Origin of the sequence: Sulfurimonas sp. (assembly GCF_028694605.1) — a bacterium.
Lineage (GTDB): Bacteria > Campylobacterota > Campylobacteria > Campylobacterales > Sulfurimonadaceae > Sulfurimonas.
On record NZ_JAQVKP010000001.1, the window covers coordinates 57,672 to 115,342 of the forward strand.

The following is a 57,671-nucleotide window of genomic DNA, read 5'->3' on the forward strand; positions in this document are numbered from 1 at the left end:
CCATAATGACTTTGATGTCTGCGGGTTTTGCGTGGTAGGGTGAAGATGTGATGATGGCATCTACTCCGCACGCTACAAACTCGGCAATATTTGAAGCGTTGATGCCGCCTGTTGCGGAGACTAGAAGATGCCCAAACTCTTTTTTAAGGCCTACACACTCACTTAGCATGGCAGGGCTCATTTTTTCGCACTGAAGAACATCTGCACCAAGCTGAGCAAAATATCTTGCCTGCTCATAGCTCTCTACTTCAACGATAATTTTTTTCTCAATAAAACTCTTTTTTAATTTATGAAAATTTTTTATAAGCTCCTCCTCGTTTTGCAAAAAAACAAGATGCTGTTCAAAAATCAAAACCGAGTCAAAAAGACCGAGCCGATGCGCCACTCCGCCGCCGTCCATAACTGCTTTTAGCATCAACTCTTTTGTTCCGGGAAAATTTTTGCGTGTTGTTGCAATTGTGATGTCAGGATTTATAAGTTGTGCTTTTTGCACCATCTCGTGCGTGTAAGTCGCAATACCGCTCATATATTCAAAGATATTTTGCGCTGTTTTCCAAGCACGGTGAAGTGATTTTGCATCACCCTTGCACTCTGCTATTTTTTGACCTGCCTTAACCAAAGTGCCGTTTTTTTGAAAAAATGTGTACTCCAACTGACACTCTTGAAAAACTTTTTTTGCCTCATCACAGCCACTAAGAATGGTGTCGGATTTTGGAGCAAATGAGATGCTGCCCAGCTTCTCACCGATACCAAGCCCAAAAGTAGTCAAATCAAAATAGCCGCTATCTTCACGTAATAAATCCATCTAAAACCTCATTGTATAATAAAATATATATCGATACCTAAATTTTTTTACCATATACCAAGCATGATGCTCTTAGGTTTGCAAAAAGAGAGAACTTCCATACCTGTTTGTAAACCCAAATCATCAAAAAGCTCAACGCTCATCGTTGCACAGAGCGTATGAGAAGATTTAAGTTCTATGATGACTTCACAGTTAAAGCTGTCGCGGTTGATTCTGCTGATTTTGCCAAAAAAACGGTTCATATCGCTTTTTTGAAGTGTCAAATCTCTGCTGATTGTCAAGGCATTTGCTTTAAAAAGAGCATATACTTCCATGCCTAAAGTGATTTCCAGTTGCTCAAGCGAATCATTGGTGATAACCGCCATAAATGTATCTTTGTTGTTTAGTTCTAAAAAAATCTCACTCTCAACAACCCCTTTTTGAATCCTTAAAACCATTGCTCGAAGCTGGTTTCTGGCACTTATGCGGACATCAAAACTCTTTAAAAGATGGATATGTCCATTTTTTTCATTGATGCGCTTGGATAGATTGTTTAAAAAAGCTTCATGTTCTTCTTGTAAAATTTTGTAAGTATCAATCAGCTCTTTTGCATAGGTCGTGAGGTGTGTGCCGCCGCCGCCTTTGCCCCCTTTTGCGCTTTGCACAAGCGGGTGCTCTGAGAGATTGTTCATTGCATCAACAGCGTCCCATGCGGCTTTATAGCTCATCTTCATCTCTTTGGCTGCTTTGGTTATAGAGCCGCTTTTACCGATGTTGATAAGCAGCTCAATGCGCCCCTCGCCAAGAAAGTTATGCTCCGATTTGTTGAGCCAAAAGCGACCGTTGATACTGTTTTGCACTAAAACCCCTTGAGTTTGGTATTGATAGCGAAGTATAATGAAATATATTACGAATGTCAAACTTTTACAAAATAGAGGATTGGCAAAAGCAATATCAAAGAGAAGTTTAAGTACAATTCGCGGATTTAGTAAACAAAGGAAGCGCATGGCTAACAAGCGAGTGTTGGTAAAGTTTTCGGGTGAAGCTCTTGCAGGCGAAGCAGGATACGGGATTGATACGCAAATCCTAAATTACATATCTCAGGAGATTAAGTCGCTTGTCAATGCAGGTATTGAGGTCGGTATCGTTATCGGAGGCGGCAATATTATCCGTGGTGTAACGGCGGCAAAAGACGGAATCATCAAAAGAACTTCAGGTGATTATATGGGGATGCTGGCAACTGTTATCAACGGGGTAGCTATGCAAGAGGCTTGTGAACATGCAGGACTTCAAGTGCGTATGCAGACTGCTATTAAAATGGAGCAGATTGCTGAACCATACATCAACCGCCGTGCAGTGCGTCATTTGGAAAAGGGGCGTGTCGTTATATTTGCAGCAGGAACCGGAAACCCGTTTTTTACAACAGACACGGCTGCAACACTCAGAGCAGTCGAGATTGGAGCAGAGGTTATCATAAAAGCAACGAAAGTTGACGGTGTTTATAACAAAGACCCAAATAAATTTAGCGATGCCATTAAGCTTCAAGAGCTAACGTATGAGCAGGCATTGAGTGATGATATTAAAGTTATGGATGACACATCTATCGCTCTGGCAAAAGACAACTCGCTTCCGATTTTAGTATGTGATATGTTTAAAAAAGGCAATCTTTTAGACATTTTACAAAACGGCAATATGCAAAACTGCTCAATAGTCAAATAATCTTAAGGAGATAAAATGAAAGTAGAAGTATTAACAGCAAAAATTTTAGACAACAACCCGAGCATGGATCGCTACCAGCTTGCAATCGCTGTAGCAAAGAGAACAGACGAGCTTTTAAACGGCGCAACAAGCAAGTTGAATGTTTCCAAAAAAATAAAAACAGCCGATTTGGCACTGATGGAAATTGCACAGGGTCTTGTATCTGTCAAAGGCTTTTCCGATATAAAAAAGTAGTAGATTAAACTTGAATCAGGTAGATATCAAGCAGATAAAAGAGATAAACAGTATCACATCTGCTACAGAGTATCTTTACTCTTTTATCGCACCAAGTCCTATGTTGCAAAAAGCGTTAGATTACTCCAAGTCTGCGCACGAAAATCAGTTTCGTAAAAGTGGAGAACCTTATGTTGTCCACCCTATTTTAGTAGCAGGGATTGTCTCTTCCATAACAAACGATGAGTCGATGGCGATAGCTGCGCTTTTACATGATGTCGTAGAAGATACTATTATCAGTATCGAAGAGGTAAAAGAGCTTTTTGGCCCAGATGTAGCACATCTTGTAGAGGGTCTTACAAAGATAGACACTATCCGCGATGCAGAACTTATCCCATCCAACTCTAACGAAAAACTTGTTGTCTCAGCACTCTCATTTCGCAAAATGCTTCTTGCAAGCATCAAGGATGTGCGTGTTTTGGTGGTCAAGTTGTGCGACAGACTGCATAACATGCTCACTCTTGACTCGCTCGCACCTCACAAACAAGAGCGCATTGCTGAAGAGACACTGGTGGTTTATGCCCCTATCGCACACCGTCTAGGTATCTCTTTTTTAAAAAATCTGCTGGAAGATTTGAGCTTTTCTTATCTTTTTAAAGAGGAGAAAGCGCAGATTGACACTTATCTGGAAAATCATTACCATGCTATTGAGATGAGACTTAATGAGTTTCGTGAGGCTATTCACAAGATATTGGTGCAAAACGGTTTTTGCGAAGATGATATTGAGATACTCTCTCGTGTAAAGCATAGATACTCCATATACCTAAAGATGCAGCGCAAAGGGGTGGGGATAGAAGAAGTTTTAGACCTTTTGGCACTCAGGGTTCTTACAAACGATCCCGTGAAATGCTACAACATTTTAGGGCTTATCCATCTCCACTTTCAGCCGCTCTCTTCACGCTTCAAGGACTATATCGCCGTACCTAAAGATAATGGGTACAAAACCATCCATACAACTGTTTTTTACAAAACAGCTATTTTTGAAGTGCAAATCAGAACATACGATATGCACCAAACCGCAGAGCTTGGTGTTGCGGCACATTGGAAATACAAAAGCGGGGGCAATGACAATATCAAACTTGACTGGCTCCACAATCTTGGCTATCAAAATGAGTCTGTTGAAGATTTTTATGATTTAATCAAAAATGACCTGTATAGCGAGGATATTTCTGTTTTTTCTCCAAAGGGAGAAGTTTTTACCCTTCCACGCGGTGCGGTTGTACTTGACTTTGCTTATGCCGTACACACACATGTGGGCAACCATGCCAAATCAGCTCTGGTAAACAAAGTCAAAACATCTCTCATCAACGAACTCCACAACGGCGATATTGTCAAAATTGAACTTGATGAAAATACTATCACAAGGTGCAGCTGGCTTGATGCGGTAAAAACTTCCAAAGCCAAAACAAATATCAGATATAACTGTAACGCACGTGTGCGAGAGATTGATGCAAGATCAAGTGTCAATATCGTTGCCACGGCGATGAATGAGAATCCTCTCAAAGTGGAAGAGTGGCTCGATAAAAATAACTGTGATAAAAGAGCAGGTGTCGCAACAGATATAGAACATTTTAAAGACGTCCTGCATAGATATATGAGCCAAATCAGCGAAAGTAACCGTTTGAAGGGATTTTTTTCAAGACATATGTTAAAACTAAAACTCTATAGCCTAAGAGGGTTGGAGATTTTTAGTACATCAAGTGTCAATGATGTTGTATTTGACTACTGTTGCCATCCAAAAAACGGTGATGAGGTTATGGCGTTTTTGGAGAAGGGAAAAGCACATGTGCATCATAAAATGTGTTCAAGCGCTGCAAAAAAACTTGATGCAAAAGAACCTATGATTTTTGTTCGATGGGAAAAACTCAAGATTTACAATTATGACATGATTGTTTCGCTTCAAAGCGGGGTAGGGACTTTGGCGGAGTTTTTAAACTTTTTGGCAAAACTCAAAATCGATATCAACCAGATAGAACTCGGAAAAAACAAAAGTGAATCCACACGCTACTGCGAAATAGGATTTGAGAGCAAAGAAGCAGATATTAACGCACTTCGTGCTAAAATCGAACAAAAGATAAAAGTGATACATTTTATCCGCACGGATGATGCGTATAGATAATTTATAATTATAACAGGAAGTTAGATAGTATGTTACAAGAAGCCATAAGAGAGATACAAAGAGGAAGTGCTGAGATTATAGACAGCCAAAGAATAGAGAAACTTTTAAAAGCATATTTTGAAGAAGGCAAGAACTATACGGTCAAAGCGGGTTTTGACCCGACTGCTCCGGATTTGCATCTTGGACACACGGTTCTTTTGCAAAAGCTCGCAACTTTTCAGAAGTACGGCGCAAAGATTCAGTTTCTTATAGGTGACTTTACCGCACAAATCGGCGATCCGACAGGCAAAAGCGCTACAAGAAAAACTTTAAGTGCCGTGGAAATCCTAGAAAATGCAAAGAGCTACGAAGAGCAGGTTTTTAAGATTTTAGACCCGCTAAAAACTGAGGTTGTATTTAACTCTGAGTGGATAAACCCTCTTGGAGCTTCTGGGATGCTTACACTTACAACCACTTTTAATGTTGCAAGAATGTTAGAACGAGATGATTTTGACAAAAGATACAAAAGCCAAACACCCATTGCTATCAGCGAATTTATCTACCCTTTGCTTCAAGGATATGACAGTGTTCATCTCAAAAGCGATATCGAGATAGGCGGAACAGACCAGAAGTTTAACCTTCTCATGGGAAGACACCTTCAAAGAGCTTACGAGATAGGAAAAGAGCAGGCTGTGCTTATGATGCCTATCTTAGAGGGGCTTGACGGTGTGCAGAAAATGAGCAAATCTTTAGGCAATTATATCGGTGTGGCAGATGCGCCAAACGATATGTTTGCCAAAGTGCTCAGTGTCTCAGATGAGCTTATGTGGCGTTACTATGAGCTGCTCAGCACAAAAACATTGAGCGAGATTGAAGTACTTAAAGCGGGTGTGGCTGAGGGTTCATTGCATCCAAAGAGAGTAAAAGAGGATTTGGCTTTAGAGATTACGGCAAGGTTTCACTCTCTTGAAGTTGCAAATGCCGCAAAAGAGGAGTTTGAACGAGTTCATGCAAAAAATGAGATTCCAACCGAGATGGAAGAGTTTAGCGTGGACGGGGAGATTTCTATCACTAAGGCGCTTGTGGATTGCGGCTTGACACCTTCAACTTCTCAAGCAAGAAGAGATATTAAACAGGGTGCCGCAAAGATAAATCAAGAAAAGATTAGCGATGAACAGCTACAATTAGGAAATGGGGAGTATATACTCCAAATCGGAAAAAGAAAATTTGCAAAGTTAAAGGTCAACGCATGAGCTATAAATCACTCAAAATCGGTAAATATATTATAGAAAAACCTATAGTTCAAGGCGGAATGGGGGTCGGCATAAGTTGGGATCAGCTAGCCGGCAATGTTTCAAAAGAGGGCGGTTTGGGTGTTATCAGTGCTGTTGGAACAGGGTATTATGAAGACAAAAAGTACGCTTCAAAACTTGTGGCGGGCAGACCGCTTGAAGCACTTGGGTTTTACTCAAAAGAGGGTTTTGATGCGATTATCCAAAATGCAAGAAAGATTTGCGGCGACAAGCCTCTTGCGGCAAATATCCTTTATGCTATCAACGATTACGGACGTGTCGTGCGTGATGCGTGTGAGAGCGGAATAGACATCATCATCACGGGTGCGGGTCTTCCTACAAATATGCCGGAGTTTACCGAGGGGTATCCTGATGTTGCTCTTGTTCCAATCGTATCTTCTGCAAAAGCGCTTAAAATCATCTGCAAAAGATGGAAACAGCGTTACGACCGTCTTCCTGATGCAGTAGTGTTAGAGGGTCCAAAAAGCGGCGGACATCAGGGTTTTACTTATGAGCAGTGTTCTATGCCTGAAAACCAACTTGAAAATCTAGTCAAGCCGGTTGTGGAAGAGGCTGCTTTATGGGGTGATATCCCCGTAATCGCAGCAGGCGGTATCTGGGATAAAAACGATATTGAGCAGATGATGGCACTGGGTGCAAGAGGCGTGCAGATGGGAACACGTTTTATCGCAACCAATGAGTGTGATGCACATGAAAACTTCAAAAAAGTTCTTTTAGATGCTAAAAAAGAGGATATCCAACTCTTCTCTTCCCCTGTTGGCTACCCTGCACAAGGAATCAGAACAAACCTCACCAGATTAGTAGAAAAAAGAGAGGGTCCCGCTATCAAATGTATCTCTAACTGCGTTGCACCTTGTAACCGTGGTGAAGAGGCAAAAGAGGTTGGTTACTGCATAGCAGATAGATTGAGTGATGCTTATCTTGGCAACACGGAAACAGGACTTTTCTTCTCAGGCACAAACGGATACAGAGTTAATGAGATTATTTCCGTTAAAGAGCTTATAAATAAATTGGTTGATGGCGAATAGTTTTAGTAGATGATGAGATTTTTTTTATGGTTGTTGCCGTTTTTGCTGGTTGCGGGGTTGTATGCAGATGATGTAACGTTTAAGCGTGCAGAAGCGTATATGCAAAGCGGCTCACAGAGTGATATTTTTCGTGCCTATAACGATTATAAAAATCTCTATTTGCAGTCAATGGTTAGCGGTGATGAAAAATTGAAAATAGACTCTTTGCAAGGTATTGTGGCGAGCGGCACAAAGCTTGACATAGATATTGATAAGTACGAAAAAGAGCTAAAAACACTCTCCTCAAAAATAACACTAAGCAGTTACAATCAGCCAGAACCAAAGCCTATGAAGAAGACTAAGCATATTGAGGATGTACAAGTCGGCGTGCTTGCAAAGTTGCAAGGTATAAAATGGAGAGACAATACTCTTGTTTTAATTTTTGAACAGCCAATCGAGGCAAAGCAGATAAACTACTTTACGCTCCACGATAAAAAGAAAAAACGCTACAGATATGTATATGACATTAAAACTTCTATGCTGACAAGCTCACATAATATTACAAAAAAGGGTATCTCACAAATAAAAATTGCTCAATTTAACCCAGAAACACTTAGACTGGCAATAGAAAATAGTGTACCCGTTGAACTGTCCCATGTGGTAAATAAGGCAACTCTTGAGATTACTTTTGGCTCAGAATCAAGTACAAGAAAAGCTCTGGAAGTTGTTGAAAAAGCAGTCCCGATGCCAAAGACAACAAGGGGTAAAAAGATAGTAGTTGACCCTGGACACGGCGGCACTGACCCCGGAGCAATCGGGTACAATGACCATAGAGAGAAAATGATTGTTTTCAACATCTCGCAAGAGCTTGTCAAGATTCTAAAAAGCCGCGGACATGCCGTTTATATGACAAGAGATGATGATACTTTTGTAAAACTTAGCAAAAGAACAGAGTTTGCAAACGATAAAAAAGCGGATATCTTTGTAAGTGTTCATGCCAATTCCGTACCAAACGGGAGTGCAAATGATGTGCATGGGATAGAGTGCTATTTTCTCTCGCCTTCACGCTCTGAGAGAGCGAAAAAAGCAGCAGCTCAAGAGAACTCAGCCGATATGAGCGATATGAACATGTATGGAAAAGACAGCTACCTAAATCTTTTAAACCATCACAATATCGTAGCATCCAATAAACTTGCGATAGATTTGCAAAGAGGAATGCTTAGTGCGCTCAATCCAAAATACAAAGATGTAAGGGACGGCGGTGTAAAAGAGGGACCTTTTTGGGTTTTGGTAGGAGCGCAGATGCCGTCAGTTTTGGTTGAGGTAGGGTTTCTCTCCCATCCAAAAGAAGCAATACGTCTTGCAGATAAAGAGTATGTTAAAATTATGGCAAGAGGAATGGCAGAGGGGATAGAACGCTATTTTGTCAATAACCAATAAATTTCAGGAAGAGGCTTAAGCCTCTTTTTTGTACTCTAACTCCCCCGCAACAGCCTCTTTTTCATTGATGATTTTTTCTATCTGCTGTTTTACCAAGTCGTAGCGAAACTGCTCTTTAAATCCTACTATGCGACCTCCCGCAGCATTTGGGTGTCCGCCGCCGCTGCACCACTCTTTGGAGATAGTCGCAACATTGACACCATTGTTTGCACGCAAGCTCAGTGTTCCTTTAAAGCTTACGTCCACGATAAAATCATACTCCGGATAGGTAAGTAAAAAACCGTTGCCGATGATAGAAGTATTGCCGACACCGTAGCTAAGATAACCTCTGTACCCTTTGTAGTAAATCGTTTTTGTCTCTCTTGCATCACCCAAAAGTTTTACGATGTAGGTTGTTGCCAAGTTGTCAAGGGTATCATTTTTCTCTGTTTTGAAAAAATCTTTCTTAATCAGATGGATTTTTTCATCTAAAAGAATGGGTGCATCTTCAAGTTCCATATATTTTGTCGCTTCAAACAGCAGTGAGAGTTTGTAGTAGTTGTCCTCCAGCGGAAACATAATCTTGTTTAGCTCTCGCATCTCGCTTATAAGCCGCATGCAAACTTTTCCATACTCAAAGTCTGCATGCTCCTCCATCTTCCACAAATCCACCGCATTGACAATGGCAACATAGTGCTGCATCCATTCGGGAGCATCAAGAGAAAAGTGCTCTTTTGCATAGTCATAGGTGATTTTTGTTGCAGATCTTGAGGTGTCAAGAAAATACCATGGATACTTTTGCGCACTCTCTTCGCCGGTTCCGTGATGGTCAAGAAGCAGAAGCGTCACTCTTTTTTTATTGTTACCCAGCTTTTCAACCTCACTGTTGAGCCATTTAGACTCTTCTGCCGTCAAATTTAAGTCGGTTATCAAAAGTGTTGTATCTTCAGTACTGCCTATGATGTTTTGCAGCATTAACTCCAGCGTCTGTTTTACCTCTGCTCCATAGTTGGCGTTGTAATTTAAGAGCTTATACGGAGTATGGCGCATAACAAGCTGACAGCTGTAACCATCCAAATCAGTATGTGAGAGATGGTGGATTGTTTGTTTGTTCATTTATTTCCTTGTGTTATTTAATGGAGATAGAGCCCATAACTTCAAACGTTGCATTTGAGTCTATCTCGGCATGTGAGAGTGTCACGATATCAAGAGAAAATCTCTCCAGTATCTCCGCAATCCCTCGGCGTAGCTGTGGATCTACTACAACCACGACAGGAGAGATGCCTTTTTGCAGCATCTCGGCAGCTTTTGCGCTTGTGGCTTGGATAAGTGCATTTATCTCTGTGACGTTTAATAGCAGATGACGCATTCCATCACGCTCTTGTGATTTTTCAAGCATTAACTGTTCAGAAGCAGTGTCAAATGTCAGTAGTCTGACAACCCCGTCAGGATTGGAGTACATCTGTGTAATGATGCGGGAGAGTTTGGCGCGCACCTGCTCGGTAATAATCTCAACATTTTTTGTATATTCAGCGATATCGGCGATGGTCTCAAGGATGGTAAGCATATCTTTGAGAGGTATTTTTTCGTGCAAAAGCGCTTTGAGAACCCTTTGTATAAGCCCGATAGAAGCAACTTTTTGCAAATCTTCGACGATAACGGGAAAGTCATTTTTGATTTTGGTGATGAGTGACTGTACCTCTTGGCGTGTGAGAAAATCTTCGGCGTTTTTCTTCACAAGTTCACTCATGTGGGTGGAGATAACGGTAGCAGGGTCAACAACAGTATAGCCGTTGATTATCGCATCCTCTTTTTGGCTAGACTGTATCCACATAGCATCAAGCCCAAATGCAGGCTCTTTGGTTGGTTCACCTTTGATGTCACCCGTTGCCATGCCGCTATCCATTGCCAAAAATTTGTCAGGAACGATTTTGCCCTCGCCGATAGCGATACCCTTTAGCAGAATTTGATATTGCTGAGGTTGAAGATGAAGGTTGTCTCTGATGCGCACTTGCGGCATTAAAAAACCAAAATCAGAGGCTATTTTTCTTCTCATGGAGCGTATGCGTTCAAGCAAATCGCCCCCTTGAGTGTTGTCTGCAAGGCGGATAAGCTGGTATCCAAGAGTAAGTTCAAGCATCTCGACTTTTAGTATATCTTGAAGCGCACTCTCTTCCTCTTTGGCAATTTCCTCGTTTGTTTTTGCAGGACGTGCGGCAGCCCTCTCTTTTGCTTGTGCCTCTTTCTCTTTTTGTGTAAGAATTCCCTCAACATTAAGTATTTTTAATTCGCCTTTTTCATACTTGTAGATTGACCATCCAAGAAGTGCAAACAGTATGCCCACAAGCCCCATAGAAGCTGTAGGAAGCCCCGGAACGAGTGCAAATAGAATCATGATAAAACCTACAATCATCATGATTTTTGCATTTCCCATAATTTGGTTGATCGTGCCCTCTGCAAAGTTGTCTCCATCGCCAGAAGAGCGGGTAATCATGATACCTGTTGCAGTAGAGATGATAAGTGCGGGAATCTGCCCGACAAGTCCATCCCCGATGGTTAAGAGTGTAAAGACGGAAGCACTTGCGCTCACCGGCATATCGTGCTGAAAAACACCTATTAAAAAGCCGCCGATAATGTTGATGAGAGTGATGACAATCCCCGCAACGGCGTCTCCTTTGACAAACTTGCTCGAACCGTCCATTGCTCCGTAAAAGTTTGCATCTTGAAGGATTTCTGCTCTTCTTCTCTTTGCCTCTGCGTCGTCAATAAGTCCGGCATTGAGATCCGCGTCAACCGCCATCTGTTTTCCGGGCATAGAGTCTAGTGTAAAGCGTGCTGCAACCTCTGCAACTCTTGTAGAGCCTTTGGTAATAACCATAAAGTTTATGATGACCAAAATGGAAAAAACAATAATACCTATGACATAGTTTCCGCCAACGACGAAGTTTCCAAAGCTCGTAATAATAGAGCTTACCGCATCAACACCCTCGTGACCATGACTTAAAATCATTCTTGTGGTTGCAATGTTGAGTGCAAGCCTAAAGAGTGTCAAGATAAGGATAAGTGTGGGAAAGGTGGTAAGGTCGGTCGGTTTTGGAACATAGAGCGATATAAGCAATATAAGAACTGCAAGAGCCATGGAGACGGTGAGCAGCACATCAAGCATCGCCGATGGAAGCGGTACGATGATAATCGCCAAAATCGCCATAACAAAGATAACAACACTTAAATCTCTTTGCCCGATTAAAAAGTTAAGTGTTGTACCGATTTGTTGTCTGGTGGTAAGTTTTTTTGCCAATTTTCTACTCTAAAATATCTGCTAAAGTTAAATCCGCCAAAAAAGTATCGATTCTTCCTTGAAGCTTATTTAAAAATGGCCAAAGGCAGCAGAGTTGAGCTTTTCCTGATGGACATGAGTACATGGAGGGCGAGCAGTCAAACACCGCAGGAGCTTTCCCCTCAACAGAGGACATAACATGAAGCATGGTTATATCTTTTGGTTCATGCAAGAGTGCAAAGCCGCCGTTTACTCCTTTGTAAGATTTTAAAATATCATGTTTTGCCATAGCTTGAAGGATTTTTGCTAGAAAACTTTTAGGAATAGAGAGCTGATTTGAGAGTGTTTCGCTATCCATAGGTGCGGAAGCTTTTGATAGAACAATAAGTGAGAGTATCGCATACTCACTGGCACGTGTTATTAACATAATTTATGACTTTAAAGCTAGATTTTTTAAATTATATCAAAAGAAGTTGAAATAAAAGGCAAAATCAGATATTATTGCGCTTCAACTTTATACACTGATTTGTGTGACTGTTAGAAATATACCTTTTGGAGGCTATCATGGCTTTAGATTTGGCTAAAAAACGAGAAATCGTTGCAAAATTCGGTCGTAGTGAGAATGACACTGGTTCAAGTGAAGTTCAAATTGCACTATTAACAGAGAGAATCAGTGACTTAACTGAACACTTGAAAGTGTTTACAAAAGATCACGCATCAAGACTTGGTCTTTTAAAACTGGTAGGACAGCGCCGCCGTCTTATGAAGTACTTCAAAAAGACAAACAAAGACGCTTACCTTAAGCTTGTTACAGAGTTAGGTATTAGAGATAACATCTAACTACATTAGCGGCAGGGACATAAATGTCCCTTGCATAAAGTTAATTTTTATAAAAAAATCTCTATCGCTCTTTTCAAATCTTCTTCTGTATCTATCCCAAACCCCGTACTTGCTACTTTTACCATACTTATCTTTTTTTGATGATAAATAGCACGGAGCTGTTCTAGTTTTTCTATATCCTCTAGCGGTGCATCTTCTAGGGAACAAAATTCTTGAAGGCTTTTTTTGTCAAAACCATAGATGCCGATATGTCCGAAGTAGTTTGCCTCTCCGCTTCTGTTGTAAGGGATTGGTGAACGGGAGAAGTAGATAGCGTTGTGCGCGGCATCAAGCACAACTTTTACGAGATTTGGGTCAAGTGCTGCCTCGGCGTTTATGGCATTGTAACAGCTTGCCATAACAAATGGCTCTTTTTGCTCTTTTAGGATGTTTAGCCTTTTTTGCAACGCTTCAACAACACCGCTCTCGATGAATGGCTCATCTGCCTGCACATTGATAACTATCTCATCATCTGCCAGATTAAGGATATTTGCGCATTCGTTTATACGATCCGTACCGCTTTTATGTGTGGTAGATGTAAGCATTGCTTCTACTCCATGCTCTTTGCAGATAGAGATAATCTGCTCATCATCTGCTGCCACCACAACTTTGTCAAGGTGTGCAACTCTTTTTGCCGTCCTAACCACCATAGGCAAGCCGCCGATGTCTGCCAGTACTTTTTGAGGAAACCTTGTTGAAGCAAGTCTTGCGGGAATAATTATCATTTAAAGCCTTTGAGATATAATTGCATAATTATATCAGATAAGGTTTTTGATGCTTCTTTATCAGCCAGAATCAGGCTACTGTTACAACAGCGACTCTATTTTTTTGTATGATTTTATCAGCACATTTTGCCCAAAGGGAAGAGTTCTTGATGTCGGTGCGGGGTGCGGAGTTGTCGGACTGTTGGTGGCGAAAGAGCATCCAAAAGTGGAACTTGAGGCTATTGAGAAACAGGATGTTTTTGTAGAGTATGCTACCATCAACGCACGGGTAAACAAGATAGCCTACAAGATATATAAAAAAGATTTTTTGGAACTTGAAGAGGGCGTGAAGTATGATTATGTCATATCAAATCCCCCTTTTTATCATGATGGGGTCACTAAAAGCCAAAATGAGATGTTATTTAACGCAAGGTATAATATCAATTTGCCGTTAGATAAATTTTTTAAAAAAGTCTCGAAGGTGCTTAAGCCAAACGCACACTTTATATTCTGTTATGATGCTTCACAGTTTGGGCTTATTTGTGCAGAGCTTGAACGTGCCAAGATGAGGGCTGTGGATGTGCAGTTTATCCATCCAAAGATTGACAGGGTCGCATCTCTTGTTATGGTACATGCAAGAAACGGCTCGAAGTCGCTTATGAAAGTTTGGGAGCCATTTATCAGTTTTGACGGTGATGAGTTTTCGCAAAAGGCAAAAGAGATATATGCAAAAGCAAAGGCGCAGAGTATAAAATGTCAGATAAAATAACACAAGAGGGATTTAGCTATACTTTTGACCCCTCGGCATGCGAGACATGTCAGGCAAGGTGCTGTACGGGGGAGAGCGGATATATCCATGTCAATCATCAGGAGATAGAAGCTATTGCCTCTTTTGCGGGGCTTGATAATGATGTATTTATGCAGAGATTTCTCTTTAAAAACGGCTATAAATACTCCATTAAAGAACGCAAAGTCGCTGAGAGCTATGAGTGTGCTTTTTATGACAGAGCGTCTAACGGCTGTATGATTTATGAGGTACGCCCGATGCAGTGCAGAACATTTCCTTTTTGGGACTATTTTAAAACAAGAGTTGATGAGTTAAAACTTGAATGCCCGGGAGTTGCGGATGCTTAGTAAAGTAAGAGCGTGTCTGGCACTGCTTTTTTTTGTTCTCTTTAGCGGTTGTGCCATGCATCAGCCAAGCGAGCCAAAAGGGTATGAGAAAAGCTTTGCAAATGAAGATATTTACATACTTACCGCTCTTTATGCAGAGGAGATGGGTGATTATGAGAGCGCATCGAAGATATTTGAGTCTCTTTATAAAGAGTCGGATAAAATGGAGTACTTCTACCGCTCGCTGAAAAACGATATGGCGGCACAGCAGTATGAGAAAATTATACAAAAAGCAGATGCGCTTGAGCCAAAAATTAAAGATGCGGAACTTAAAAGATTTAAAGTTGTAGCACTTATCAGACAAAATAGACTCCAAAGAGCAAAGGAGTTTGCTCTCAAACTTATTGCAGGCTCTAAAAGTATTGATGATTATCTTTTGGTAAGTGATATTTGCGTAAAGCTCAAAGAGTATGAAGAGGCGTTTACACATCTTGAACGTGCCTATGCGATTGAACACGGCGAGAAGATTGTAAGTAAGATGGCGATTCTTTTGTATATGAATCTTGATAGAAAAAAAGATGCTATCGTACAACTTGAAACACACTCAAGGATATATGGCTGTTCTGTTGATATCTGCAATATGCTTGCAGGGTTTTATAGCAACGAAAATGATATAGATGCACTTGAGACAACTTATTTGAGAATGTACAAATTAGACGGCAATAGCGAGATAGCAAAAAAGATAGTTCAGATTTACGGATATAAAAGAGATTATCAAAAAATGAGAGAGTTTTTACAAGAGAGCAAGAGTGACAACGTGCTTTTATTGCAGCTTTATATCCAAGAAAAAGCATATAAAAAAGCAGCTGCGATGGCACAGGAGCTTTATGAAGAGAGCGGAGATACTCTTTTTTTGGGACAAAGCGCTATATTTGAGTATGAGGGCAGCGAAGATAAAAATGATAAAGCGATGCACAAGAGCGTTATTGCAAAGCTTAAAGAGGTTATAGAGATAAAAAAAGATGCAATGTATCTCAACTATCTCGGATACCTGCTTATAGACCATGATGTTGATGTAAAAAAAGGAATCATCTATGTGCAAGAAGCACTCAAAATAGAGCCTGAGTCTGCTTACTATCTTGATTCGCTTGCGTGGGGATACTATAAACTTCAAAAGTGCAGCGAGGCGGCAAAAATTATCAAAAAAGTTAAAACAATGGATGGCGCAGACAACGAAGAGGTTGTGAAGCATGTTCAAATGATAGAAGAGTGCGAGAAAATTCAAAAAAGGAAAAAAGAACAAAAATGATTTTAGATGAGATAATCAAAAAAACAAGAGAAGATGTTGCAAAAAGAGAGAAGGAGTTTTCACTTGACTGGTTGGGACGTTCTTTGGCGTTTAACGCAAGAGCGCCAAGAGATGTTTTTCCATACCTTAGGGCTACACCCGAAGATCCGTACAGAATTATCGCTGAGGTAAAAAAGGCATCACCCTCAAGAGGCGTAATCCGTGAAAATTTTGACCCCATTGCAATCGCACAGAGCTATGAACGCGGCGGTGCAAGTGCTATCTCAGTTTTGACGGAGCCTCACTTTTTTCAGGGAAATTTGGACTATTTAGGAGAGATTAGAAGATATGTGGGCATTCCACTCTTAAGAAAAGATTTTATCGTTACAAAGTATCAGATACTTGAAGCGATGGTGCATGGTGCAGACTTTATCCTCCTTATAGCAGCCGCACTGAGCAAAAGTGAGTTAAAAGAGCTTTTGGGCTACACAAGACATCTTGGCATGGAGGCGCTGGTTGAGGTACATGACAAGAGTGACTTGGTAAAAGCTATCTATGCGGGAAGCGATATCATAGGCATCAACCACAGAAACCTTCAAACTTTTGAGATGCACATGAACCTCTCCTACGAACTTATCCCGATGATACCAAACGGCAAAGTTATCGTTGCGGAGAGTGGCATATATGAGCATGGACAGCTAGAAGATTTGAGCAAAGCGGGCGTTGATGCCTTTTTGGTAGGCGAATCTCTTATGCGTCAAGATGATGAAGAGGCGGCACTTAGAAAACTGAAGTTCGGATAATTTTTAGAGATACCCTTAATTAAGAGTAAAAAAATATTAGGCTAAGTATAATGCAGGCAAATAGTACACCTTAAGGTAGCCTGCAATGAAAAAAGCGAAAAAACCGACCGTTTTGGCAGTAGATGATACTCCCGAAATTCTCCATTTGGTGATGGAACTTCTGCATTGTGATTATACGCTTAAACTTATAAATGACCCAAAAAAAGCACTTGAATTGCTTCAAAAAAATCCTGAAATCGACTTGATACTGCTTGATGTTATGATGCCTGCAATGGATGGGTATGAGTTGTGCAAAATCATAAAAAGCAACCCTCGCTATGAGAAAGTACCCGTCATCTTTTTAACTGCGCTTGAGAAAATGAGTGATGTCATAAGAGGGTTTGAGAGCGGGGCAGCAGACTATGTGACAAAGCCTTTTGTGCCGGATGTGTTAAGGGCAAGGGTTAAGACGCACGTAGAGAGAAAATTGGCTTACGATGCGTTGGCAAGGGAGCTTGAGGCAAAAGAGGAGATGCTCTTTAAGCAAAGCAGGATGAGTGTTTTGGGAGAGATGTTTGAAAATGTCACACATCAGTGGAAACAGCCGCTCTCCATCATAAACATAGGGTGCAGTACGTTAAAGATGAGTTATGAGTTTGATGAACTGACCATGGATGAGGTGATTGCAACCATTGATATGGTGATGGCAGAATCTGAGTATTTGAGCCAGACGATTGATGATTTTAGAGATTTTGCAAGAGAGGATAACGAGAGGGAGCTTTTTGATATGCACGCTCTTTTTGAGCATGCACTTGAGATTTTATCTTTTAGACTGAGTAAAATCGAGATAGAAGTAAGCAACGACATAGAGAGTTTCAAATACAGATCATGCAAAAACTACATCATTCAGGTTTTTATCAATATCTTAAACAATGCTATTGATGTTTTGGAAAAGGGTGCCAAAAAAGGATGGATAAAAGCGAGTTCCAGAGTTGAAGATGGGAGTTTTATCGTTACCGTATGTGATAGCGGGGGTGGGATAATTTTGCAGGACATTGACTCTGTTTTTGAAAAGTATGTCACGACAAAAGTGGCAGAATCCGACTCGGGGCTTGGGCTTTATATGACAAAAGAGATTTTGCAAAAAAAAGTGGATGCAGAGATAGTTGCATATAACAAGGATGAGGGCGCATGTTTTGAAATACGCTTTAAATTTGCCTATGCAGAGGGTTATGATGATGCAGCAGTGTGAAGATGAGTTTAAAAAAACGATAGTTGCCATTGATGATACGCCTGATAATCTTCTGCTTATTATGGAGATTTTAAAGGATAGATACAAAGTTAAAACATTTAAAGAGCCAAAAAAAGCGTTAGAGTATCTTTTGTCAAACGCATGTGTTGACCTTGTCCTCTTAGATGTGATGATGCCAGAACTTAGCGGTTATGATCTCTTGAAAGTGCTTAGGCAAAATCATAGTACAAAAGAGATACCGGTTATCTTTCTAACGGCGCTCTCTTCTCAAAGGGATGAACAAAAGGGACTGGAACTTGGGGCGTGTGACTACATAACTAAACCTATCTCTGTTCCCATCATGCTCTCACGCATAAATGTCCATCTCGAAAACAGAGCTGCAAAAGAGTTTTTAAAGAGTAAGGCTGACTATCTTGAAGAGGAAATAAAAAAGAGAACAAAAGAGATACTCTCCATCCAAGATATTACCATTCTCACCCTTGCTTCTCTTGCTGAGACCAGAGATACCGATACGGGCAATCACCTCAAACGTACACAGCGTTATATCAAGATACTCGCTCTTAAGCTAAGGGAACATCCAAAATTTAGAGATTACCTAAACGATGAGGAGATAGAGACGCTCTTTCGCTCCGCTCCTCTTCATGATATAGGCAAAGTTGGGATTGCGGACAAGATTCTCTTAAAACCCGCAGGTTTGAGCGATATTGAGTTTGAAATTATGAAAACACATACCACGTTAGGTAAAGAGGCGATTGAGCATGCAGAAGAAGAGGCAGGGGTTGAGGCTGCTTTTTTAAAGACGGCAAAGGAGATTGCATACTGTCACCATGAAAACTATGACGGAAGCGGCTATCCTCTTGGACTTAGCGGTGATGAGATACCAATCTCCGCCAGACTGATGGCGCTTGCGGATGTTTATGATGCACTTACAAGCCGCAGGGTTTACAAAGAGGCAATGTCACACGAGAAGGCACGTTCCATCATAGTGGATGGGTGTGGAGTGAAGTTTGACCCTAAAGTTGTAGAAGCTTTTTTGGAGATACAAGAGGAGTTTCTTCTTGTTTCCCAAAAATATGCAGATACTGATGTGGTACTGCAACAAAAACAAAATCTTATCGAGAGGATGTTATAGCCATGATAAGCAAATTGCTTCTTCTGCTTTTCTTATTTTTAGAGTCGGCTTTTGGGCAAAGTTTTAGGGAAAGTCTCAGTGAAAAAGAGAGGGCATGGCTTGATGCACATCCCATCATAAAACATACGGGAAATCCACAATATCTTCCTTATGAAGCTTTTGATGCAAACGCCAAGCATCGTGGAATGGTGGCTGAATATCTTGACGAAATAGAAAAAATGATAGGTATCAAGATAGAGAGGGTTCCATCATCTTCTTGGGAAGATGCGCTTTTAAAGTCAAAAGAAAAACAAGTCGCTATGCTTACCAACTATACAAACGATGATGAATTTGCCGCTACACACAGCATAACTAAAGGATTTATCAAAAGTCCTGTCGTTGTCATCAAGAAAAAAACTCAAAAATACCAGACTTTTATCTCTGATTTTGAGGAGTTAAAAGGGGAGAAGATAGCACTTGAAAGAAAGCACGCTTTTTTAAAACCTGTCATAAAAGAGTATCCGGAACTAGATTACAGAGAGGTCGATACTATAGAGGGTGTGCTTAAAGGGGTTGCGGAAGAGGAGTTTGATGCGGCACTTATAAGTCTTAATGTCGGCACATACAACATCTCTGAACATGGGTTGCGTAATTTGCATGTTGTGGGTACACATGATTTTGAGTTGGAGCTTGGGTTTCAGATAGCAAAAGAGGATGAAGTACTCCTTGGTATATTGAACAAAGTACTGGACGCGTTTTCACATAAGCAACACCATGAGATAACAAATAGATGGACGCTGATTGATATAAAACAGAGTTTTGATTACGGCTATGTGCCGCTGCTGCTTTTGATTATTGCGGCGATAACACTGCTTTACTTTTTTCGCTCATATGAACTCAAAAAAAAGATTGAAAAAAGTACGTCCGAAATCTCTAAACTTCTCAAAGTTTTTGATGAGCATGTTATCGCTTCGGAGACGGATTTGCAGGGTAATATTACCTATGTCAGCAAAGCATTTTGTAGGATTAGCGGCTATAGCCAAAAAGAGCTTTTAGGTAAAAAACACAGTGTCATAAAACATCCGGATAACGATCCTAAGATATATAAAGAGCTTTGGGAGACGGTCTCTTCGGGAAAAGCTTGGCACGGGCTTGTAAAAAACCGTAAAAAAGACGGTGGATACTACTGGGTGGAGACTGTTGTAACACAAGACTTTGATGCTTTTGGAAAACCTTTTGGCTACATGGCGGTGCGTCAGGATGTAACTGCGGAGATGGAGCTAAAAGAGTTCAATGAAAACCTAGAAGAGATTATAAAGAGCAGGACCAATGAGCTTTTGGCTCTCAACAAACAGCAAAAGGCGGTCTTTGATTCGGCGAGTATCGGGATACTGCTTTTGCAAAATAGAGTTGTCAAAGAGGTAAATGATGCCTTTTGTGAGATGACGGGATATGCCAAAGATGACATTACCGGCTTAACCACAAGAGCTCTTTGTGAGAGTGATGCAAGCTATGAGAAGATATATGACTACTACAAAATCGTTGAAGCCGGTGCGATTGCCGGATGGGAGCAGAAGATTGTCAAAAAAGACGGAACTATATTTGAAGCAAAAGTTCGCATAAAAGCAAAAGATGAGCATGATACCTTGGCGGGAGTAGTTGCCACCATAGATGATATCACGCTAGAGAAAAGAGCGCTGGAAGAGATAAAAAAAGCAAAAGAGATGGCAGAAGATACCGTCAAGGTAAAAGGACAGTTTTTGGCAAATGTAAGCCATGAGATACGTACGCCTATGAGTGCCATCATAGGTATGTCGCATCTGGCACTAGAGAGCGGTTTGAGTGAAAAACAGAGAGGTTATGTTCAAAAAATCGAAGGTGCGGCAAAAAATCTTTTGGATATCATCAACGATATTTTGGATTTTTCAAAGATTGAGGCAAAAAAGATGACGCTTGAACATAGAGCATTTTACCTTGAAGATGTTTTTGAAAATCTTATCAACCTTTTTGTCTTTAAGATAAAAGAGAAAAATCTCCAGCTTCTCTTTAGCATAGAACATAATGTACCGTCTGCGCTTATAGGAGATGCGCTCAAGCTATCCCAAATACTTACAAATCTAGTCAGCAACGCCATAAAGTTTACTTCAAACGGAGAGATAATTATCGGGGTAAAAACAAAAGAGAGAGATGCCCAAAGTGCCAGAGTTGAGTTCTGGGTGCAAGACAGCGGTATAGGATTGTCACATGAACAGATAGAGAGACTTTTTTCTCCTTTTGAACAAGCAGACGGCTCCATTACAAGAACATACGGCGGTACGGGACTTGGACTCTCCATATCCAAACATTTGGTCGAAATGATGGACGGAACTATCGGCGTAGAGAGCGAACTGGGCAGGGGAAGCAAGTTTTACTTTGATATAAAAGTGGATTTGGCAGAACAAAACAGAGAGCTGATGCAAGATGGCGTATCTAAAAAACTGCTTACTCCATCCAACCTTCAAGATGCTGTTTTACATGCTTTTGGCAAAAAAATGCCAAAACATAACGGTTATCATGAGGCGGCGCAACATCTTCGCGGAGCGGAAGTGCTTTTGGTGGAGGACAATAAGGAAAATCAAGAGATTGCCAAAGAGTTGCTTGCAAAGGTCGGTGTGAGCGTTACCATCGCAAACAATGGCAAAGAGGCACTTCAAAAGGTAGATGAAAAGCTCTTTGACGGAGTGCTTATGGATTGTCAGATGCCTGTGATGGATGGGTATGAGGCGACAAGTATTTTACGTCAAGAAAAACAGATGACGAGTATGCCTGTTATCGCTATGACGGCTAATGCGATGCAAGAGGATAAAGAGAGATGTGTCAAAGCGGGAATGAATGATTTTGTGGCAAAACCTATCGATGTAAAACTTTTTTACACGACACTTGCAAAGTGGATAAAGCCTAAAACAAACCATCAGATGACACAAGATAGCAGTGGCAAAAAAGAGGGAGCCAACCTTTATACATTGGATATATACGGTATAGATATCGACAAGGCACTGGATAGAGTTGCAGATGATGAAGAGATACTCTTTGGGATTCTTAAAAGGTTTGCGGCTTCACGAAAAGATGAGATGCAAAAGATAGCTAAGATGTACGAAGAGGGCAATTTTGATGAGTTTAAAATGGCGGTGCATACGCTCAAAGGGCTAAGCGGCAACATAGAGGCAACTGCTGTCTATGAAGCACTCAAAAAGCTGGAAAATAGCATCAAAGAGGAGGGTGTAAACTCAAAAACCATAAAATCACTGATGCAAGAGATAGATGAGGAGCTAAAAAAAGTCGTAGCGTCCATAGAGACAAATTTTAGCAATTTAAAAGAGGAGAAAAAAGTCTCGGATGTACCGGATGTTGAGGATCTTCAAAAAGATATAGAAGTGTTGCAAGAACATTACAAAAACTTTGACTCTGACGCAATTAAAGCATCACAGGAGTTATCGCTAAAGCTTTATAAGTATCTGCCAAAACAGAGAGTTGAACCGATGCTAAAAGCTTCTCTCAACTTTGACTTTGATGTGGCTTCTGCTGCACTTGACACAATCTCAAAAGAGTTAGGAGGTAAGATATGTCGGTAGAAAAAATAGTAGAACTGCAAAAAAAAGCACAGGGGCTGAAGTTGTTATACGCAGAGGACAACAAAAATTTGCAGCAGCAGGCTCTAAAAGTATTTACAAAGATATTTTCTGATGTTTTTGTCTGCGGCAATGCCCAAGAGGGAGTGGAACTTTTTAAAAAACATCTTCCCGAAGTGGTTATAACCGATATCAATATGCCCGGAATCAGCGGTATAGAGATGGCAAAGAGGATAAAAAAGATAGAGCCTTTTACTAAGGTAATCATTACTAGTGCATTTGATGACAAAGAGCATCTTTTTGGTGCGATTGATGCAAATGTGAGTAAGTACCTCAAAAAACCAATCTCTGTTTCGGTGCTTGTCGATGCGATAGAACATGTTGTAGATGAGGTGCTTTTTGAGAAAAACAAAGATATGTTTGAGCACTATGTCAGAGATGTTTTTCAGTATCAAGATACGATGCTTATCCTTGTAAAAGGACAAGAGGTTCTTATCGTCAACAAAAAATGTCTTGAATTTTTCCAAAAAGGGTCACTTGAGGAGTTTAGAGAGATATTCGCAGATTTTGGCAAACTGTTTTTAAAACATAACAACTTTTTATATAACTATGAGGGTATGGAGTGGCTTAAGAGTGCCAAAGAGAGTAACTCAAAACTCTTTAATGTCAAGATGGCGGATAGTGAAGGTGAGAGCAGGCACTTTATACTCAAAGCCTATAAAATCCCCAAAAAAGAGGATACTTTTATCCTCTCTTTTGATGATATCACAGAACTCAATCTGCTTATAGTTTACGATAAAGGCGCTGTGCAAAAAGAGAAACAGGAGAATCAAAAAAAGATTATCCACAACATTTTTGAAATTATCAAAAGAAACAACTCCAATATTCGTATCTATAACTCTTATAAGGGACTTAACATTTCCAATGTCGGAACTTTAGCGGATGTAAATCAAGACGGTTCTATAGTGTTGCAAACCCAGTATCTGCAACAAAGAGCTATCAAGATAAATAACTATCTTATCTTGGAGTCTGAACTCTTTCCGGCAGCTGTTTTTTGCGAGGTGGTAAATGTGGACTTTGAAAAAGGCGAGGTGCTTTTGAAAAACTATAAGTTTATAGATAATAAACCATCCGAACAGGAGTTTACAAGGGTAGAACCTGAGGAGAAGCATCAAATAACGCTCTTTTTTGAGGGACGAAAGATAGTTATAGAGAGCAGACTTGTGAATGTAAGTGTAGGCGGAGCAAAAATAGTTCTCTCATATCTTCCTGCCGGTTTTAAAGAGCAAAGCGAGATAGTGGTAGATATGGTTTTTTATATTGAGACAAAACCGCTTATCGTCAACATAAAAGCAAAGGTGAAAAATATCATTGAGCAAAAAAAGGAGTTTGAAGTGATTGTGCTCTTTGATGAAGATAGAGGCGCAAAACATCTTTTGACAGATTATGTTGCAAGCAGACAGATGGCACTTATAAGAGAATTTAAAAAATTATGATAAAAAAAACTGTAGCGATAACAATTTTATTTTTTACTATCTTGTCTTTTGCCTCTTATCTTTTTGATAGAGAGTTTGAAAATCTAAAAGAGGAAGAACTGATACAAAAAGTTGCAAAAGTTCATAGAGTTTTTGATCAAAGAGTTGAGCAAAAACGCCAAGATTTGAACTACTATCTGCAAGAGATTTTACAGAACAAAGAGCTTTTAGATGCTCTCAAATATGAACAAAGAGAGAAGATTGATACTATCGTAAGCCCTTATTATAATGTGATCAGCAGGGTTGATGCAAGTATAAAACTGCTTACGTTTCGAACAAAAGAGGGTATTACACTCTATAGAGCGCATGAAAAAGAGTTTTACGGGGATTCTCTCGACAAAAAACGCACAATCATTTTGGATACAGATAAGCAACAACGCTCTTTTAGCGGTTTTGAGGTGGGTAAACTTTTTATTAGTTATCGTGTAACACGCCCGATTTTTTGTAAGAATGAGTATATAGGAAATGTCGAAATAGGAGCCGACCCGACACTTATGCTGAAAGATTTGAGCGCTGTTTTGGATGCAGATATAGGAGTGGCGGCACAAAACAGATTTTTGGAAGTGATGAATGGCCCAAATACACTTTACATCGGCGATAAACTATTTATGCTGCAAGGAAATAGAAATCTTGAAAACTATTTTTCAAAAAAATCTCAAAGCAAAAACGGATACAGGGTTGATGCTTCTGTTGATTTAAAAAATCATAAATTGGAGCTTATCGGATATCTGATTTTTGGGTTTGATATACACAGGCAATTTGCCCAATATAAAAAAGAGCAAGAGAAGATTTTTTGGTTTTTTGCTTTTGTGTTAGGTATATTTTTTGCACTTTTTACTTTTATGCTTTATGAGAGAAACGCGCAGTTGCAAAAAGATGATAAGGACTTCTTAGATTTGACAAAAGTTCTTAATGAAAAGAGTGTTACCCCGTATTTTCAGCTCATAGTAGATGCAGATGCAAATGTGGTAAAGTATGAGGCTTTGATGCGCATAGTTTATCAAGAGGGTGGAGAGACAAAAGTTTTGCTGCCTGATGTTTTTCTAAAAGAGGCAATCAAAGAGGAAGTTTATATCTCTCTTTTCCAAGAAATGATACAAAAAAGCATGTACCGTTTTAAAGACAGAGAAGAGATGATTTCTCTAAATTTTTTGCCCAGCGACCTTTTCAATATCTATATCATGCAAGAGTTTGTACAAAATATAAAGATGTTTGACACGCCGCAGAGAGTAGTCGTCGAGATATCGGAAGTAGAATGTGCAAAAAACTTTTCAAAAGTGCTTCAAGTTGCAAAAAAGCTAAAGGGGTTGGGAGTTGGCATCTGTATAGATAATTTTGACGGAACTTCTTTAAATTACTCTACGCTTTTAGCCATAAACCCGCACTCCATAAAAATAAATGGAACTCTTCTGGCAACAAGAGGCGCTGTAGGCTATGAGCAACTATATTCCATGCTACAATTTGCAAAAGAGAACAACATAAAAGTAGCAACAGATTTTGTTGCGGACAAAGAGATGTTTGAGCTTTTAAAAACATACGGAATTGAGGAGTTTCAAGGTTACTATTTCGGGGAACCGAAGAAATTTTTAGAGGAAAAGTAAGTTTTTTTTGCATGGGATGGGCGGCTATCTTCTCCCGCCACCACCGCCACCGCCTCTTGAGCCACCGCCCCTAAAGTCGCTTTCCATTGAATTTCTGTTATTTTTTTGAAATTCTTCCGTTTTCTCTTTGCCTTGTTGGTACTTGTTTTCGTATTGGTACATCTTCTTCTCTTCTTGTTTCTCTTTGTTTCGCTCTCGCTCCACATTCATGGCACCGTTGCCGCTGTTTTCTTGCATCTGCTTCATTTTCTGCTCATGTGCAGCGATACCTTCTTCCCCAAAACAGACTCCCGCAAGCAGGAGGGATAAAACTAAAACTTTTTTCATTTTGCATCCTTTTGTTGTGATATTAAGTAATAGACGACAAATAATCTTATAGCTATGAAATTATTTGTCGTCTATTACTTAAAAGTATGACACAAAAATGAGTAACGTGTTACTACCCCTTGACACCAGAGCGATGCAAACGAGAGTGAAGCACATTTGCCAGTCGTTTATTTGTGTGGGTTTGGTATAATATGAGAAAATAATTCCTTAAGAGGTTAAAAATGCAAACACTACATTTGAGGGCAGAAAGTAAGACTATTGAAACAATTATGGGTATGTTAAATCAAATATCACAAAAAGGTGAAGAGATTGAGATTATTGACAATCTTATTTACAATAAAGAATTACAGATGATTTCAAAATCTCTTAGTCAGATAGAAAAAGGTCAGACAAAAGAGCATAATGAAGTTTGGAGTGAATTGTTAAAATAATGAGAATTATTTACACTGAACTATCCATCCAACAACTTCAAAATATTAGAGAATATATTTCATTGGATAGTAAAAAAACCGCAATCGCTCATTTATCTAACATAAAAAACAAGATAGAAATTTTATCTACTTATCCATATATTGGTAAAATAAATGCATCAGTCAACTCAGAAAACATAAGAGAGTATGTCGTGCTTGGTTATAAGGTGATTTATCAAATCAGTAATGATAAATTGTACATTTTAGCAATTTATAAAAATATTGATTTTAATGAGGAAGATTTATCTTTTCTGGATTAACTTCAACCTGAGATTGAAAGTTTTTTTTCAACATTGGCAAAAAAACAAAATACAAATTTGACATAAATTATAAACAAACTCCTCAGCAAAGACAAAGTTTACGCACACACTACAACTGCTTTTAAAAAGTAACCCTTGCTAGCTTCAAGTATGGTCTCCTACTCTAAGTCTATAAGCAGGTTCAAAATTATCTTTTGCTATTATCTCTAGTACACTATTTTTAAAATGCTCTAACAGCCAAATAACTTTAGAGGTGCCCTTTATAGAGCCTCACCCCTTGACACCATCTGCTCTTGGAGCTTTTAAAAAGCCAAAAAATACTTTGATGTAGAGTATAAACGGCACAGTCCACACGACGGCGGAGAGCATATATAGCGTTTGCGTGTGCTCTGCATAAAAAGGGATAGCCCCTCGCATAAGAGTAGCCGTAACTAGCAAACCAACCATTAAGTGTGTGTAGATGTTGCTTGTCAGATGTCGTCCCGTATGAATCCAGCCAATGATTATCATGACCATCAAGTAGGCAAGTCCATATCCGCCGCTTGTTATGAAGTGTCTGAAGCTGCTTGTATTTGCCGCACCGTTTGCCAAAATATCCCACCCTATAAGTGCGTATCCGCACGAGAGCATAAAAAAGATAAGCCCAAGATAGATAACAAAAGGTTGGTTGATAATCACTTTGTCTTTTAGGATGTAGTCGCTTGTAATGGCAAGTATCGCCGCACCTGCTGCAAGCCCTATCCACCCAAGAGCGGAGTTGGCAGGATAGAAAAACTCTACGAGCGTAAAAAGCATCACGGTAAAAACCGCTAGGTTAGTTAGAGGAGGGCGTGCGATATAGACGTCGTCTATGCCTTTGTCTTCCATGAGTTCATTGACAGCTTCCATATTTACCCGTCTGAGAGCTAAGAGTATAAGCACTACATGACCGCCAAGAGCGATTTTGAGGATGTTCATCGGGTCACTCTGTGAATGTCCAGCCATAGCGGCAAAAAACCATGCTTCAATGAGAAAAAGCCCTAAGAGCGTGTAGCCCAAAGAGGAGTGTCTTTGGAGTTTGTCAAGTACGGCTATGCGTGCAAACCACAAAATCCATCCAAGCATGGCAAGATTTAGAAGTGCAGCCACATAAACACCAGTGATATCGATAAACCAAAAGCTTAAGCGTCCCGCAACCCACAAAAGCATCACATTTTTGAGTTTTTGCCCGATGAGTGGTACAAATCCGGGGAAGAGTTCCGGAAGTCCCGTGGTCAAAAATGCCAAAACTCCAGCCGTCAGGATTCCAAAGAGCATCTCATAAACATGCCAGAGGAGTACATTTTGCATAAACGGGATATTTAAAACACCGCTGTAAACAAGCCCCCAAAGAAGCATGGAGAGTATCATATAAGGCGCAAGAAGCAGGAAAACAGGGCGAAATCCATAGGCAAGATAGGCAGGTACGCCCGTGTCGTCAGGGTAGTAAAGGTAGTGGTTGGTAGCGTGGAGTATCGGCTCTTTTTCTTCTTTTTTGCTCATTATTTTAGTTCCAGTTCAAATGTTCTTATAATCTCTTCATCCTGAAGTATCTCGGCACTTTTGCCATAAACATATCTGTCGTCTCTCTCGTTTTGGATAAGGTCAAACTTGAATTTTTTTACGATATGTCCGGGGTCGGCTTTGAGAAGCAGCATCTCATCACTCAGGCGGATAGCCTCCATAAGGTCGTGCGTGATAAAAAGAATACTTATCTCTTTTTTGCTTATCATCTCAATAAGCACGCTTTGAAGCTCTTTTTTTAGCCCGATATCCAGAGCGGAGAATGGTTCATCCAAAAAGAGCAGGGCAGGTTTGACGACTAAGGCTCTTGCAAAACTAACTCTTTGCTTCATACCGCCGCTGAGGTCTTTTGGAAATTTGTCAAAATCATCTTCTTCAAGCCCAAAACGAAGCGCAATATCTTGAGATTTTTTGATAGCCTCGCTTTTTTTCTCCCCTTTTGCCAGAAGTGCCAGAGCGATGTTGTCTATGACGCTCTTCCATGGAAGCAGGCGTGCCTCTTGAAACGCAAAAGCACTGCTTGAAAAAGTGTTGGTTACACTCCCCTCTTGAACATCTAAAAGCCCTGCGCAGAGGTGTAGAAGCGTTGTTTTTCCGCCACCGCTTGGTCCGACGATAGAGAGAACTTCCCCTTTTTGGAGAGTAAAGTTGATATTTTTCAAAATCTCCGTAAAACCAAAACGATGGTTGAGTTTTGCGACCTCTAATCTCTCCATAGTTCCACCTCCCGCTTAAGTGGCTCTAAAATGATGTACTCGATGAACATAAGCGAGCCTATCATGATGACCACGATGGAGAGAGCTGTGGGTGTATCAAGCTGGCTTCTCGCCGTTGCAAGCGATGCGCCGATACCGTTGCTTGTCGCCAAGAGCTCCGCCATGATAACTATCTTCCACGCCATTCCAAGCGCACTGACCCATGCAGGAAAAACATAGGAGAAGATATGCGGAAAGTAAACATCAAAAAAGCGCATGTGCCACGGAAAATGAAAGCTCTGTGCCATCTCTTTGAGGTCACCATCCAGTGTTCGTGTCCCTTGAAGCGCACCAACAAAGATAATGGGAAATGAAGCCACGGTAACGGTAAATATAACCGTCTCATCCCCCATCCCAAACCAAATCATCGCAAGAACTATCCAAGCAATCGGCGGCATACCCACAAGGATAGTAACTATGGGGCGGCTCATCATAGAAGCGGTAGCGAAAAATCCCGCCAAAAGTCCAAGTGTCGTTCCAAGCACCAAAGCCGCACCAAAACCGATGGAAGAGCGGTAAAGCGTCGTTTCTATCTCTGCTAAAACCGCATCATCATGAAGCATGGTATGTAATGTTTTGAAAGTTTCAAGAGGAGAAGGGAGGACTAAATCGCCGTAAACCTGATTGCCGACATCCCAAAGAGCGACAAAGAGAAAGATGGAAGCCACCGCTCCCCACCCGCTCCAAAGAAAGGCGGGAAAATCTTTTAAAATCTTAAATGCAAATTTCATACTCTACTTTCCATAGTAAAAACTCTCCTGCGGAAGCTTCTCGCCAATACTTTTTGGCTCTTCTGCTTTTAGGACTTCAAAGAAAAACTCTAACTCTTTTTTAGCCTCTTTTGCAGGTACATTTTTGAGGCGCACATGGGAGATGGAGTCGTTTATCGCATCTTCGTTTAGCATGGTAAGCGTTTTTGCGGCAAGTTTTCCCGCCTCTTTTGGGTTTGCTTTGTACCACTCAAGCGACTTTGCGTACTCCTCTTGAAATCTTTTGATAAGATGCTCATCCTTGACATGCCCCATAACCGCAATACCCGCTTCGGGGATATCGCCTTTTGTTCCAAAAACTTTGCCCCACTCCTCTTGCAAATCAACGCTTCTGTAAAGTTCAGGCGCAACGATGCTCACAGGAAAAGATTTTGTTTTGCGAAGTGCCATAGAGATGGCAGGTTCAGCCAAAAGCGCATGGTCAACTCTTCTCATGATTAGCATCTGCATCGCATCAACGGGAGTAGCCACATAGACGAGTTCAAAATCTTTTTGCGGGTCTAAACCCTCTTTTTTTGCAAGTTGTTTAAAGACGACATCGGGCATATCTGCACGAAACGGAACGGCTATCTTTTTGCCTTTGAAATCTTTAAGAGTTTTGAGTGTGTTATCACGGCTTATCATCCCCAAAATCCCCCAGACAGAGACGCTCAGGAGTTTTATGTCCACTCCTTTGTTGTTGAGCGTTGCCGCCGTGTTGGTCGGAACTGCCACAAAATCGACATCCCCCTTAATCGCCATAGCACGAAGTTCATCAGGGTTTTTCCAGACACGAAACTCTACCTTCTCCGCCACATCTTTAAGAGCGTTCGTCTCGATCATATGTAAAATCGGATGCGAAACAGAGGCAAAAGGTCCGGAAACCACAAGTTTTTCAACCTTTGCATCAGCAAAAGAAGCGCCAAAAAGCATCATTGCACTAAACGTATAGAGTAATTTTTTCATAGTCTCTTCTCCTAAAATATATTTGGTATATTACTAATAATGATAGTAGTTATCATTGATTTTAATCAATTTTAAAAAATATATCCAACTCTTGCGATAAATCGCTCTTTTTCAAGCGGCTGATACTCTTTTAAGTCATAATGCGCCAAGAACGAAATACCCACGCCAAAGTGGATTTTGGGTTTGCCAAAAGGCAAAAACTCTATCTGCGGCGTGACATAACCCGCACTTCCGCTAAAAGCCTTAAACGGAAGCATCGCGCGAAGCTGTGTGTTGGTGTCCTCGCCCATGTCGGTTGTGGTATTGTACGCAAAATTATACTCAATTCCCACATTTATCTGTTTTGTAATGGCTTTTGTCGTAGAGAGATCAAAGCTTAACTCGTTTCCAAAATCATAATCATGCTCTGCTTTTGGTCTGTAAGTAAACATAGTGTGAGCGTCCATTTCCCAGTTATCATCCAACATATATGAAACTCCCATCCCGATTTTATACTCAAACTCTCCCGTTCCCATCTGTGTGGGCATCGGGGTATTTATGCCTGTAGCAAAAGCAGGAGCTTTTTTAAAGCCGTTGTCGTTTGAACCTGTCGGGAGCTTTACGCCGCCATCAAGAGAGAGTTGAAACCCATACTTGCTCATTGGCAAAAGCACATGCCTTGCAACCATGATAACATCGCCCACCCCGCTGTTGTCTATGGCGACATCATTTATGCCAAGCTTTGCAGTAGCTTCTATGTTTTTATATGGAACTATAACTCCCAAAGTCGTTGTTTTTGTTACCCCGTAGTTTAGTTTAAACAGAGTTATATTTGCCGTTGCATCCAAATTTTCTTTATTTTGTGCCTCATGAGAGCCATCAAACATATTTTTTCTATCAAACTGTATATGTTTGATTGTCATCTTTGCCACTCCCTCAGGCAAAACCTGCGCCCCGCCTTTGGAGTTTATGGCAGGGACAACATCCGCAAATATCATAAGCGGCGCAACCATGCCCAACGCTAAAGCTATTTTTTTCATTTTTCCAACCTTTTTTAAAGTGATATTCATCCTCAATAAAGAAGTGTAGTGGAAAAGTTCTTAATTTAAGATAAATAGTGATAGTCATTATCATAAAAAAAGTTTAATAACTTTTCGATAAAATTTCATCTATGAATAAAGAACAATATAAAAAAGCAGTAGAGCTTTTAAACCTCTACTCATATCACTACTATGTCCTTGACAACCCGCTTACTACCGATGAGGTTTACGATAAACTCTACCATGAAGTTTTGGAGTATGAAGAGCAGCACGAAGAGGATATTTTAGCCTTTTCTCCTACGCAGCGAGTCGGTGATGTTGTCTCTGATGGATTTGATAAAGCCTCACATCTTAGTCGTATGTGGAGTTTGGAAGATGTTTTTGATTCTGATGGACTGCAAAAATGGCTTACTAAAACCTACAAACTTGATAGCAATATCTCCTTTTATTGTGAACCAAAGTACGACGGTGCATCGCTAAATCTTATCTATGAAAACGGTATTCTTGCTCAAGGTATCACGAGAGGAGATGGAAGTGTGGGAGAGCTGATAACGCAAAATGTCAAGACGATTCGCTCCATTCCTCTGACCATTGAGCATAAAGAGCGCATTGAGATTCGCGGCGAAGTTGTGCTTTACAAAGAGGAGTTCGAGAGGATAAACCAAGAGAGAACCGTAAAAGGCGAGGCAGTTTTTGCAAACCCGAGAAATGCAGCGGCTGGGAGTTTAAGACAGCTTGACTCAAGCATTACCGCTTCAAGAAATCTTGTCTTTTTGCCTTACGGTGTGGGAGAAAATACGTTAGAGCATAAACTTCTAAGCCAAAAGATGGAGTATATCTACTCTTTGGGATTTAAAAAACCGCCTCTTTGTGCAGTATGCAGAGATTTTGGCGAGATAGAAGCGGTGTATGATGAGATGAACAAAAACCGCGATAGTTACGCCATGATGCTTGATGGGATGGTTATAAAAGTAAACGAGATAGCCGCGCAGATAGATATGGGCTATACGGTCAAAAACCCACGTTTCTCAGTTGCTTACAAGTTTCCGGCAGTCGAGAAGATAACCACGCTAAAAGAGATAATCCTTCAAGTCGGACGAACGGGCGCAGTAACTCCGGTTGCCGTGGTTGAGCCGACAAACATAGACGGTGTTATAGTCGAGCGCGCAACTCTGCACAATTTTGACGAGATAGATAGAAAAGATATACGATTAAAAGATAAAGTGATTATCCTTAGAAGCGGAGATGTGATACCAAAAATCATAAAAGTTTTAACCCATGAGAGAGACGGAAATGAGGCTAAGGTTCAAAGACCTACAAATTGTCCTGTTTGCGGCGGTGAGCTTTTGGACGAGGGAGTTCTCTTGAAGTGCCAAAACCTTACATGTGAAGCAAGAGTTATAAACTCCATCATCTATTTTGCCTCAAAGCCGTGTTTAAATATCGACGGTTTGGGTTCAAAAATAGTTGAAGCTCTTTTTGAAGCGGGCTTGGTAAAGAGCGTGCTTGATTTGTTCGACTTGAATATGGAGAAGCTTTTAATACTGGAGGGTTTCAAGGAGAAAAAAGCGCAAAATCTGCTTGAGTCGCTAGAAGCTGCAAAAGGGTGTGACTACTGGCGATTTGTGAACTCTTTGGGGATTGAACATATCGGAGAGGTTGCGTCTAAGGCTTTGAGCAGCAGATTCGGAAGCTCTTTTGTAGATGCCTCAAAGGATGAAATAGTTGCACTAGATGGCTTTGGCGAAGAGATGGCGGAGTCTGTTTTGGAGTTTGTCAGAGTAAACAGAGATACAATTGCAAAACTTCAAGAGATTTTACGCCCCTTAGAACCAAAACAGAGACAAGAGGCAAAAGAGAACCCTTTTAAAGACAGAAGTGTCGTACTCACAGGAAGTATGAGCCAAAGCAGGGACACGATAAAAGAGATGCTTGAATCTTTGGGCGCAAAAGTTGTAAGTTCGGTCTCTAAAAAGACGGATTTTGTGATTTACGGCGAAGATGCGGGGAGCAAATACGACAAGGCTATGGAGTTGGGAGTTACGGTTCTTAGTGAGCAAGAGATGAGAGAAAAACTTGAGCAGGCTTGATAACTATTTGGTTGAACATGGTTTATGCGAGAGCAGAAATAAGGCGCAAACGCTCATAAAAGAGGGACTTGTAAGCGTAAACGGCGAGCAGATAATCAAGAGTTCGTTTGCACTAAAACAGAGCGATAAAGTAGCAGTGAAAGAGCATAAAGAGTATGTCTCCCGCGCGGCTTTTAAACTAAGTGCTTTTTTGGATGAGACGGGGCTTGATTTAAAAGGCAGCGTTGCACTTGACATAGGCTCATCAACAGGCGGATTTACGCAGGTACTACTGGAGAGCGGAGTTGCTGAGGTCACGGCTGTAGATGTAGGGCGGGATCAGCTTCATGCAAGCCTAAAAAAAGACAGCAGAGTTCACTCATACGAAGAGTGCGATATAAGAGAGTTTGAGAGTGACAAAGAGTTTGACATAGTTGTAAGCGATGTCGCTTTTATCTCCCTGCTTCATATACTTGATGCCGTGGACAGACTTGCAAAAGATAAAATCATCCTGCTTTTCAAACCGCAGTTTGAAGTAGGACGGGAAGCAAAAAGAGATAAAAACGGTGTTGTAACCGATGAGAAAGCCGTACTGCAAGCGATGATAAAGTTTGAAGATGCGTGCAAGCTAAAAGGGTGGAGATTGGTTCAAAAATCAGCTTCAAAACTCACAGGCAAAGAGGGCAATCTGGAGTACTGCTACTTTTTTGAGAAGTAAAATATGACAAATTGCAATACTTTTTAGGCCAATACATTCAAAATAGTTATAATGCCCAAAACGATTGTTAAAGGGGAGACCGATGAAACCAAACGAATCAATCAAGCTCTTTGAAGAGAAAAAGGTACGCACTCTTTGGGATGAAAAGCAAGAGAAGTGGTATATATCTATTGTAGATGTTGTTGAGATATTGACGGAAAGTGCTGACTTAGGTGCTTATTGGAGGAAATTAAAACAAAGGTTAAAAGCTGAGGGAAATGAAACCGTGACAAATTGTCACACTTTGAAAATGAAAGCAGAAGATGGGAAGATGAGGCTAACGGATGTAGCCGATACGCAGCAACTTTTTAGACTTATCCATCCCATCCCATCGCCAAAAGCAGAGCCTTTTAAGCTATGGTTGGCAAGAGTGGCAAGTGAACGACTTGATGAGATGAGCGACCCTGAACTTAGCATTGATAGAGCGTTGAAGCAGTATTTGGAACTCGGATACAGCCAAAATTGGATAAATCAAAGACTAAAAAGCATAGAGATACGAAAAGAGTTAACAGATGAGTGGCAAAGAGTAGGAGTGCAAAAGGGAGCAGAGTTTGCAACACTTACAGACATCATCACAAAAACTTGGGCAGATAAAGCAACAAAAGAGTACAAAATCCTAAAAGGACTCAAAAAAGAAAATCTGCGAGACAACATGACAAATACGGAGCTTATTTTAAGTATGTTGGCGGAAGCCTCAACAAAAGATATTTCAGAAGCGATAAATCCACAAAGCTTTGAGGAGAGTAAAAATGTTGCACGCCAAGGCGGTAATGTAGCAAAAGTAGCAAGAGCCGAACTTGAAGCTACACTATAAAAATAACTGTGTTGCACTTGATTGTTGAATGGGCGTTTAAAAAAGGGTTGTATATAGATGGAGAAAAATTTTATACACTAGAAACAACATTGAAAAATTCAGAAATAGGATTTCAAAATATAACAAATATATCTGAAATCAAGGCAATTGTAAAACCATTTGAAAATGAAAAGATAGATATTTCTAAATTAGAATATAAAATATAAAAGTTTATTTTTCCTCATTCAACCTCTACAGAGGTAGAACGCATACTGAACACTTGTACCATCAAGCCAAAAACTTTAACATAACCTTAAAACATCATTATATATAATGCACATATAAGTACACATATATTAAGCAAAGATGGCGCAGTTTACTATATATATGGATAACAATCTTGAAGAGAAAGTAAAAACAGGTTGGGATAACTTCGTGTGCGGGAGCGTGGAGCGATGATGTTGCATTTGATGAATATGAGGAGATAGAATAATGCACAAACAAGATATTTTAAACTATTTAAAATCAAGTCAAGAATACTATCATAATCAATTTGGGATACAATTTATCGGTTTGTTTGGTTCTTTTGCCAGAGATGAAGCTACTGAAAATAGTGATATAGATATTTTATATAAAATCGAAAAAGACAAAAAACTATCCATGTTTACATATCTTAAACTCATAAAACAACTTGAAGATTTTTTTCATAAAAAAATTGATTTAGTAAGAGACGAAACATTAAAACCACAAATAAAAAGCTATATTCAAAAGGACATTAGCTATGTTTAAAAGCAATAGAGACTATAAACTTTACATAGAAGATATAGCTAATGAATGTAAAAATATTAAAAAATTTGTTGAAAATATAACTTATGATGAATTTACGGAAAATCTTGAAAAAGTTTATGCCGTTGCAAAAGCTTTTGAAAACATTGGAGAAGCAGTAAAGAATATTCCAAGAGAGCTTACAGAAGAATATCCCCAAATCCCATGGAGTGAAATAGCAAAAATGAGAGATGTTTTAACGCATCATTATTTTGGAGTAGATGATAAAGTTTTATGGGATACCTTGGGAGAGGATTTTGATGAATTTGAAAAAGCCATTAAGGATATGCTAAGTAAATTGGATAACAAGTCCTAGTACCCGATAGGTAAACCTATTCGGTAAAGTTAAACATTAAGTGAGCAAAGGTGCACAATGCACATATAGGTACACATATATTTGAAGAGCAAAAAATGGCGCAGGTGCATTATAGTGAATGGATATCCACTTTTCTGATGAGTATTGTATTCACTTAAAAGGCATTTCTTTTTGGGCATATTTCATTATATGAGTGTGAGTAAAGTTAAAATCTACTCAACACGGTTTCTGCCTCTCTCTTTAGCAAGGTAGAGTTTTTCATCTACTTTTATGACAAATTTATCGACTGCCTCTTGAGTAGCCATTATGCTATTATCAGCAAGAACGGTAAGAGTTCCTATGCTTACGGTATAGCGGATAGTTATATTCTCAACAACGACCTCTTTGGAAGCTGTTATATCACAAATTTTCTGCGCAAGTATCAGGGTCTCTTCTTTGCTCGTCATAGGAAGCAAAATCATAAACTCTTCGCCGCCAAAACGAAAAATATAGTCTGATTTTCGAAGAGTTTGTTCTAATATTTTTGAAAAGTGCTGAAGTACTATATCACCTACTGCGTGTCCGTAAGTATCATTCACCAACTTAAAATGATCCAAATCACACATCATCAGAGCAAATTCTCTGCCTGTTACCTTTGCAATATCTATCTTGCTAAGCATGATTTTATTGAACAAACGTCTTGTGAGCAGATGAGTAAGAGGGTCTTTAGCACTCTCTTCAATCTCGTTTAAAAAAGCAATCTCATTACCGATTTCAAGCGAGTAGTAGTCTATTCGATTCATTAGATGAATAAGCGTTGCCGGATGGGATTTATTACTCTTACAATAGTTAACTACATTTGCAGCCAAATCATGCAGATTCATATGGAGCTTTTCTATTACTTTAAAGTGAGATGTGGAGAGCAAATAAGAGGTTGATGAACCTTTCATCCATTTGCCAAAATCGCATAGATTAGGATTGAGTTCAGGATAATTTTTATCACTCTCATTTTTTTGAATATAAACAATAAGATTAATTATCCACTTTATATGATTTTCGTAATGTATCATAAATTTTTTATCTGGCATTGATTGTATATGAGAGAGACGAAGCTCATTTTTAAGTTTTAGCTGATCTAAAAATTTTGCTAAGTACAAATCTGTAATTTTATCTTCATGCTCCGTAAAAAATATATTTATTTCATCAATATGCTCAAAATCATGTTTATCTATAATGTTACCAAGAAGTCTGCGAACAACAGTTACAAGTTCACTATATAGAAATAGATAAGATATATCCTGTTCAATCGTAAAATTTACTAATATTTTAGTATTTTGCTCAATTTCCTCTTTGGACTTAGATAAAAGAAGCTCTAAAAATAGTTTTTTATACTCTGTAATGGCATGTGTGTATAAAAAGTCACTTGAGTATTTAGACTGCAAACTCTCAACATTAATATTAAAATTACGAACACACTCTTGAATTTCTGAAAAATATTTTTTAATAACTAGCATCTCAACTCCCTACTCTTAATAATTTAACTATAAAAAAATAGCTAGTGAATATATTATAGCCATTAAAATTTTATTTGTAGCTGTATATTTTTTTAACGCCAACAGGAATGACCTCACTTATATAGACAGAAACTTATTTAGTTAACACCTTAAGCGACGTTGGTGACATCTATAAATATTAATAAGGGTAAATTTAGGAAGTTGAATTTTTTTCCAAATATAGTGAGTGAGATTGTCAAAATTATCTATGATTGACTGTTTTTAGTTGAGGGATTGTCTCTTCAAAATTGGTTCTAATTTAGAATTATATACGATTGTTGAGGAGTCTGATGAGCGACTCCTTTATCTCTTTGAAACTTAGCACTCTTTTGCCGTTGTTCTTTTGTGCAAATGTTTTTGCATCTTCATAGCTTGCAAAAGGGACAAGGTCGTCGCCCGCAGGAGAGGTTATGCTGCTTCCGTAAACATAAAAAGCACCTTTGGCATCGATGGGTTTGAGTGTGTTGTAGTCTGTAACCAAAAGCTCTTTAAAGTCATCTTCGCTTTTGACACCTATGTCGTACCATCTTCCCGGTTGGTGGTAGAATTCTATCATTGACTTTGGACTGGAGAAAAAGAGCTTTTTGCCGTTGGTAAGCTCGATTTTAGAGACCCATTGCGGGTCTTTATGGACTTTGAGTTTGCGTACGACACACTCACTCTCTTTGTCATAATCCATAGCATAACCCCAAAGAGAACCAAAAAATAGAGCAACGATAAGTAATATTTTCATAAATCTTCCTTTTTAAACTAAATCTTTTTTCTTAAAGATAAGAAATCCAAATGTAGCAAATGCGATACCAAGCATAAGCGGATATCCAATAGCAACAACTACAAAAACACTCTGGCTCATCAAATCAAGTATATAAAACGCAACAGGACCCATAACGGTAAGTTCAGGGTCAAAAAGCGAGATAGCGGCGACACGGAAGAGTTCCATCGGGTTGATAAGGGCAATAAAGATGATGACACCATCATTCATTCTCTGCTGCAACATAAGTGAGATAAGTGCTATATCGATAAATGACAGCAAAAATATCCAGATAAAAAATGCGATACCAAGAGCAACCTCAGAGGATTTTACAAAAGAGGAGATAAAAAAAGCAATCCCTAAAAATGTACTTGAGAGCGAAAAGAGAAGCCCCGTGTATAAAAAGAAGATGCTCCAGGGAATCGCTGCCCCCTTGATAGCTCCATAGATGATAGCGATAACCATTGCAAAGAGTACAGGGATATAAACCGTGATAAATCTCCCTATCACTTTGCCCCAGTAGTAATGTTTGAGTGAAATGGGAAATGAGAGCATATATTCTAAGATATGGTTGTCTCTATCGCCCGAGATGGAGCGAACAGTGGTTATAAGGATAAAAATTGGAAGAATGACGATAGTGATTTGGATATACATCAAAAGAAGTCTGCTTAGTCCGCTAAAGCCCATCACTTGCGACTCTGTTACCCCCGCGATGAAAAAGAGGGCGATAAGTCCGCCAAAAACAAGTGAATAGACCAAAAACCACTTTGCTCTTATGGACTCTTTGAGGTCTAGGTATGCGATGAGATATAGATTTTTCATCTAGTTTCCTAATATCTGTTTTCTGATTTTCGGGTTTGCCATATGCTCGCCGCGGAGCATCTTTAGCGTTACTTCGTTGATTGGAATTGTATCAGTTTTTTGTGCTTCATAAGCTGCAAATCCATAGTTCATAGGTGTTTTTTCATTGATGGTAAAAAAAGCTTTTTGCGCATCTATGTATTTGTGTGTATCGTTTGAAAAGACTTCTATTTTTGCACTATCAAGTGCCACATCATGCTCTTTTGCCCATAAAACAAGACACCCTATGTCATCAAAAGAGAGTTTTTTTGTATTTGCCTCAAGCGTTGCCGTGTGAATACTGGAATCCGGCAGAGGCATATTGCATTTTGGACACATACGCTTTTGCACTGTTTGTGCATCAGAAGAGCTACATCCAAGTGCAAATACCAACGAAATGAAAAGGAAAAAAAACTTAAAAAATCTCATCAGAAACTATTTTTCCCATATCCATATAAATTTGTCTGTTGACAAGCTCTTTTACCTCTTCTAGTCTGTGGGTTACAAAAAGAAGTGTCTTTTGCTCTTTGTTTTGCTTTAAAAGTCTGTAAAAATCATCCCTTGCTTTTGGGTCAAGGTTGGCTGTGGGTTCGTCATATATGATGATACTGCTCTTTTTTGCAAGACTGATAGCTATGAGGAGTTTTTGCTTCATACCGCCGCTTAGTTTGAAAAATGATTTGTTCATGTTTTCGTTGATGTCGAGCTTCATCTCGTTTGCATAGTATTTTATGCGCTCTTTATCTACATCCGCACTCACGCTGATATAGTGCATAAGCTCTTCGATGCTGAGTTTGATGGGTGGGGGGAGTTGTGGAACGAAACTGATGTCTTTAAGCACGTTTGTGCGCTCTTTGATGGGGTTTTGCCCATTGATAAGCACTTCACCGCCATCAGGATGGTAGTACCCGAGGATAGATCGTATAAGCGTTGTTTTTCCTGCCCCGTTCGCTCCCATGAGTGCGATAGAGTCGCCATCTTTAAGTGTGCAGCTGACACAATCCAAAGAGAGGTGAGAGCCAAATTTTTTGGTAAGATTTGTTACTTCTATCATTTGCTAAACCAAGCTTTTTAGTCTAAAGTCAAAGTTAAGAGCATCAGCGTGGCAAACATCGACACATCTTCCGCAAAGCGTGCAGTCAGCACCGGTGATATACTCTTTTGTTATCCCTTTTTCTTCTCTCTGCTTATCGTATTTTGCTTTTGTAATCTCTAAAACCTGATTTTCAAAACAGACATCATGGCAAACCATACAGTGGTCACAGTTGTCATTCCATTCGATGCGAAGTGCTGAAATCTTGCCGATATAGCCATAAGTTGTACCGATTGGGCAGACATAAGTACACCATGCTCTGCGTGAGTAAAAAACCTCTATCACAAAAACTGCTACAACCCACAGAAGAGCCAAGCTCCATCCATAGGCAATCATACGGCTCAAAATCCCAACAACATTGAATGTTTCAAAAACAAGATAACCGCTAAATAGTGCAAGCACCAAAAAGATAATCCAAAAAACATGTCTTACACGGTGGTCGAACTTTCGCTCTTTAATGATTTTTTTGCTCACAAGCGTATTGTGCCACTTCTCGCCGATTTCACTTAGAAGCCCATAAGGACAAACCCACGCACAGTAGGTACGCCCGCCTATAAGCATATAGACTATGACGATGGTAACCGTACCGATAATCATGTTTACAGGTATCTCATGTGTTGCCAAAAAAAGCTGCATCGTTGTAAAAACATCTATGAGGTGAAAACCTAAAAAGCGTGAACCGTTAAGCGTTCCCTCAAGTGCTTGGATATCGACATGAAACGAGAGAAAAAAGAGAAGATGGATGGCAATGACAAGTACCCACCTTTTTGCTCTGTAGCTTAGAACGCTTTTGCCCTCTCTTGTTTTGTTGAAAAAGGTGGACCAAAATGTGGAGTTTTTTATGGTCTCTCGGTTGTTGTACTTATCCATTTTTTCCCCTTTTTACTGTTTTTGTTGAAGATGAAAAGCACCAATCTCGTCTGCATAGCGTTTTAACTCCTCTTCACTTGTGTTGATGAGAAGCCCTTTCATAATGATGTTCTCTTTTCTTCCGGCTTTAAAGTCAACCAAATCTTTGTAAAGTTTTTCTGCACTCTGTCCATAGAGCTTTGGTCCCATAAGTTTTCTTCCATCTTGTTCTCCAGAACCGTTTGCACCATGACAAGCAGCACACTTGCTCTTGTACTCCGTACTTACTTTGATTTCGCCCACATTTCCGGCTTTGTCTTTGATGGCTTTTAGTTGCTCATCTTCTTTCTCTCTGTCGCTTTTCTCTTGAGGCTGTGACATTTGCTGCGTTGTTGCTTGTGATATGCTTGCTTGAGCCGGTATATTTTTATCCGCACCGATATCTTCAATTACTCTTGAGTGTTCTCCGCCGTGGTATGCTCTTCCCTGCGAAGCGGTATAAGCCATTAACGCAGCGATAACCAGTGTCAAAATTCCTACAATAATATTTTTCATCTCTATTTTCTCATCTCTTTTATTTTTTTGTTAAATTCATAAATCTCATCTGCCATAGCTCTTATCTCTTTTGTATCCATTTGGCTTACAAGATCCTTCATCAGAACATTTGTAGCCGAGCCATCTTTAAATTTTGAAATTTTTTCAAAGATAAAATCAGCATCTCTGCCAAGAAGTGACGGTCCGATAACACCGTTTGCATAATCATTGTGGCAAGCAGAACACTTTACGATAAACTCTTTGCTTAGTTTTTTAACCAGCATGGAAATTTCTACATTTTCATAAGGACTTCTAACATGCAAGTTTGCATCAATTGCACTTCTTGCCTTTTCTCGCACGGAAGCATCATCATTTGCGGGTTGCATGTTTGGATTGTAGGCACTTTTAACGTTGTAGTCATAGTAGTATGATTTGCTTTGGTTCTCATCGCCCTCTTTTAGTGCTACCTTTATTTCCTGAGCATTTTCGTTTTTTACAACCTCTATCTTTTGTGCAGAGGTAACTTCACTTGCTGCCTTTTTCTCTTTGCCCTCTTGTTTGCTGCTATCGCTACAACCGCTTAATAGCCCAAGTGATGTAACTATACAAAGAAGTGCTAAATTTTTTATTTTCATGTTAATTATCCTCTGTTTCCATAAAATTGTGTATATGTTACTCTTGGTTTAACAACGATAGAAGGAGTGTTTGTCGGACAAACTTCTTGGCATACACCGCAACCTATACATCCGTCATAGATTTCAGGTCGCATGCCGCCGCCGCTATCTCTTACCATAGCGATGGCGCTTAGTGGATTTGGTATAGGGCACATATCGGCACAAAGTGTACACTCTTTGCCCTCAAAAGAGTCAAATTTTTCTAAAAGTTTCTCTTCAAGCGGGTTTATGTTAACAACTGAGTCGGTAAATTTGTGCATTCTCTCATTGTAACCCTTTGGAATAGGTGTACCTTTTATCGCTATACAAGTATCAGGAAACTCCAGCACCGCTATACCCATTTTGATATCTTCTGGTTTTTCACAGTGGTGATCAAGCGCACCGCTAGGACATGCAAGAACACAGGGAACGGCACTGCACGCATAGCAGCCCCTCTCGTTTGCGTCGATGTATGGTGTTCCAACGCCATGCCCGTTAACAAAGTCGGCAAGTTTGATGGAGTGGTAAGGGCAGACCTGAAGACACTGACCGCATTTAATGCAGAGTGCTAAAAACTTCTTCTCATCCACTGCTCCGGGTGGTCGCAGTCTGTTTTCGGCTCTGAGTACATAAGGAGAAAAAACCATTCCGCTGCCCAGTACCAGACCCAAAACACCGAGTGTAGAGTATTTGATAAACTCTCTTTTGTCTGTTTTCACTTTTTCCAAAATCTATCCTTCTATTTTAATTATAGGTTCTTTATCTTCAAACAAAAAAAGCGGTTTTGAAAACGGCGCCAATTTTGCTAAAAAATTGAGTAGAGAAATAACAGGTGAGCCGTAAAAAAATTTTACATTCGGATTGTAAACCCAAAGCTGATCTGCATACTGATACACTTTATGCGGCGTGTCTCCTATGTTGTCTCCATTTTTGTCAAATCCCTCATAGTTATCCCAATAGTTTTGAGATATATCATTGTTGTATGTTTTGCTAGATTTTCCGTCATTTACAACATCTTCTATATTTCCCATTACTTTGTTATTTTTGATAACATTGCTTTCACTGAGTGAGTGGAAGCGAAAACCCTCTGAATTATAGAGAATTTTGTTGTTCTCTATAAAGTTTTGTGTATCAGGCTCAAAAGAAGATCTGTCGATATACATCCCTTGTGCACAGTATAAAATAGTGTTATCCTTGATGGTAAAGCTTGATGCCTCTTTCATGCCTATACCCATACCGGTAGCTCCAAGCGAACTTTTTACAAAGTTGCCCGTTGCTATGGTGTCTTTGGAGTACATAAAAAATATCCCTACCGAGTTGTACTGATATCGGTTGTTACGTACTATATTTTTACCTGCATACATAAAGTGTAAAGAGTATCTGCAATACTCGCCGATGTTCTCTTCGATGATATTTCCATGACTATACCAAACAACCATATCTCTTGAATGGATAAGTTTGTTTTTTTTAACGATATTGTCGTTGCTATACCAAAGTCTTAACCCGTCCCCCTTGAGTCCCAGTTCAAAATCTTTAGAAGTTATGGTGTTGTTTGCAATAATAGAGTTGCGTACCATCTGCATATCGATACCAAAAAGACAATTATCTATGACACACTCGCTTATCTCACACTGGCTTGCATCGGAGATAGTAATTGCTGCATCGATTTTTTCATGTCTATCGCCACTGTTAATAATTTTAAGATTTTTAAGTGTCACATAAGAGCTTTTTATCTGAACGACAGTTCCTTTGTTTTCTCCATCAATAACGACACCGGCTTCTTTTCCTATAATCGTTAATGGCTTATTTATAACCAGATTTCCTTTGTAAACACCGGCAGGAAGTTTCAAAATAGAGCCACTCGGCGCAGCATCAATGGCTTCTTGCAATATATTTGCCCCAAACAAAGGCAAAACGAGAGCCAATAGTGCAAAAAGCGGCTTGAACATGTTAATTACTTTTGCATCTCACGAAGAGCTTTTTGCTTTGCGAAGAACGCCAAAAGGCTCAACAGACCGATTGCTACAATAAGATAAAAACCGATAGTCGGGTAAGAGTGTGTTGTAAACTGAGCAATCTTTCCATCACCAAAAACAGTCGGCATAAAAGGTTTAATTTTAAATGCACCCCAGTCATGCAGATTGTGTCCAAACCAGTAGAGCCAGTATGAGTAGTCGGCAATAAAAAGAAGCGGAAGCGATGCAGGAACAAGCATGATAAAGTTGAGTATTTTTGTGTTGTAAGCTATAAAATAAATCATCCCCAAAGAGAGTGCCAAAAGCGCATAGATACCAATTTCACGCTCTATTATTCCGCCAACCCACATCGGATCCATTCCGACATAGTGGTTGATAGTGTTCATCTCATGTACTTCACCGCTATATCCGTCAAAGTGAAAAAAGACAGGAATGCCGAGCGGAAACGCCTCTTTTGGGTAGTTTGGAGCTTCAAGCGAAACAGCCCAGATAGGCATAGAAGCAACACCTATCTCTGAGGCAGAGGCTATCATCTCGTCAAGGTTGTTATGCGCCTCTTTGGGTGTTGTAACACTTTTATATCTGCCTTGATTGTAGAGATTCCAGACACTTTTACTGAGTGAAGATATCTCTTCAGGCTTACCGGCATGAATCTTGTTTAATGTGCCATGAAAAGCAATCATGGGAAAAGTAAAAGAAAAAGTCAATATGAGGAGGGCTAGTGTTGCAAATACTCTCGCTTTTATGATACTTGGATGCATGAAAGAGTTCCTTTGTTGAATAAAATAAAATTTCAAAATTTGAGATAAATATTCAAATTCTATTTTAGATGTATTATATAATAAAATTTCTTTTATAAGATTGATTTATGAAATTTTTTTAATTTTTTGGCATAAAAAAAGGGGGAAAGAATAAATTCCCTCCCCCTTTGCAACTCTTTAAAAAAATTTAGAAGAGATTTGCGTTTTGATCTACCCATTTTAGGTATTCAATGATGTTCTTAGTCTCTTTTTCATCCATATGCTGGTTTGGCATTCTTAGGTTGAAGTAGTCAATCATACCTTTAACATACGGATCGGTGTACATTTTTTCAGGGTTCATGATAAAGTCTTTTACCCACTTCTCACCGTTTTCTCCATGTCTTTGAAGAACACCGGTTAAGTCAGGACCAGAAGATACTTTACCGATAACGTGACATCCGCCACATCCGCCTTCGCCAAATGCTTTTTCACCCGCAGCCGCAGCAGCTGACTGTTTTGTAGCGATAAGTCTCACAAGCGCATCTTTTGCTCTGATACCGACATCCGCAGTTTTAACCATGTACTGCCAAATCATGTTTTCAAATAGAATTGCTTTTTCCATATCACCGGCTTTTACCGCTGCATCAGCTTGTTTCTTTTGTTCAGGAATCTTTCCATACTGATCCATAGCGTCAGTTACAAGGTCTGCAACAACTTTATGTTTCTCATATTTGTTCTCTTTTAAGAACTTTACAACAGACTGGATAACGGCATCAGTAGCAGCGTTTGTCGCAACAGTTTTGTCATATTCAGCTTTTAACTGCTCAGGAGACATAGTCTGCATCTTTTTCTTTTGAGTGCTATCATACTTTTTATTTGGGTCTTTAACCATCAAATAACCCATCATCTCTAAGTGAAGTGCAGAACAAAACTCTGTACAGTAGTAAGGGAATACACCCTCAATATCAGCAGTAAATTTGATACTTGAAGTTTTACCCGGCTCTAACGATGCGTGAATATTGTAGTGGTCAACTGTAAATCCATGCGCCTCATCTTGTGCACGCTCAAGGTTTGTAATGTAGAATGTTACTTCATCACCCTTGTTTACTGTGATTCTCTCAGGATTTATGTGAGAACGAACCATAGTTGCATAAACAAAAACTTTATTGCCTTTTCTCTCAATTCTCTCTTGACCTGCAAGTGTTTTACCTTCATGGATAGAGTCTGTTCTTGAGTTTGTACCCATTGTATATCTTACGTGTCCGTGAAGCTTTTCAGCACGAATCGCAACTGCTTGGTGTGGCTCTCCAAGTGGAAGAGGCATGTCAACAAGCAAGTCCATCTTTTTACCGCTAACATCAATCAACTGGTGATTTTGCGGATGCAGAGGTCCAACATTTTGGAATCTGTCAATTGCAAGTTTGTTGAGCGAAATGATATATTTTCCTTGAGGATCGGCAGATTTCCCTTCCATTCCGCAAAGGTGACCAACGTTATAGTGAACGTTTACTTTATCTAAAACCTTTAGAGTTTTGTAGTTCCACTTTACGATTTGGCTATCAACATAAAGTGAAGTATAAACCTCACCGTCAACATTTGAGTATTGGTTATGCAATGGCCCAAGTCCAAGCTCTGCTTGTCCGTGAAGTGACTTTTTCATATCTAAGATAGGAATCCCGTAAGGGTCTTTGCCTGCATAATCTTTATTTTTGATAAGCTCTTTAATTTTGCTCCATTTATAAACAGAAGCGTGTGTGTCAAGCTTTCCACAAACTGTGATGTATTCACCATCCGGAGATACGTCAACTCCGTGTGGAGATTTTGGCTCCGGAATCAAGAAAAGCGCATCATTTTTAACTGCAACTTCCATAGGAACTATTTTATGGTTATTGACAACTTTTACATTTTTAGAATCTTTTGCAAGTTCTGCAAGTTTTTTCCAGTTGTAAACGTGAAGGTAGTCAGTATCATTTCTACTCATACCGGCTTCGTTTGGCGGCATACCGACTTCAATTCCGCCTGTGTACATTTCAGAGTTAAATGAGTTTGTAAAACCCCATCCGTCAGAAACACCTTTACCGGAGTCACTTAAGTCTTGCATATAAGGAGGCATCTCAATAGTGAAAGATTCTTTTTCGTTGATTCTTCCCTTTTTGCTATCAAATCTCCACATTGTTGCACCACCGCGGTAAACCTCTTTGTAGTCTTCAATCGGGTGGTAGTTGTCATCAAAAGGAGCTGCATACTGACACGCTTCGATGATATAATCACTGTTTTGTGTAAAGAACGCTCCACCGTGAGCAGATTTGAAAACAGGGTTTACAACAATCTGTTTTGTTTCAAAGTCTGCCAAATCGATGATGGCGATACGCGGATTTGCTTTGTCATTTATAGCAAGCCACTTACCGTCATACTTTCCGTCTTTTTCTGAGAGAGCAGGGTGGTGGGTATCTCCCCAATTGATTTCTCTTCCTCTGATATTTCCTTGTCTGAGAACTTTTTTAGACTCTTCATCAAAGCCATATCCCTGCCAAGGTTCCGGAGTAAATACACCGATGTACTTTAAAATTCTCATTGATGGAACACCATAAACGATTACCTGTCCGGCTTGTCCTGCCGAACTAAAGACAACAAACTCATCTCTAGCACCTGAAGGGTTGTACGTTTTTGCAGCACGAACAACATCAGTTTCAGTAAGTCCTCTTGCTTTCATTACTTTTTGTAGTTCACCGTCTGCTGCATGCACAAACGACGCAGCTACAGAAGCACCGACAAGAAGCGAAACAAGTTTTTTAGAATGCTTAGCCATTTTTCTCTCCTTAAATTAGTTTGAGGTTTTTATAATAATACTCAAATCACAAATGTATATTAGAAAAAAGGGAAGGGTTAAAATTTGACACCGGTCAAATTTTACAATTAATTTTAAAATTTAAGGTTTAGTGTGTGTAATTAAATCGTCCAAATCACTTTTAAGATTTTTCAGTTTCTTGGCCGAAATGCTTAGTTCTTCAAAAGATTGGATAATGGCGTCTTCTTTCTTTTTAAGCTCTTTATCCCTAGAGTCTTCACTCATTGCATAGATAAGTTCTACCAAATTTTCTATATTTTGTTCTACTATCTCAAGGGATTTGTATGTATGCTCCATCGATTGTGTGGAGGATGCGATGGAATCGTTTATTTTTTGTACAAGTTTATTGAAATTCTCTTTTGCTTCGAGTATATCGTTATTGTTATCTTCTATCTCTATGGGTTTGAGTGTTTTTATGGAAGTTTGAGAAAGTATCTCTTTGGAAGCTAAGAGAAATTTTTGAATAAAAGTGATGACATTTTTGAGTTGCGTAAAGAGATAGAGCAAAAGAGAGACTAAAATAAAAAAAAGCAGATATTGAACTGCGGTGTAGATATTTTGCTCTTGGTTAAAACGTGTGATAGTGCCGTTAATAAAGTTGTCACTTGCAGCCATAAGAGCACGATTGATATCGTAAATAATTTTTACCTCTTTTTCAAGAAGAATAGTCGAATAGATAGTTTTGTTCTTTATCTGGTCTCTAAAACGCTGCACGTGAAGATAAAAATCGTTCCATAGTTTTCTTATCTTTTCATCTTTATGCAGCCCTTTTTCTTGGTTGTCCATATTTTCTAAAAAGAGTTTTATGGAATCGTCCAAAGCTTTTGACGGACTATCTGGATACTTGTAAAAGTAAAAGATATTCTTAGAGATATCTTGCGTAAAGTTTTTTTGTGCATTCATAACGGCAATTTCGTTATTGTGGCGTGTTACGTTTTTTGAGGTATGGCTAAAAATAAATGCAAGCAACAGTGAAAAAAGAAAGATAAGTGCACCGATAATTTTAATTTTTGTCATAATCTACTCCTCGTAAACAGATAGCAGCGCTTCTTTGTTTAAAACGATAATTTTTGCATTCTTTGAGTCAATAATATCATCCCGTTTGAGCCTGTTAAGAACCCTTGAGAGTGTTTCTGGCTGAATGTTTAAAATCAATGAGATCTCACTTCTTTTAAGTGAGTTGAACATATCCAAATCATCATGAAGCATCATAGCTACTTTTGCAACGGAACTAAAGATAAACTCTCTGTTGATTAGAGACTGTAGCTGACTTGATTTTCCTACCATTTCGTTGACAAGTTCGAGACACAGATGCCCTTTTGCCAAAAAAAACTCTTTAAATTTTTTATAATCAATCGCAAGAACCTTAGAATCCTCAACGAGTGAGATGTTTGAAAATGAGAGGAGCCTCTCTTTTTTTAAGTTTGATATATCAGAGATTAGAGACGGTGCATAGATATAGTGAAGAAATATTTCATTGTTATGCTTGTCAATTTTGTAGGCTTTGGCGACCCCTTGCAGTAAAAAAAGAAGTGTAGTACTCTCTTGTTTTTCATAGTAAAGAACATATCCGCTGGTATAGGAGGTTACAGACGAGAAAGAGGCAAGCAGTTCCAACTCTGCATCTGCCAAAGATGAAAAAAAATCTAAAGAGGAAAGAGTATCTTTAAGGAACACGCTTAGAGCTTATTTATTTAAGATTTTCGCAACTTTTGGCATCTATATCAAAGCGAAAAAGTTCATTTTTACTGTGCGCACTGTTATAGATGTAGCGAATAGCTATATTTGCTTTTAAAAAACGTTGTGAGCCGGAGCAGACACCATGCGTGATGGCTTTTTTCATTCTGCCGTGGTCTTCTTGTTTGATTTGCGCATCGCTTTTTGGTGCAGCATCAATTTCATAGATATAAACTAAAGTACTATCCTGTGCTTCAACTTTTGTTAGTTTTGTATGTTTGTCTATGGTTTGTGGCAATGATTTTGAGAGTTCGGCAGCGGCAAGTCTTGCAATTTCTCTATTTTGCTCTTGCATTTTATCAAGAGGCAGTTCCTGTGTAGTAATATTTGATGCAAAAGATAATATAGGAAATAAAATAGCGGTAAGTAGGAATTTCATCTGATTCTCTTTATGTAAATAATTTTAACTCTCCGCACAGCGCAGAGAGAATGTATGGAGTTAATCTTGTTGTATTCTCATGTAAGAAGGAATATCTAAATGGCTACCGTCTAAATCACCGCCAACAACAAGACGAGGGCGTATTTTTTGAATTTGAATAGAAGACTCACTTATAAAATGTTCATTATTTGTCACTGCTTTTGCCTCTTTTTCAAAACCGGTAGCAACAATCGTTATTTTTACATAATCTTCAGGAAGTGATTCATCCGTTGAAGTACCAAAAATAACATCTGCATCTTCATGTGCACTCTCCTGAACTACTATCATCGCATCATTTATTTCCATCATAGGGAAGTTCGGATGCATATAAAAGTGTACTAAAACGCCCATAGCTCCATTGATAGAAACATTGTCAAGGAGCGGTGATTCGATTGCCGACTTTATCGCTTCGTATGCTGCGTTTTCGCCTTCATGTTCGCCTACACCCATAAGCGCCATACCCTTGTGACTCATTACCGTTTTCAAGTCGGCAAAGTCAAGATTGATGTCGTTGTCGCCATTAGCCAAGATAACACCGGCAGTTCCGCTAACAGCCTGCGCTAAAACGCCATCAACGATTTTAAAACTATCTTTGATGCCAAGTTTTCTGTCAATAATGGAAAGAAGCTTGTCATTAGGGATAACGACTATAGAATCACTCTCTTTTTTAAGCTCCTCAAGTCCCATTTTTGCAAGTTTTAATCTTTTTGGCGCCTCAAACATAAAAGGTTTTGTGACGATTGATATAGTAAGTGCATCAATCTCTTTTGCAATTTTTGCAACAATAGGAGCAGCACCGGTACCCGTACCACCGCCAAGACCGGCAGAGATAAAGACGATGTCGGCACCCTCAAGCGCACTTTTAATCTCTTCATAACTCTCAAGAGCAGACTCTCTGCCGATTTCAGGCTTCATGCCGGCACCAAGACCTTTTGTAAGCTTTGTTCCGATTTGGATTGTTCTTGCACTTGTTGCATCTTTTAATGCTTGGGCGTCAGTGTTTACCATAATCATTTCTATGCCGCTAACACCATTTTTAATCATGTGACCAATCATATTTCCGCCGCCGCCGCCGACTCCAACAGCAACTATCCTCGCCCCGCTAACTTTTTGTGCTTCTTCAATCAAAAACGGTTCCATATCTTCTCCTTAAAATAACTGGGTTGCCCAGTTCCAAAATTTGCTAAACGCCCCAGCCTCATCTTTTTTCTTCTCTTTTTTTATCCCTATATCAACCATTATACCTTTGTTCTCTTGCTGAAAAGGAGGGACAGGAATTTCAGGTTCATTTACAAGGTTAATAGGAAGTTGTTCTTCAAAAACTTCATTTGAGTGTCTTACTCGTTTGTTGACATCTATTTCATAGAGCGTATATGCAGAAGCCGCATAAATAACCAAACCGATTGCACTTGAGTATTCAGGTGAACGGAGATTGTCAAAGACTCCATGCATCTCTTTTGGTTTTGCAAGACGCACAGGGATAGAGCCAAAGGTCGCAATTGCGAGTTCTCGCATCCCTTCCATCTGCGAAAAACCGCCGGTGAGAACAATACCGGCACCAATCTTGTCTTTAAGCCCGCTTTTTTCGATTAACTGAGCCAAAATCATAAGCGTCTCTTCTACCCTTGCATAGATAACATTGTGGACAACTTCCAGTGAAACCTCATGTGTTGAGTTTTCATTTCCAATTATAGGAATTTCAATCAAATCATTGCTTGGTGTTAAAAGAGAGCCATAGTTGAGTTTTACATTTTCTGCGATGTTTAGAGGCGTATGAAGAGCCATTGATAAATCGCTTGTAACATGGTTGGAACCGACACCCAAAAAGTCGTTGTATCGTATGGAGTTTCCGGAGTGAATAACAATGTTGCTTGTATGACCCCCCATATCTATGAGTGCTACACCATGCTCTTTTTCATCTGCATTTAGCGTTGCGATAGAAGATGCGTATCCGGCTAGTACGATATTTTCAACTTCAACACCTGCACCGCGAACGGCTTTGCGCAGGTTGTTGAGAATTGATTTTTGCGTTGTGATAATATGCGTGTCAACCTCAAGTCTCGAAGCAGTCATTCCAAGCGGATCTTCAATATAGTCTTGGTCGTCTGCTTTAAAATTGTACGGCAGAGCGTGCAGCACTTCATATTCGCTTGGTATATTGGCGTTATAAAGAGAAGCCTGCATAACTCTCTCTATCTCTTTAAAACTGACCTCTTTGTTTTGAATATTTACAATGCCGCTTGAGTTCAAGCTCTTTGTATATGCTCCGGAGATAGAAACTATAGCACTCTTCGCTTCTGATCCGGAGACTCTTTTTGCATCATTGAGTGCTGTTCTTATAGATTTTGAAGCAAGCTCGATGTTTGTTATACTACCCTTTTTAAGTCCCTGTGCTTTGCAGACACCTGCTCCTGTAATAGATATAGATTTATCATCACTCACCTCGGCGATGATTGCACATATTTTCGTAGAACCTATATCTATGGCTAAAATAGTTCTGCTCAACTTAGAGTCCTTGGATAAAAATCTCAGTTTTGTACCTGTTTTGAAGGTTTTTAATTAAGCCCTCATTAAACATGCCGCTTTTCAATCTAACAATTGAATTGTTTGGGTCAGTGTTAGTATTGTTAAGCAATCTTTGTTCCATAACGTTATACATAACAACATTTCCGCTTTCCAAAGTTATATATCCTCTTTTTTCTTGTGAAGTGAAAAGAGTACTTAAAAACTCATCTGCTTCCTCTTTTGTTAAATCTGTAAATTTATCTGAGTCGTTTGCTGTTATAAAATCGGTCGTTATGCCATTAAATGTAGCAAATGAGCTTTTTGCAAGTTCCAAGAGACTGTTTCTTTTTTGTTCATGTGCATAAATAGGAAGAACTTCACTTTTTGCCTCTTCAAATGTTTTTGGTTTTGCCGCATTGGTGCTAACCAACTCAAAGATGATGTACTCTTCGCCAACCACAACAGGTTTAGAAAAAGGTGATGCAGGCGTTAGTTTTGAGATACTCTCCAAAGCTTCTGCTCCAAAAGGGTTATTGGAAGCCAAAATGGTTGCTTTTTGAAGTTGCGCGGCATCTACCTCTCCTTTTTTATAAGCAACATATTTTTTCAATGCCTCTTTTTTTGTCTCTTTCGCATCTAATTCGCTTTTTATTTTTTCTTTTGCTGCATCAAGGGCTAAAATCTTCCCTTCATTGTCTTTGAAGTTTGCTTTATTTTCGTTATAGTGTTCGCTCAAGAGTGCTTCATCATACTCTTTAGATATTTTTGGCTGTTTGACATACTTGACATCATAACTAACCTCGCTCATAAATTTGTTTTGCATCTTTTCCCAAAACGGTTTTAAAAGCTCATCCGTAGTCTCAACGGTTACTATGTTTTCTTTAAGTATTTTATAGTTGATTTTGTCAGCGATACTAATTGCAGTATCGATGATTTTTGCTTCACTCTCTTTTTCTTTTATAGGTAAAAGCTGTAACGTTTTTTTGATAAGCAACTCTTTTTTGACAGTTGCTTCGTAATCTTTGAGATTAACATTGTTTTTTGAGAGAACGCTTTTATAGACTTCTTTGTTGAAAACACCGTCTTTTTGAAAATACTCTAAAGACTTAAGGTGTTCCAGCAACTCTGCATCAGTAACATTAAGGCTGTATGATTTTGCGAGATTTAAAACAAGAGCTTGTTGTGTTAGGAAATTAAGAGCTTGTGATTGTAAACCAAAACTTTTGGCTTTTTCTTCGTCAAAATCTCCTTTAAATATCTGTGCGTACTGGTTGTAAAGGTCAGAGTAGCTCTTTTGCAACTCGCCCATCGTAATCTCAACACTGCCTACTTTTGCGACCGCTCCGGCTTTATCGCCATAGTCGTACTGTCCCCATCCGACAAATCCGGCACCCACAAAAGCGATAGTAGAAATCCAGATAGTGACAATCAGATATTTTTTATGTCTTTGCATCCATGTTATCATTGAGTTATAAGCCTTGTAAATTGGTATTTTTGTAATTTTAGGTAAATTCGTATTAAACCTTGATAAAGCTGAATTTTGAGCTGCCTTTAAAGGACTTTTATTGATATAAGAGAAATGTAAATCAAAAGGTTGTAAAATCAACACCTATTTTGTCAAAGTGAGAAGGATTTTTTTATGAGAGAGACGAAAAAATATGCCAACATTGAAGATGAGTTGCCAAAACTGCCGGTGGTACTTTTAAATACAATCCAATCTGATGTTTTAGAGATTAAAAAAATAGATAAAACATGTGAAAAATTTCTCAAAGCATCCTCTAAAATCACAGAACTTCAAGATGCTCATTATGTTGTTTACTCCAAATACATTGACAAAGAGAACCATAAATATGAGAAATTTATTTTCTTGGGTAAAGACGGTGAAGAACTTTTTAATCTAAGTGGACTGGAGCTGGAACTGTACGGACTTTTGGCATGTACCAATCTATGCTATACGGATGAGTATAAAGCACAAATGTCTCAATGAATAACACTGAACTGACACAGAGGGATTTGGCTGTACTGTGGCATCCTTGTACGCAGATGAAAGACCATGAGCGGTTACCTCTTATCCCTATAAAAAAAGCGCATGGTGTCTATCTTGAAGATTTTGACGGAAATCGTTATATTGATGCTATAAGCAGTTGGTGGGTCAATCTTTTTGGACACACAAACAGTTATATCAATGCAAAAATAAAAGAGCAGTTGGAGACGCTGGAGCATGTAATCCTTGCGGGCTTTACGCATGAACAGGTTATAAGGCTCTCGGAGAGGCTAGTAAAACTAACACCAAAAGGGTTAGAGAAGTGCTTTTATGCAGACAACGGTTCAAGCGGTGTTGAAGTAGCACTTAAAATGAGTTTTCATGCACACAAAAACAACTCAAAAATCAAAAATATTTTTGTCTCACTAACCAACTCATATCATGGCGAAACGATTGGTGCACTCAGTGTCGGCGATGTAAAACTTTACAAAGAGACTTATGAACCGCTTCTTATACAAAGTCTCCAGACTGCCGTACCAAGAGATATGAGTTTGTGGGCAGCAAGAGAGGCTGCGTCCGAATTTGAAGCATTATGCGCTTCAAGAGCCGATGAAATTAGTGCGATTATCTTGGAGCCTTTAGTACAGGGTGCGGGGTATATGCACATGTATCACAAAGAGTTTCTTGTGTTGGTACGCGAAATCTGTACCAAATATGATATTCATTTTATTGCCGATGAAGTTATGGTCGGTTTTGGAAGAACGGGAGAGATGTTTGCGTGTCAGAGTGCTAACATAACACCAGATTTTCTTGTTTTGTCTAAAGGGCTTACCGGTGGCTATCTGCCGCTCTCCGTCGTACTAACAACAAATGATATTTACGCAAAATTTTATTGTGACTATAACGAGCATAAGGCATTTTTGCATTCTCACAGTTATACTGGAAATGCTCTTGCGTGTGCCGCTGCAAATGCCACTCTTGATATTTTTGAGAGAGACAACATAATCCAAAATAATAGAGAAACAGCAGAATACATGGGTAAAAAACTCTTAAAATTTAAAGAGCTTGAAAATGTTGCATCTATAAGACAGACAGGAATGATTTGCGCCGTAGAGCTTAAAGGATATGACCCAAAGGATAGAATAGGGCTCAGGGTCTATCGATATGGGCTCAAAAAAGGTGTTTTGCTTCGCCCTTTGGGGCACATTATCTATTTTATGCCGCCTTATATCATCACAAAAGAGGAGTGTGATGTGATGATGAATGTTGCGTATGAGGCGATAGATAGTTTGATTTAGTCGAAAGAGGAGTCTTTTTGCGCTGCGTCAAGCAGAAGCAGTCTGCAGCTTTTTTCAAGAATCGCTATTTTTTTTGCCATCTCGTGAATATCTCTGTTGTAGGCATAGACCCCGTAGCCGCGTATAACCATAATATCGCTCTTTCTGCTCTGAAAATAGTGGGCTATTTCGCTGCTTGCTCTCTCGTACCAATCATCAAAACTTCTGGGGTCTATAATATCAACGGAACCTAATTCACTGTAACCAAAATAGTCTCTTGGTGTGATGAGGTTATGGTCAAGTGAGTAAGCAGTGGTAAAAGGCGGCATAGTGAAGCAGATAAATTTTGCGTCTGATATTTGAGAGTAGATGCTGTGATGAATGTTGGAATCAATACTCGCTTGGTTCCATCTATAATCTTTTTTGTAGTAAAGCTCTATGAGGGTTGTATCGTCAAGCGCATCAAATATTGCCTCTTTTGTGTTGATTATAAAGCGGTTTGATTCTGTTTTTGCCGAAATAGAACCATGAAAAATGCCAAAAAAATCTTTCCTAAACATTGCTAAAGCAAGGGTCGAGAGTTTGTTTTTGAGGTGTTCTTTATTCATACTGTCTGCTCATATATTTTGAAATATCAAAAGTGTATCATACATATTAATTTAAAACGACTTCATCAAAGAAAAGTTCTCTGTTTGTTTCAAAATTTTCCACTAATTTTGTAAAACATCCTCCAAGCTCTTTTATCGTCTGGATATTTGGTTCTATATATATTTTATTTGCCTTTTTTTGCATTTTTATAATATCTGCCTCACGGAGCAGTTGCAGATGCTTCGAGATTGTGGGCAGAGAGAAATTAAAATGTTTAGCTATAGTTGTGACGCATGTGGCATGTGGGTTTGCCTCTGTTTTAGGGCTTTTGTCATCTATGGAACATACATAACCGCCCGTAAAAATATTTTTAAAAATCATAAAACGTGTTTCATTGCCGAGCGCTTTGAAAATTTTTATTTTCTGTTGCATATCTAACATTTTTTTCCTTGACAAATGGTTGAAATAATTATAACATAGCAATATCTATTTAGTTAAATGCCTAAATAGGCAAATAACGTTAGAAGGGATTTTAAATGAAAAAAAGAGCGGTGGATATTTTTTGTTGTATAGGGTTGCTCTTGGCGTTTTCTCCTGTTTTTGCACAAGCAGATGCAAAAATGGAGCTTATAAATGAGGCGAAAAAAGAGGTCACGGAGATTGCTCCAAAAGAGTTAAAAGGCATGTTTGAAGATGAGAAAAGCGCTGTAATTCTTGATGTCAGAGAAACGGAAC

Annotated in this window: 59 protein-coding genes (2 of these 59 cut by a window edge); 27 read left to right on the forward strand and 32 right to left on the reverse strand. The window is 39.4% G+C overall.

Annotated elements, in window-relative coordinates:
• Both modD and PHY84_RS00325 read right to left on the reverse strand, forming a co-directional pair.
• Window positions 1-805 carry the 5' portion of a ModD protein gene (gene modD, locus PHY84_RS00320; RefSeq protein ID WP_299856517.1) on the reverse strand. 11 nt of this gene lie to the left of the window's left edge, so 805 of the gene's 816 nt are visible here — the first part of the coding sequence; the start codon lies at window positions 803-805; the stop codon falls past the left edge of the window.
• Between the two features lie 47 nt (window positions 806-852).
• Window positions 853-1,644, reverse strand: coding sequence for a TOBE domain-containing protein (locus tag PHY84_RS00325; protein ID WP_299856519.1), 792 nt, complete (start codon window positions 1,642-1,644; stop codon window positions 853-855).
• A 145-nt stretch (window positions 1,645-1,789) separates the two neighbouring features.
• Here PHY84_RS00325 and pyrH point away from each other — a divergent pair, with 145 nt between their 5' ends.
• The 6 genes from pyrH to PHY84_RS00355 are packed head-to-tail and all read left to right on the forward strand — an operon-like array spanning window position 1,790 to window position 8,634.
• Window positions 1,790-2,503 carry a UMP kinase gene (gene pyrH, locus PHY84_RS00330; protein WP_299856523.1) on the forward strand — a complete coding sequence of 238 codons (714 nt, stop codon included), beginning with the start codon at window positions 1,790-1,792 and terminating at the stop codon, window positions 2,501-2,503.
• Window positions 2,504-2,518: 15 nt separating this feature from the next.
• Window positions 2,519-2,737, forward strand: coding sequence for a DNA-directed RNA polymerase subunit omega (locus PHY84_RS00335; RefSeq protein WP_299856525.1), 219 nt, complete (start codon window positions 2,519-2,521; stop codon window positions 2,735-2,737).
• Window positions 2,738-2,747: 10 nt separating this feature from the next.
• Window positions 2,748-4,895: a RelA/SpoT family protein gene (locus PHY84_RS00340; protein ID WP_299856527.1), complete on the forward strand. Its 2,148-nt coding sequence runs from the start codon at window positions 2,748-2,750 to the stop codon at window positions 4,893-4,895.
• Window positions 4,896-4,924: 29 nt separating this feature from the next.
• Entirely contained in the window at window positions 4,925-6,127 is a 1,203-nt protein-coding gene (gene tyrS / locus PHY84_RS00345) for a tyrosine--tRNA ligase (protein ID WP_299856529.1), read from the forward strand.
• Window positions 6,124-7,215, forward strand: coding sequence for a nitronate monooxygenase (locus tag PHY84_RS00350; protein ID WP_299856531.1), 1,092 nt, complete (start codon window positions 6,124-6,126; stop codon window positions 7,213-7,215). The genes tyrS and PHY84_RS00350 overlap by 4 nt, the downstream gene beginning before the upstream one ends.
• A gap of 9 nt (window positions 7,216-7,224) precedes the next feature.
• Window positions 7,225-8,634 carry an N-acetylmuramoyl-L-alanine amidase gene (locus tag PHY84_RS00355; protein ID WP_299856533.1) on the forward strand — a complete coding sequence of 470 codons (1,410 nt, stop codon included), beginning with the start codon at window positions 7,225-7,227 and terminating at the stop codon, window positions 8,632-8,634.
• 15 nt (window positions 8,635-8,649) lie between these two features.
• Here PHY84_RS00355 and PHY84_RS00360 read toward each other — a convergent pair whose 3' ends face one another.
• The 3 genes from PHY84_RS00360 to PHY84_RS00370 are packed head-to-tail and all read right to left on the reverse strand — an operon-like array spanning window position 8,650 to window position 12,317.
• Window positions 8,650-9,729 carry a phosphoesterase gene (locus PHY84_RS00360; RefSeq protein ID WP_299856536.1) on the reverse strand — a complete coding sequence of 360 codons (1,080 nt, stop codon included), beginning with the start codon at window positions 9,727-9,729 and terminating at the stop codon, window positions 8,650-8,652.
• A 13-nt stretch (window positions 9,730-9,742) separates the two neighbouring features.
• Entirely contained in the window at window positions 9,743-11,911 is a 2,169-nt protein-coding gene (gene flhA / locus PHY84_RS00365) for a flagellar biosynthesis protein FlhA (protein WP_299856538.1), read from the reverse strand.
• Window positions 11,912-11,915: 4 nt separating this feature from the next.
• Window positions 11,916-12,317 (reverse strand): Rrf2 family transcriptional regulator, encoded by a 402-nt coding sequence (locus tag PHY84_RS00370; RefSeq protein ID WP_299856540.1) that lies wholly within the window; start codon window positions 12,315-12,317, stop codon window positions 11,916-11,918.
• A gap of 137 nt (window positions 12,318-12,454) precedes the next feature.
• Between PHY84_RS00370 and rpsO the strand changes: the two genes are divergently transcribed.
• Window positions 12,455-12,730: a 30S ribosomal protein S15 gene (rpsO, locus tag PHY84_RS00375; RefSeq protein ID WP_299856542.1), complete on the forward strand. Its 276-nt coding sequence runs from the start codon at window positions 12,455-12,457 to the stop codon at window positions 12,728-12,730.
• Window positions 12,731-12,777: 47 nt separating this feature from the next.
• Here the strand turns inward: rpsO and kdsB are convergent, their stop codons facing one another.
• On the reverse strand, window positions 12,778-13,494 hold the full coding sequence (gene kdsB / locus PHY84_RS00380; protein ID WP_299856544.1) for a 3-deoxy-manno-octulosonate cytidylyltransferase: 717 nt from the start codon (window positions 13,492-13,494) through the stop codon (window positions 12,778-12,780).
• 49 nt (window positions 13,495-13,543) lie between these two features.
• On the opposite strand from kdsB, the gene PHY84_RS00385 reads away from it, so the two are divergent.
• From PHY84_RS00385 to PHY84_RS00425, 9 genes are all read left to right on the forward strand, one after another.
• Window positions 13,544-14,242 (forward strand): methyltransferase, encoded by a 699-nt coding sequence (locus tag PHY84_RS00385; protein WP_299856546.1) that lies wholly within the window; start codon window positions 13,544-13,546, stop codon window positions 14,240-14,242.
• A complete protein-coding gene (locus PHY84_RS00390; protein ID WP_299856548.1) occupies window positions 14,227-14,607 on the forward strand; it encodes a YkgJ family cysteine cluster protein in 381 nt (126 codons plus the stop codon). The genes PHY84_RS00385 and PHY84_RS00390 overlap by 16 nt, the downstream gene beginning before the upstream one ends.
• Window positions 14,600-15,895: a hypothetical protein gene (locus PHY84_RS00395; RefSeq protein ID WP_299856550.1), complete on the forward strand. Its 1,296-nt coding sequence runs from the start codon at window positions 14,600-14,602 to the stop codon at window positions 15,893-15,895. Before PHY84_RS00390 ends, PHY84_RS00395 begins: the two co-directional genes overlap by 8 nt.
• On the forward strand, window positions 15,892-16,677 hold the full coding sequence (gene trpC, locus PHY84_RS00400; protein WP_299856552.1) for an indole-3-glycerol phosphate synthase TrpC: 786 nt from the start codon (window positions 15,892-15,894) through the stop codon (window positions 16,675-16,677). Before PHY84_RS00395 ends, trpC begins: the two co-directional genes overlap by 4 nt.
• Window positions 16,678-16,762: 85 nt before the next feature.
• Window positions 16,763-17,908, forward strand: coding sequence for a hybrid sensor histidine kinase/response regulator (locus PHY84_RS00405; RefSeq protein WP_299856554.1), 1,146 nt, complete (start codon window positions 16,763-16,765; stop codon window positions 17,906-17,908).
• Complete coding sequence (locus PHY84_RS00410; RefSeq protein ID WP_299856556.1) at window positions 17,853-19,040, forward strand: HD domain-containing phosphohydrolase; 1,188 nt, start codon at window positions 17,853-17,855, stop codon at window positions 19,038-19,040. The genes PHY84_RS00405 and PHY84_RS00410 overlap by 56 nt, the downstream gene beginning before the upstream one ends.
• A 2-nt stretch (window positions 19,041-19,042) precedes the next feature.
• Complete coding sequence (locus PHY84_RS00415; RefSeq protein WP_299856558.1) at window positions 19,043-22,630, forward strand: PAS domain S-box protein; 3,588 nt, start codon at window positions 19,043-19,045, stop codon at window positions 22,628-22,630.
• Entirely contained in the window at window positions 22,621-24,123 is a 1,503-nt protein-coding gene (locus PHY84_RS00420; RefSeq protein WP_299856560.1) for a response regulator transcription factor, read from the forward strand. The genes PHY84_RS00415 and PHY84_RS00420 overlap by 10 nt, the downstream gene beginning before the upstream one ends.
• On the forward strand, window positions 24,120-25,763 hold the full coding sequence (locus PHY84_RS00425) for an EAL domain-containing protein (protein WP_299856562.1): 1,644 nt from the start codon (window positions 24,120-24,122) through the stop codon (window positions 25,761-25,763). The genes PHY84_RS00420 and PHY84_RS00425 overlap by 4 nt, the downstream gene beginning before the upstream one ends.
• Before the next feature lie 24 nt (window positions 25,764-25,787).
• Here PHY84_RS00425 and PHY84_RS00430 read toward each other — a convergent pair whose 3' ends face one another.
• The gene (locus PHY84_RS00430; RefSeq protein ID WP_299856564.1) at window positions 25,788-26,090 is read right to left on the reverse strand and encodes a hypothetical protein; all 303 of its coding nucleotides are present in this window, start codon (window positions 26,088-26,090) and stop codon (window positions 25,788-25,790) included.
• A gap of 221 nt (window positions 26,091-26,311) precedes the next feature.
• Here PHY84_RS00430 and PHY84_RS00435 point away from each other — a divergent pair, with 221 nt between their 5' ends.
• Window positions 26,312-26,521, forward strand: a complete 210-nt coding sequence (locus PHY84_RS00435; RefSeq protein ID WP_299856566.1) for a hypothetical protein — start codon at window positions 26,312-26,314, stop codon at window positions 26,519-26,521.
• Window positions 26,521-26,820, forward strand: coding sequence for a type II toxin-antitoxin system RelE/ParE family toxin (locus PHY84_RS00440; RefSeq protein ID WP_299856569.1), 300 nt, complete (start codon window positions 26,521-26,523; stop codon window positions 26,818-26,820). Before PHY84_RS00435 ends, PHY84_RS00440 begins: the two co-directional genes overlap by 1 nt.
• A 270-nt stretch (window positions 26,821-27,090) precedes the next feature.
• Here PHY84_RS00440 and PHY84_RS00445 read toward each other — a convergent pair whose 3' ends face one another.
• The 5 genes from PHY84_RS00445 to PHY84_RS00465 form a co-directional block, all read right to left on the reverse strand.
• Complete coding sequence (locus tag PHY84_RS00445) at window positions 27,091-28,341, reverse strand: NnrS family protein (protein ID WP_299856573.1); 1,251 nt, start codon at window positions 28,339-28,341, stop codon at window positions 27,091-27,093.
• Window positions 28,341-29,078 carry an ATP-binding cassette domain-containing protein gene (locus tag PHY84_RS00450; RefSeq protein WP_299856575.1) on the reverse strand — a complete coding sequence of 246 codons (738 nt, stop codon included), beginning with the start codon at window positions 29,076-29,078 and terminating at the stop codon, window positions 28,341-28,343. Before PHY84_RS00450 ends, PHY84_RS00445 begins: the two co-directional genes overlap by 1 nt.
• Window positions 29,066-29,848: an ABC transporter permease subunit gene (locus PHY84_RS00455; RefSeq protein ID WP_299856577.1), complete on the reverse strand. Its 783-nt coding sequence runs from the start codon at window positions 29,846-29,848 to the stop codon at window positions 29,066-29,068. Before PHY84_RS00455 ends, PHY84_RS00450 begins: the two co-directional genes overlap by 13 nt.
• A 3-nt stretch (window positions 29,849-29,851) precedes the next feature.
• Window positions 29,852-30,832 carry an ABC transporter substrate-binding protein gene (locus tag PHY84_RS00460; RefSeq protein ID WP_299856579.1) on the reverse strand — a complete coding sequence of 327 codons (981 nt, stop codon included), beginning with the start codon at window positions 30,830-30,832 and terminating at the stop codon, window positions 29,852-29,854.
• Between the two features lie 71 nt (window positions 30,833-30,903).
• Window positions 30,904-31,851, reverse strand: coding sequence for a transporter (locus PHY84_RS00465; protein WP_299856581.1), 948 nt, complete (start codon window positions 31,849-31,851; stop codon window positions 30,904-30,906).
• A 131-nt stretch (window positions 31,852-31,982) separates the two neighbouring features.
• On the opposite strand from PHY84_RS00465, the gene ligA reads away from it, so the two are divergent.
• From ligA to PHY84_RS00495, 6 genes are all read left to right on the forward strand, one after another.
• Complete coding sequence (gene ligA / locus PHY84_RS00470) at window positions 31,983-33,941, forward strand: NAD-dependent DNA ligase LigA (protein ID WP_299856583.1); 1,959 nt, start codon at window positions 31,983-31,985, stop codon at window positions 33,939-33,941.
• Window positions 33,928-34,638, forward strand: a complete 711-nt coding sequence (locus tag PHY84_RS00475; protein ID WP_299856585.1) for a TlyA family RNA methyltransferase — start codon at window positions 33,928-33,930, stop codon at window positions 34,636-34,638. Before ligA ends, PHY84_RS00475 begins: the two co-directional genes overlap by 14 nt.
• Before the next feature lie 82 nt (window positions 34,639-34,720).
• Window positions 34,721-35,491: a BRO family protein gene (locus tag PHY84_RS00480; RefSeq protein WP_299856587.1), complete on the forward strand. Its 771-nt coding sequence runs from the start codon at window positions 34,721-34,723 to the stop codon at window positions 35,489-35,491.
• 11 nt (window positions 35,492-35,502) lie between these two features.
• Window positions 35,503-35,697 (forward strand): hypothetical protein, encoded by a 195-nt coding sequence (locus PHY84_RS00485; protein WP_299856589.1) that lies wholly within the window; start codon window positions 35,503-35,505, stop codon window positions 35,695-35,697.
• Window positions 35,698-35,962: 265 nt separating this feature from the next.
• Window positions 35,963-36,259 (forward strand): nucleotidyltransferase domain-containing protein, encoded by a 297-nt coding sequence (locus tag PHY84_RS00490; RefSeq protein ID WP_299856591.1) that lies wholly within the window; start codon window positions 35,963-35,965, stop codon window positions 36,257-36,259.
• The gene (locus PHY84_RS00495) at window positions 36,252-36,611 is read left to right on the forward strand and encodes a DUF86 domain-containing protein (protein WP_299856593.1); all 360 of its coding nucleotides are present in this window, start codon (window positions 36,252-36,254) and stop codon (window positions 36,609-36,611) included. The genes PHY84_RS00490 and PHY84_RS00495 overlap by 8 nt, the downstream gene beginning before the upstream one ends.
• A gap of 212 nt (window positions 36,612-36,823) precedes the next feature.
• Here PHY84_RS00495 and PHY84_RS00500 read toward each other — a convergent pair whose 3' ends face one another.
• From PHY84_RS00500 to PHY84_RS00585, 18 genes are all read right to left on the reverse strand, one after another.
• Complete coding sequence (locus PHY84_RS00500; protein ID WP_299856595.1) at window positions 36,824-38,104, reverse strand: sensor domain-containing diguanylate cyclase; 1,281 nt, start codon at window positions 38,102-38,104, stop codon at window positions 36,824-36,826.
• Window positions 38,105-38,408: 304 nt separating this feature from the next.
• A complete protein-coding gene (locus PHY84_RS00505; RefSeq protein ID WP_299856597.1) occupies window positions 38,409-38,876 on the reverse strand; it encodes a nitrous oxide reductase accessory protein NosL in 468 nt (155 codons plus the stop codon).
• 12 nt (window positions 38,877-38,888) lie between these two features.
• Window positions 38,889-39,716, reverse strand: coding sequence for an ABC transporter permease subunit (locus tag PHY84_RS00510; RefSeq protein WP_299856599.1), 828 nt, complete (start codon window positions 39,714-39,716; stop codon window positions 38,889-38,891).
• Complete coding sequence (locus PHY84_RS00515; protein WP_299856601.1) at window positions 39,717-40,163, reverse strand: hypothetical protein; 447 nt, start codon at window positions 40,161-40,163, stop codon at window positions 39,717-39,719.
• A complete protein-coding gene (locus PHY84_RS00520; protein WP_299856603.1) occupies window positions 40,150-40,788 on the reverse strand; it encodes an ABC transporter ATP-binding protein in 639 nt (212 codons plus the stop codon). The genes PHY84_RS00515 and PHY84_RS00520 overlap by 14 nt, the downstream gene beginning before the upstream one ends.
• Window positions 40,789-40,791: 3 nt before the next feature.
• The gene (locus PHY84_RS00525) at window positions 40,792-41,697 is read right to left on the reverse strand and encodes a NapH/MauN family ferredoxin-type protein (protein WP_299856605.1); all 906 of its coding nucleotides are present in this window, start codon (window positions 41,695-41,697) and stop codon (window positions 40,792-40,794) included.
• Window positions 41,698-41,709: 12 nt separating this feature from the next.
• Entirely contained in the window at window positions 41,710-42,231 is a 522-nt protein-coding gene (locus PHY84_RS00530; protein WP_299856607.1) for a c-type cytochrome, read from the reverse strand.
• A gap of 2 nt (window positions 42,232-42,233) precedes the next feature.
• Window positions 42,234-42,845 carry a hypothetical protein gene (locus PHY84_RS00535; RefSeq protein WP_299856609.1) on the reverse strand — a complete coding sequence of 204 codons (612 nt, stop codon included), beginning with the start codon at window positions 42,843-42,845 and terminating at the stop codon, window positions 42,234-42,236.
• Between the two features lie 5 nt (window positions 42,846-42,850).
• Window positions 42,851-43,582 carry a 4Fe-4S dicluster domain-containing protein gene (locus tag PHY84_RS00540; protein ID WP_299857033.1) on the reverse strand — a complete coding sequence of 244 codons (732 nt, stop codon included), beginning with the start codon at window positions 43,580-43,582 and terminating at the stop codon, window positions 42,851-42,853.
• 12 nt (window positions 43,583-43,594) lie between these two features.
• Window positions 43,595-44,812, reverse strand: coding sequence for a nitrous oxide reductase family maturation protein NosD (locus PHY84_RS00545; RefSeq protein ID WP_299856611.1), 1,218 nt, complete (start codon window positions 44,810-44,812; stop codon window positions 43,595-43,597).
• Between the two features lie 5 nt (window positions 44,813-44,817).
• The gene (locus PHY84_RS00550; protein ID WP_299856613.1) at window positions 44,818-45,600 is read right to left on the reverse strand and encodes a cytochrome C; all 783 of its coding nucleotides are present in this window, start codon (window positions 45,598-45,600) and stop codon (window positions 44,818-44,820) included.
• Between the two features lie 187 nt (window positions 45,601-45,787).
• Complete coding sequence (gene nosZ, locus PHY84_RS00555) at window positions 45,788-48,388, reverse strand: Sec-dependent nitrous-oxide reductase (RefSeq protein ID WP_299856615.1); 2,601 nt, start codon at window positions 48,386-48,388, stop codon at window positions 45,788-45,790.
• A 120-nt stretch (window positions 48,389-48,508) separates the two neighbouring features.
• Entirely contained in the window at window positions 48,509-49,444 is a 936-nt protein-coding gene (locus PHY84_RS00560) for a hypothetical protein (protein ID WP_299856617.1), read from the reverse strand.
• 3 nt (window positions 49,445-49,447) lie between these two features.
• Window positions 49,448-50,104, reverse strand: coding sequence for a Crp/Fnr family transcriptional regulator (locus tag PHY84_RS00565; protein ID WP_299856619.1), 657 nt, complete (start codon window positions 50,102-50,104; stop codon window positions 49,448-49,450).
• Between the two features lie 13 nt (window positions 50,105-50,117).
• Window positions 50,118-50,543 (reverse strand): hypothetical protein, encoded by a 426-nt coding sequence (locus tag PHY84_RS00570; RefSeq protein ID WP_299856622.1) that lies wholly within the window; start codon window positions 50,541-50,543, stop codon window positions 50,118-50,120.
• A 60-nt stretch (window positions 50,544-50,603) separates the two neighbouring features.
• Entirely contained in the window at window positions 50,604-51,722 is a 1,119-nt protein-coding gene (gene ftsZ, locus PHY84_RS00575) for a cell division protein FtsZ (protein ID WP_299856624.1), read from the reverse strand.
• Between the two features lie 9 nt (window positions 51,723-51,731).
• The gene (gene ftsA, locus PHY84_RS00580; protein ID WP_299856626.1) at window positions 51,732-53,087 is read right to left on the reverse strand and encodes a cell division protein FtsA; all 1,356 of its coding nucleotides are present in this window, start codon (window positions 53,085-53,087) and stop codon (window positions 51,732-51,734) included.
• A gap of 1 nt (window position 53,088) precedes the next feature.
• On the reverse strand, window positions 53,089-54,552 hold the full coding sequence (locus PHY84_RS00585; protein ID WP_299856628.1) for a peptidylprolyl isomerase: 1,464 nt from the start codon (window positions 54,550-54,552) through the stop codon (window positions 53,089-53,091).
• A gap of 174 nt (window positions 54,553-54,726) precedes the next feature.
• On the opposite strand from PHY84_RS00585, the gene PHY84_RS00590 reads away from it, so the two are divergent.
• On the forward strand, window positions 54,727-55,074 hold the full coding sequence (locus tag PHY84_RS00590; protein WP_299856630.1) for a hypothetical protein: 348 nt from the start codon (window positions 54,727-54,729) through the stop codon (window positions 55,072-55,074).
• Window positions 55,071-56,369, forward strand: coding sequence for an adenosylmethionine--8-amino-7-oxononanoate transaminase (locus PHY84_RS00595; RefSeq protein WP_299856632.1), 1,299 nt, complete (start codon window positions 55,071-55,073; stop codon window positions 56,367-56,369). The genes PHY84_RS00590 and PHY84_RS00595 overlap by 4 nt, the downstream gene beginning before the upstream one ends.
• Here the strand turns inward: PHY84_RS00595 and PHY84_RS00600 are convergent.
• On the reverse strand, window positions 56,366-56,956 hold the full coding sequence (locus PHY84_RS00600; RefSeq protein ID WP_299856634.1) for a class II aldolase and adducin N-terminal domain-containing protein: 591 nt from the start codon (window positions 56,954-56,956) through the stop codon (window positions 56,366-56,368). The genes PHY84_RS00595 and PHY84_RS00600 overlap by 4 nt on opposite strands.
• Before the next feature lie 46 nt (window positions 56,957-57,002).
• Window positions 57,003-57,377, reverse strand: coding sequence for a metalloregulator ArsR/SmtB family transcription factor (locus PHY84_RS00605; protein WP_299856635.1), 375 nt, complete (start codon window positions 57,375-57,377; stop codon window positions 57,003-57,005).
• 95 nt (window positions 57,378-57,472) lie between these two features.
• On the opposite strand from PHY84_RS00605, the gene PHY84_RS00610 reads away from it, so the two are divergent.
• Window positions 57,473-57,671: the 5' portion of a rhodanese-like domain-containing protein gene (locus PHY84_RS00610; RefSeq protein ID WP_299856637.1), read on the forward strand. Its footprint extends 284 nt past the window's final position; 199 of the gene's 483 nt are visible here — the first part of the coding sequence; it begins with the start codon at window positions 57,473-57,475; its stop codon lies off the right edge, out of view.

Coding starts and splice junctions, on each gene's coding strand:
- pyrH (WP_299856523.1), top strand. CDS start 1,790: ATGGCTAACAAGCGAGTGTTGGTAAAGTTTTCGGGTGAAGCTCTTGCA.
- PHY84_RS00335 (WP_299856525.1), top strand. CDS start 2,519: ATGAAAGTAGAAGTATTAACAGCAAAAATTTTAGACAACAACCCGAGC.
- tyrS (WP_299856529.1), top strand. CDS start 4,925: ATGTTACAAGAAGCCATAAGAGAGATACAAAGAGGAAGTGCTGAGATT.
- PHY84_RS00350 (WP_299856531.1), top strand. CDS start 6,124: ATGAGCTATAAATCACTCAAAATCGGTAAATATATTATAGAAAAACCT.
- PHY84_RS00355 (WP_299856533.1), top strand. CDS start 7,225: ATGATGAGATTTTTTTTATGGTTGTTGCCGTTTTTGCTGGTTGCGGGG.
- PHY84_RS00360 (WP_299856536.1), bottom strand. CDS start 9,729: ATGAACAAACAAACAATCCACCATCTCTCACATACTGATTTGGATGGT.
- PHY84_RS00370 (WP_299856540.1), bottom strand. CDS start 12,317: ATGTTAATAACACGTGCCAGTGAGTATGCGATACTCTCACTTATTGTT.
- rpsO (WP_299856542.1), top strand. CDS start 12,455: ATGGCTTTAGATTTGGCTAAAAAACGAGAAATCGTTGCAAAATTCGGT.
- kdsB (WP_299856544.1), bottom strand. CDS start 13,494: ATGATAATTATTCCCGCAAGACTTGCTTCAACAAGGTTTCCTCAAAAA.
- PHY84_RS00385 (WP_299856546.1), top strand. CDS start 13,544: ATGCTTCTTTATCAGCCAGAATCAGGCTACTGTTACAACAGCGACTCT.
- PHY84_RS00390 (WP_299856548.1), top strand. CDS start 14,227: ATGTCAGATAAAATAACACAAGAGGGATTTAGCTATACTTTTGACCCC.
- PHY84_RS00395 (WP_299856550.1), top strand. CDS start 14,600: ATGCTTAGTAAAGTAAGAGCGTGTCTGGCACTGCTTTTTTTTGTTCTC.
- trpC (WP_299856552.1), top strand. CDS start 15,892: ATGATTTTAGATGAGATAATCAAAAAAACAAGAGAAGATGTTGCAAAA.
- PHY84_RS00405 (WP_299856554.1), top strand. CDS start 16,763: ATGAAAAAAGCGAAAAAACCGACCGTTTTGGCAGTAGATGATACTCCC.
- PHY84_RS00415 (WP_299856558.1), top strand. CDS start 19,043: ATGATAAGCAAATTGCTTCTTCTGCTTTTCTTATTTTTAGAGTCGGCT.
- PHY84_RS00420 (WP_299856560.1), top strand. CDS start 22,621: ATGTCGGTAGAAAAAATAGTAGAACTGCAAAAAAAAGCACAGGGGCTG.
- PHY84_RS00425 (WP_299856562.1), top strand. CDS start 24,120: ATGATAAAAAAAACTGTAGCGATAACAATTTTATTTTTTACTATCTTG.
- PHY84_RS00430 (WP_299856564.1), bottom strand. CDS start 26,090: ATGAAAAAAGTTTTAGTTTTATCCCTCCTGCTTGCGGGAGTCTGTTTT.
- PHY84_RS00435 (WP_299856566.1), top strand. CDS start 26,312: ATGCAAACACTACATTTGAGGGCAGAAAGTAAGACTATTGAAACAATT.
- PHY84_RS00440 (WP_299856569.1), top strand. CDS start 26,521: ATGAGAATTATTTACACTGAACTATCCATCCAACAACTTCAAAATATT.
- PHY84_RS00445 (WP_299856573.1), bottom strand. CDS start 28,341: ATGAGCAAAAAAGAAGAAAAAGAGCCGATACTCCACGCTACCAACCAC.
- PHY84_RS00450 (WP_299856575.1), bottom strand. CDS start 29,078: ATGGAGAGATTAGAGGTCGCAAAACTCAACCATCGTTTTGGTTTTACG.
- PHY84_RS00455 (WP_299856577.1), bottom strand. CDS start 29,848: ATGAAATTTGCATTTAAGATTTTAAAAGATTTTCCCGCCTTTCTTTGG.
- PHY84_RS00460 (WP_299856579.1), bottom strand. CDS start 30,832: ATGAAAAAATTACTCTATACGTTTAGTGCAATGATGCTTTTTGGCGCT.
- PHY84_RS00465 (WP_299856581.1), bottom strand. CDS start 31,851: ATGAAAAAAATAGCTTTAGCGTTGGGCATGGTTGCGCCGCTTATGATA.
- ligA (WP_299856583.1), top strand. CDS start 31,983: ATGAATAAAGAACAATATAAAAAAGCAGTAGAGCTTTTAAACCTCTAC.
- PHY84_RS00480 (WP_299856587.1), top strand. CDS start 34,721: ATGAAACCAAACGAATCAATCAAGCTCTTTGAAGAGAAAAAGGTACGC.
- PHY84_RS00490 (WP_299856591.1), top strand. CDS start 35,963: ATGCACAAACAAGATATTTTAAACTATTTAAAATCAAGTCAAGAATAC.
- PHY84_RS00495 (WP_299856593.1), top strand. CDS start 36,252: ATGTTTAAAAGCAATAGAGACTATAAACTTTACATAGAAGATATAGCT.
- PHY84_RS00500 (WP_299856595.1), bottom strand. CDS start 38,104: ATGCTAGTTATTAAAAAATATTTTTCAGAAATTCAAGAGTGTGTTCGT.
- PHY84_RS00505 (WP_299856597.1), bottom strand. CDS start 38,876: ATGAAAATATTACTTATCGTTGCTCTATTTTTTGGTTCTCTTTGGGGT.
- PHY84_RS00510 (WP_299856599.1), bottom strand. CDS start 39,716: ATGAAAAATCTATATCTCATCGCATACCTAGACCTCAAAGAGTCCATA.
- PHY84_RS00515 (WP_299856601.1), bottom strand. CDS start 40,163: ATGAGATTTTTTAAGTTTTTTTTCCTTTTCATTTCGTTGGTATTTGCA.
- PHY84_RS00520 (WP_299856603.1), bottom strand. CDS start 40,788: ATGATAGAAGTAACAAATCTTACCAAAAAATTTGGCTCTCACCTCTCT.
- PHY84_RS00525 (WP_299856605.1), bottom strand. CDS start 41,697: ATGGATAAGTACAACAACCGAGAGACCATAAAAAACTCCACATTTTGG.
- PHY84_RS00530 (WP_299856607.1), bottom strand. CDS start 42,231: ATGAAAAATATTATTGTAGGAATTTTGACACTGGTTATCGCTGCGTTA.
- PHY84_RS00535 (WP_299856609.1), bottom strand. CDS start 42,845: ATGAAAATAAAAAATTTAGCACTTCTTTGTATAGTTACATCACTTGGG.
- PHY84_RS00545 (WP_299856611.1), bottom strand. CDS start 44,812: ATGTTCAAGCCGCTTTTTGCACTATTGGCTCTCGTTTTGCCTTTGTTT.
- PHY84_RS00550 (WP_299856613.1), bottom strand. CDS start 45,600: ATGCATCCAAGTATCATAAAAGCGAGAGTATTTGCAACACTAGCCCTC.
- nosZ (WP_299856615.1), bottom strand. CDS start 48,388: ATGGCTAAGCATTCTAAAAAACTTGTTTCGCTTCTTGTCGGTGCTTCT.
- PHY84_RS00560 (WP_299856617.1), bottom strand. CDS start 49,444: ATGACAAAAATTAAAATTATCGGTGCACTTATCTTTCTTTTTTCACTG.
- PHY84_RS00570 (WP_299856622.1), bottom strand. CDS start 50,543: ATGAAATTCCTACTTACCGCTATTTTATTTCCTATATTATCTTTTGCA.
- ftsZ (WP_299856624.1), bottom strand. CDS start 51,722: ATGGAACCGTTTTTGATTGAAGAAGCACAAAAAGTTAGCGGGGCGAGG.
- PHY84_RS00585 (WP_299856628.1), bottom strand. CDS start 54,552: ATGATAACATGGATGCAAAGACATAAAAAATATCTGATTGTCACTATC.
- PHY84_RS00590 (WP_299856630.1), top strand. CDS start 54,727: ATGAGAGAGACGAAAAAATATGCCAACATTGAAGATGAGTTGCCAAAA.
- PHY84_RS00595 (WP_299856632.1), top strand. CDS start 55,071: ATGAATAACACTGAACTGACACAGAGGGATTTGGCTGTACTGTGGCAT.
- PHY84_RS00600 (WP_299856634.1), bottom strand. CDS start 56,956: ATGAATAAAGAACACCTCAAAAACAAACTCTCGACCCTTGCTTTAGCA.
- PHY84_RS00605 (WP_299856635.1), bottom strand. CDS start 57,377: ATGTTAGATATGCAACAGAAAATAAAAATTTTCAAAGCGCTCGGCAAT.